At 64.6% G+C, this 57671-nt stretch carries 41 protein-coding genes, 2 tRNA genes and 4 pseudogenes (1 of these 47 cut by a window edge); 13 read left to right on the forward strand and 34 right to left on the reverse strand.

Features of this window, described 5'->3' with window-relative positions; genetic code table 11:
- The 3 genes from MRBLAR12_RS20225 to MRBLAR12_RS20235 form a co-directional block, all read left to right on the forward strand.
- Positions 1-608 carry the 3' portion of a glycosyl hydrolase gene (locus MRBLAR12_RS20225; RefSeq protein ID WP_229992689.1) on the forward strand. 265 nt of this gene lie to the left of the window's left edge, so only the last 608 of its 873 coding nucleotides appear in the window; its start codon lies beyond the left edge, outside the window; its stop codon occupies positions 606-608.
- Positions 609-837: 229 nt separating this feature from the next.
- On the forward strand, positions 838-1668 hold the full coding sequence (locus MRBLAR12_RS20230) for a glycosyl hydrolase (protein WP_229992690.1): 831 nt from the start codon (positions 838-840) through the stop codon (positions 1666-1668).
- A gap of 511 nt (positions 1669-2179) precedes the next feature.
- Positions 2180-2443 carry an IS110 family transposase gene (locus MRBLAR12_RS20235; RefSeq protein ID WP_229992691.1) on the forward strand — a complete coding sequence of 88 codons (264 nt, stop codon included), beginning with the start codon at positions 2180-2182 and terminating at the stop codon, positions 2441-2443.
- Between the two features lie 113 nt (positions 2444-2556).
- Here MRBLAR12_RS20235 and MRBLAR12_RS20240 read toward each other — a convergent pair whose 3' ends face one another.
- Together MRBLAR12_RS20240 and MRBLAR12_RS20245 are read right to left on the reverse strand one after the other, a co-directional pair.
- Positions 2557-3099: a hypothetical protein gene (locus tag MRBLAR12_RS20240; RefSeq protein ID WP_229992692.1), complete on the reverse strand. Its 543-nt coding sequence runs from the start codon at positions 3097-3099 to the stop codon at positions 2557-2559.
- Between the two features lie 54 nt (positions 3100-3153).
- Entirely contained in the window at positions 3154-4827 is a 1674-nt protein-coding gene (locus tag MRBLAR12_RS20245) for a sialate O-acetylesterase (protein WP_364747994.1), read from the reverse strand.
- A gap of 225 nt (positions 4828-5052) precedes the next feature.
- Here MRBLAR12_RS20245 and MRBLAR12_RS20250 point away from each other — a divergent pair.
- Positions 5053-5980, forward strand: a pseudogene (locus tag MRBLAR12_RS20250) (IS110 family transposase); the annotation flags it as partial.
- 213 nt (positions 5981-6193) lie between these two features.
- Here the strand turns inward: MRBLAR12_RS20250 and MRBLAR12_RS20255 are convergent.
- Entirely contained in the window at positions 6194-7543 is a 1350-nt protein-coding gene (locus MRBLAR12_RS20255) for a UDP-glucose dehydrogenase family protein (protein ID WP_290369324.1), read from the reverse strand.
- 424 nt (positions 7544-7967) lie between these two features.
- A complete protein-coding gene (locus tag MRBLAR12_RS20260; protein ID WP_229992694.1) occupies positions 7968-8882 on the reverse strand; it encodes a hypothetical protein in 915 nt (304 codons plus the stop codon).
- Positions 8883-9467: 585 nt separating this feature from the next.
- Here MRBLAR12_RS20260 and MRBLAR12_RS20265 point away from each other — a divergent pair.
- A pseudogene (locus MRBLAR12_RS20265) lies at positions 9468-9626 on the forward strand (IS481 family transposase); the annotation flags it as partial.
- Here MRBLAR12_RS20265 and MRBLAR12_RS20270 read toward each other — a convergent pair.
- The gene (locus MRBLAR12_RS20270) at positions 9618-10994 is read right to left on the reverse strand and encodes an ATP-grasp fold amidoligase family protein (protein ID WP_364747997.1); all 1377 of its coding nucleotides are present in this window, start codon (positions 10992-10994) and stop codon (positions 9618-9620) included. The pseudogene MRBLAR12_RS20265 and the gene MRBLAR12_RS20270 sit on opposite strands and share 9 nt — an antisense overlap.
- A gap of 263 nt (positions 10995-11257) precedes the next feature.
- Here MRBLAR12_RS20270 and MRBLAR12_RS20275 point away from each other — a divergent pair, with 263 nt between their 5' ends.
- Entirely contained in the window at positions 11258-12610 is a 1353-nt protein-coding gene (locus tag MRBLAR12_RS20275) for a hypothetical protein (protein WP_229992696.1), read from the forward strand.
- A 91-nt stretch (positions 12611-12701) separates the two neighbouring features.
- On the opposite strand, the gene MRBLAR12_RS20280 is transcribed toward MRBLAR12_RS20275, so the two are convergent.
- The 13 genes from MRBLAR12_RS20280 to MRBLAR12_RS20340 form a co-directional block, all read right to left on the reverse strand.
- Positions 12702-13817: a hypothetical protein gene (locus tag MRBLAR12_RS20280; RefSeq protein WP_229992697.1), complete on the reverse strand. Its 1116-nt coding sequence runs from the start codon at positions 13815-13817 to the stop codon at positions 12702-12704.
- Positions 13818-13864: 47 nt separating this feature from the next.
- A complete protein-coding gene (locus tag MRBLAR12_RS20285) occupies positions 13865-16945 on the reverse strand; it encodes a glycosyltransferase (RefSeq protein WP_364748000.1) in 3081 nt (1026 codons plus the stop codon).
- A 162-nt stretch (positions 16946-17107) separates the two neighbouring features.
- Entirely contained in the window at positions 17108-18019 is a 912-nt protein-coding gene (locus MRBLAR12_RS20290) for a hypothetical protein (protein WP_364748003.1), read from the reverse strand.
- Positions 18016-20310 carry a glycosyltransferase family 2 protein gene (locus tag MRBLAR12_RS20295; protein ID WP_364748005.1) on the reverse strand — a complete coding sequence of 765 codons (2295 nt, stop codon included), beginning with the start codon at positions 20308-20310 and terminating at the stop codon, positions 18016-18018. Before MRBLAR12_RS20295 ends, MRBLAR12_RS20290 begins: the two co-directional genes overlap by 4 nt.
- Positions 20311-20322: 12 nt before the next feature.
- Complete coding sequence (locus MRBLAR12_RS20300) at positions 20323-22245, reverse strand: glycosyltransferase (RefSeq protein ID WP_364748008.1); 1923 nt, start codon at positions 22243-22245, stop codon at positions 20323-20325.
- Between the two features lie 4 nt (positions 22246-22249).
- On the reverse strand, positions 22250-23065 hold the full coding sequence (locus MRBLAR12_RS20305; protein ID WP_364748010.1) for a hypothetical protein: 816 nt from the start codon (positions 23063-23065) through the stop codon (positions 22250-22252).
- Between the two features lie 13 nt (positions 23066-23078).
- The gene (wecC, locus tag MRBLAR12_RS20310) at positions 23079-24389 is read right to left on the reverse strand and encodes a UDP-N-acetyl-D-mannosamine dehydrogenase (protein ID WP_290369325.1); all 1311 of its coding nucleotides are present in this window, start codon (positions 24387-24389) and stop codon (positions 23079-23081) included.
- Positions 24390-24395: 6 nt separating this feature from the next.
- On the reverse strand, positions 24396-26318 hold the full coding sequence (locus MRBLAR12_RS20315) for a glycosyltransferase (RefSeq protein ID WP_229992703.1): 1923 nt from the start codon (positions 26316-26318) through the stop codon (positions 24396-24398).
- 3 nt (positions 26319-26321) lie between these two features.
- Positions 26322-27212: an ABC transporter ATP-binding protein gene (locus MRBLAR12_RS20320; RefSeq protein ID WP_229992704.1), complete on the reverse strand. Its 891-nt coding sequence runs from the start codon at positions 27210-27212 to the stop codon at positions 26322-26324.
- Positions 27199-28092 carry an ABC transporter permease gene (locus tag MRBLAR12_RS20325; RefSeq protein ID WP_229992705.1) on the reverse strand — a complete coding sequence of 298 codons (894 nt, stop codon included), beginning with the start codon at positions 28090-28092 and terminating at the stop codon, positions 27199-27201. Before MRBLAR12_RS20325 ends, MRBLAR12_RS20320 begins: the two co-directional genes overlap by 14 nt.
- Positions 28089-29828: a glycosyltransferase gene (locus MRBLAR12_RS20330; RefSeq protein WP_229992706.1), complete on the reverse strand. Its 1740-nt coding sequence runs from the start codon at positions 29826-29828 to the stop codon at positions 28089-28091. Before MRBLAR12_RS20330 ends, MRBLAR12_RS20325 begins: the two co-directional genes overlap by 4 nt.
- Entirely contained in the window at positions 29825-31084 is a 1260-nt protein-coding gene (locus tag MRBLAR12_RS20335) for a glycosyltransferase family 4 protein (protein ID WP_229992707.1), read from the reverse strand. Before MRBLAR12_RS20335 ends, MRBLAR12_RS20330 begins: the two co-directional genes overlap by 4 nt.
- Positions 31085-31089: 5 nt before the next feature.
- Positions 31090-31332: a hypothetical protein gene (locus MRBLAR12_RS20340; RefSeq protein WP_364748016.1), complete on the reverse strand. Its 243-nt coding sequence runs from the start codon at positions 31330-31332 to the stop codon at positions 31090-31092.
- Positions 31333-31402: 70 nt separating this feature from the next.
- Between MRBLAR12_RS20340 and MRBLAR12_RS20345 the strand changes: the two genes are divergently transcribed.
- Complete coding sequence (locus tag MRBLAR12_RS20345; RefSeq protein ID WP_229992709.1) at positions 31403-31642, forward strand: hypothetical protein; 240 nt, start codon at positions 31403-31405, stop codon at positions 31640-31642.
- A 289-nt stretch (positions 31643-31931) separates the two neighbouring features.
- Entirely contained in the window at positions 31932-32432 is a 501-nt protein-coding gene (locus MRBLAR12_RS20350) for a DUF3515 family protein (RefSeq protein WP_229992710.1), read from the forward strand.
- Positions 32433-32434: 2 nt separating this feature from the next.
- Here MRBLAR12_RS20350 and MRBLAR12_RS20355 read toward each other — a convergent pair whose 3' ends face one another.
- The 4 genes from MRBLAR12_RS20355 to murA are packed head-to-tail and all read right to left on the reverse strand — an operon-like array spanning position 32435 to position 36730.
- On the reverse strand, positions 32435-33565 hold the full coding sequence (locus tag MRBLAR12_RS20355) for a D-alanine--D-alanine ligase family protein (RefSeq protein ID WP_414645557.1): 1131 nt from the start codon (positions 33563-33565) through the stop codon (positions 32435-32437).
- 17 nt (positions 33566-33582) lie between these two features.
- On the reverse strand, positions 33583-34650 hold the full coding sequence (locus MRBLAR12_RS20360) for an NAD(P)H-dependent glycerol-3-phosphate dehydrogenase (RefSeq protein WP_229992712.1): 1068 nt from the start codon (positions 34648-34650) through the stop codon (positions 33583-33585).
- On the reverse strand, positions 34647-35393 hold the full coding sequence (locus MRBLAR12_RS20365) for a lysophospholipid acyltransferase family protein (RefSeq protein WP_229992713.1): 747 nt from the start codon (positions 35391-35393) through the stop codon (positions 34647-34649). Before MRBLAR12_RS20365 ends, MRBLAR12_RS20360 begins: the two co-directional genes overlap by 4 nt.
- 11 nt (positions 35394-35404) lie before the next feature.
- Entirely contained in the window at positions 35405-36730 is a 1326-nt protein-coding gene (murA, locus tag MRBLAR12_RS20370; RefSeq protein ID WP_229992714.1) for a UDP-N-acetylglucosamine 1-carboxyvinyltransferase, read from the reverse strand.
- Positions 36731-37092: 362 nt separating this feature from the next.
- Between murA and MRBLAR12_RS20375 the strand changes: the two genes are divergently transcribed.
- Together MRBLAR12_RS20375 and MRBLAR12_RS23760 are read left to right on the forward strand one after the other, a co-directional pair.
- Positions 37093-39837 carry a discoidin domain-containing protein gene (locus MRBLAR12_RS20375; protein WP_229996188.1) on the forward strand — a complete coding sequence of 915 codons (2745 nt, stop codon included), beginning with the start codon at positions 37093-37095 and terminating at the stop codon, positions 39835-39837.
- A gap of 156 nt (positions 39838-39993) precedes the next feature.
- Positions 39994-41178: pseudogene (locus tag MRBLAR12_RS23760) on the forward strand (IS30 family transposase).
- A 206-nt stretch (positions 41179-41384) separates the two neighbouring features.
- On the opposite strand, the gene leuD reads toward MRBLAR12_RS23760, so the two are convergent.
- Both leuD and leuC read right to left on the reverse strand, forming a co-directional pair.
- The gene (gene leuD, locus MRBLAR12_RS20390) at positions 41385-41987 is read right to left on the reverse strand and encodes a 3-isopropylmalate dehydratase small subunit (protein ID WP_229994612.1); all 603 of its coding nucleotides are present in this window, start codon (positions 41985-41987) and stop codon (positions 41385-41387) included.
- Positions 41988-42094: 107 nt separating this feature from the next.
- Positions 42095-43549: a 3-isopropylmalate dehydratase large subunit gene (leuC, locus tag MRBLAR12_RS20395; RefSeq protein WP_229994611.1), complete on the reverse strand. Its 1455-nt coding sequence runs from the start codon at positions 43547-43549 to the stop codon at positions 42095-42097.
- A gap of 129 nt (positions 43550-43678) precedes the next feature.
- Between leuC and MRBLAR12_RS20400 the strand changes: the two genes are divergently transcribed.
- Together MRBLAR12_RS20400 and MRBLAR12_RS20405 are read left to right on the forward strand one after the other, a co-directional pair.
- The gene (locus MRBLAR12_RS20400) at positions 43679-44398 is read left to right on the forward strand and encodes an IclR family transcriptional regulator (protein WP_026266447.1); all 720 of its coding nucleotides are present in this window, start codon (positions 43679-43681) and stop codon (positions 44396-44398) included.
- 13 nt (positions 44399-44411) lie between these two features.
- Positions 44412-44948, forward strand: coding sequence for a DUF1697 domain-containing protein (locus MRBLAR12_RS20405; RefSeq protein ID WP_229994610.1), 537 nt, complete (start codon positions 44412-44414; stop codon positions 44946-44948).
- Between the two features lie 36 nt (positions 44949-44984).
- On the opposite strand, the gene MRBLAR12_RS20410 is transcribed toward MRBLAR12_RS20405, so the two are convergent.
- The 4 genes from MRBLAR12_RS20410 to MRBLAR12_RS20425 form a co-directional block, all read right to left on the reverse strand.
- Positions 44985-46634, reverse strand: coding sequence for a GTPase (locus tag MRBLAR12_RS20410; protein ID WP_229994609.1), 1650 nt, complete (start codon positions 46632-46634; stop codon positions 44985-44987).
- Entirely contained in the window at positions 46631-48403 is a 1773-nt protein-coding gene (locus tag MRBLAR12_RS20415; protein WP_414645558.1) for a dynamin family protein, read from the reverse strand. The genes MRBLAR12_RS20410 and MRBLAR12_RS20415 overlap by 4 nt, the downstream gene beginning before the upstream one ends.
- 130 nt (positions 48404-48533) lie before the next feature.
- Positions 48534-48609 (reverse strand) — tRNA-Glu (locus MRBLAR12_RS20420).
- A 129-nt stretch (positions 48610-48738) separates the two neighbouring features.
- Positions 48739-48810, reverse strand: a tRNA-Gln gene (locus tag MRBLAR12_RS20425).
- Positions 48811-49340: 530 nt separating this feature from the next.
- Here MRBLAR12_RS20425 and MRBLAR12_RS20430 point away from each other — a divergent pair.
- Positions 49341-50316, forward strand: a pseudogene (locus MRBLAR12_RS20430) (IS481 family transposase).
- Here the strand turns inward: MRBLAR12_RS20430 and MRBLAR12_RS20435 are convergent.
- The 6 genes from MRBLAR12_RS20435 to MRBLAR12_RS20460 all read right to left on the reverse strand — a co-directional run bounded on the left by MRBLAR12_RS20435 (position 50313) and on the right by MRBLAR12_RS20460 (position 57586).
- Entirely contained in the window at positions 50313-53039 is a 2727-nt protein-coding gene (locus tag MRBLAR12_RS20435; RefSeq protein WP_364748024.1) for a sialate O-acetylesterase, read from the reverse strand. The pseudogene MRBLAR12_RS20430 and the gene MRBLAR12_RS20435 sit on opposite strands and share 4 nt — an antisense overlap.
- A 138-nt stretch (positions 53040-53177) precedes the next feature.
- Positions 53178-53891 carry an HAD family hydrolase gene (locus tag MRBLAR12_RS20440; protein ID WP_364748027.1) on the reverse strand — a complete coding sequence of 238 codons (714 nt, stop codon included), beginning with the start codon at positions 53889-53891 and terminating at the stop codon, positions 53178-53180.
- 1 nt (position 53892) lies between these two features.
- Positions 53893-55428: a glutamate--tRNA ligase gene (gene gltX / locus MRBLAR12_RS20445; protein WP_364748030.1), complete on the reverse strand. Its 1536-nt coding sequence runs from the start codon at positions 55426-55428 to the stop codon at positions 53893-53895.
- A gap of 140 nt (positions 55429-55568) precedes the next feature.
- Positions 55569-56345, reverse strand: coding sequence for a fumarylacetoacetate hydrolase family protein (locus MRBLAR12_RS20450; RefSeq protein ID WP_364748032.1), 777 nt, complete (start codon positions 56343-56345; stop codon positions 55569-55571).
- A gap of 50 nt (positions 56346-56395) precedes the next feature.
- On the reverse strand, positions 56396-57187 hold the full coding sequence (locus MRBLAR12_RS20455; protein WP_229994604.1) for an MBL fold metallo-hydrolase: 792 nt from the start codon (positions 57185-57187) through the stop codon (positions 56396-56398).
- 24 nt (positions 57188-57211) lie between these two features.
- Positions 57212-57586 (reverse strand): DUF1304 family protein, encoded by a 375-nt coding sequence (locus tag MRBLAR12_RS20460; RefSeq protein ID WP_229994603.1) that lies wholly within the window; start codon positions 57584-57586, stop codon positions 57212-57214.
- Positions 57587-57671 lie beyond the last annotated feature (85 nt).

Here is a 57671-nt window from a genome sequence, read left to right on the forward strand (position 1 = left end):
ATTTTGTGCCGATGATCTGGGGCAAGGAAAGTGTCCGCCAGAACGCGGTCGCAGAGGTACAGTACGAACTCGAGCTGACCCGGGCCGCGGAACTGCTTGGCTTCAATGAGCCCGACCATCCCGAGCAGGCAGACATGAAAGTGTCCTCGGCCATCAAGTATTGGCCCGAGCTCGAGGCATCCGGGCTGCGGCTGGGCTCGCCGGCGCCCGTTCAGGCACTGGGCGACTGGCTCAAGGAGTTCATGGATGAAGCGTCCTCGAAGGATCTCAGGGTGGACTTCATCACTATGCACTCCTACCCTTCCCCGGACTCCGAGTCCTTCCTGAACAGCGTCCAGGAGCTCTACGACCGGTACGAAAAGCCCATCTGGATCACCGAATACGCCGTCGCGGACTGGAAAGCCTCCGAAAAGTCGCCCACGCGCTACACCGAAAAAGAGATCATGGCGTTCATGAGCGAAACGGCCGCAGGGCTCCGCCAGATGCCGTTCGTGGAGCGCTTTGCCTGGAAGACCCGGGCCGAAGGGGACCCCATCATGGGCGCCTCGGCCCTGTTCCGCAAGGACGGATCGCTCTCCCCCACAGGCGAGCTCTACAAGTCCCTGTAGGGGGCGCGCCGCGCCCGGGACGCCAACATCCGACGCCGTGGTGAGGCTCACCGTCCACTGAGAAAACCTTGCGTTTTTCCTGCGCTTACCCGGGAGTTTCCTGTGTGTTTTCCGTGCTAGGTTTGCTCGAGCTTGAGTGCCGGGGGAGTTGATGCACGTCGCCCGTGGTGCCGGCTAACAATCTGGTCCCTACCGAGAGCGACTCATGGAACGCCGTAAGTTTCTTACCATGCCCTTGGCAGCTATGGCCGCCCCGGGGGCTCTGCTGGCTGCCAACGCGGCAACCGCCGAAGCGGTTGTGAGCGTCCCTTCCATCACCACGCCCGCCAACACCTTGAAGGGTTTCGGGCATGGCGGCAAGGACGCTTTGGCGCTCCAGCAAATCAAGAGCCTCAACCTGAAATGGCACTACACCTGGGGTTCGCACCCTAACGTGACCACCACCCCTGCCTTCGTGCCCATGATCAAGAGCGCCAAGACGATGCTGGAGCAGGACGCCCTTGGCTATGTCACACGCCAGTTGGCCGAAACGAAGGCCACGCACCTGCTCGGCTTCAACGAACCCGACGTCGTGGCACAGGCGAACATGAGCGTGGACCAGGCCATCAGCCTTTGGCCCAAGCTTCAGGCAACGGGCCTACGGCTCGGCTCCCCTGCCACGACCAGTCCGAGCAGCACCTGGTTGGCGGCTTTCATGGCGAAGGCAAAGACGAGAGGCCTCCGCGTAGACTTCATGACCACCCACATCTATGCCTGGCCCCGGGCGGACGACTTCCTGAACAAGCTCACCATGATGCACGAGAAGTACGGGAAGCCGATCTGGGTCACCGAATACGCGGTGGCGGACTGGGACGCCACCGCGTCCAGGCCCTGCAAGTACTCCCGCGCCCAGACAGAGGACTTCATGCGGGCCACCGTAGCCGGAATGCGTGCGCTCCCCTTCGTGGAACGCTTTGCCTGGAAGACCCGCCCAGCAGGCGACATCAAGATGGGATGCTCCACCCTGTTCAACGCGAACGGCACCCTCACCAGCACCGGACGCCTCTACGCGGCGCTGTAAGGCTCTGTAGAGCCTCCCAACAGCGTTCCGGGCCTTGCGGACCTTGGAGCGGCTGCTCTAGCCAAGGAGGCCCCACCGGAGATTTATCCGGTAGGGCCTCCCTCATGTTCGAAGTTGCCGTGCGGTGGAAATATACGGGCAGACTGCTTCGAAGGCACTGGCCGGCCGTTATCGCGGGGGCGCTCCTGCAGCGCCGGCTTGGTGTAATCCGGTGCCTCCGGCCGGGGGCGGCGTTGGCGGGCCTGAACCCGGTCGATGATGTCCTTATCCGGACAGGCAGGCAAGGGCAGGAGCCTAAGGAGCCGGGGCCATCTGTTTCACAGCGTCCGTGGGTTGCCATTAGCAGCTCCCTTGGCCTGACGCCTTCTCGGGGGTGCGATGGCAGTGTCACATGTGAGGTTTGGGAGGTCGAATCAGGGCCCTACTGGGTTCGTTCTGGCCCGGTATCTGCGTGCTGCGGGCATCAACTGCGTCGTTGCGGCGTCCTCGAAACTGCTGCCCCGGGGACCGCGTGAAAACCGACCGCCGCGACGCCCGCGTGTTGGCCGAAATGCTCGCGGTCGGCTCGGTCACCGAGGTCCGCATCCCGGATCCGGACGAAGAAGCACTGCGGGACCTGTCACGGCTGCGCTCCGGCACGGCCGGGGACCTCGCGCACGCCCGCCAGCACTTTGACGAACCGGCACTGCAGTTCACCTACGACGCCGACGTCGAACAGGCCGGAACTGCTCACCGCGCACCCCAGATTCCCCGTGCCATCACGGAGGACCCCTAGAAACCGCCCAGGGGCCGCGGGCCTGCCGACAGTGAACATTCCCGCCGCCGGCGGGATAGTGGTCAGTGGCCGGAACGTCCCGATCCCCGTCGCTACGGGCAACAGCTGACCAGCTAGCCAGCAATGGATGAGGTGTTACCCAACGCGGGACAGTAGATGCTCAGGGCAAGGTTCTCGATTTCAAGCGAAGACCCCTCGAGCGGGGGCTTGTAGCCGTCGAAGCGCCGCTGGCAAGCCTCCGCAGCCCGACCGTAGAACGTCTCGGCCTGCTCGGGAGGGACGTTAGAGCTCAGGCCCGAGCCGTCCATTTTCTCGTGGAACAGGGCTTCCTTGTCAGCGGAATGCCACTGCTTTGCAAGCTCGATAATCTTCGCTGAGTCCGCGGGCGTCGCCTTCGTGTAGTCTCCGGTGAAGTGGACCTTGCCCTCGGCGAGTTGGTTGGGAATGGCGGTCGGCGGCAGTTGCCCCGGAGGCAGCGCCGCGTCCGGGACCACGGCCGAGTCCGTGGATTCGGCCGCGGTCCCCGGCGGCGGCGCTGACGCCGTCGTGGCAGCCGGGCTTTCCGGGGCCGAATTGGTGCCCTGAGACTGACCGGTGCATCCAGTAAGCCCAAAGAGGCCGATTAATGCTACAGCAGTGAGTAGTGAAACCTTCATGGTTGTTTCCCTGGTTCGTTGATCTGAAAACGCGAAGCGGCGTACGGCCGCGCGCTACCCCGCCACTTTAGTGCCAGTGGACTCTTTGGTGACCGTGGAGTAGCCGGTCTTGGAGCCTGTGACCTTGACGGTGATGGTCCTCCCCGCGTCACCAGTGCGGACCTTATAGGTGGAAGCTGTGGCATCACTGATCAGAACGTGCGAGCGGTACCAACGGTACGTCAGCGTCACCGGCGCAGGTCCCCAGGCGCCGGGCACGGCCGTCAGGGTGGACCCTAGCGCCGCGGTGCCCGTGATCTTGGGAATCGGCGCGGCGAGAGTGCCCTTGGCGATGGTAGCGGTGGCGGGGGACGTCTTGGAGGCCGTGTTGAAGGCAGTCTTGGAGCCAGTGACCTTCACGGTGATGGTCCTGCCCGCATCACCGGAGCGCAGCTTGTACGTGGCACTGCTGGCATCGCTGATCAACGTACCGGACCGGTACCACTTGTAAGTCAAGGTCACCGGCGCCGGGCCCCAGGTTCCGGGCACGGCGGTCAGGGTGGACCCGACCTTCCGGGTGCCGGCAATCGTCGGCGTGGGAGCCGCGAGGGTGCCCTTGACGATCGAAGCCGTGGCGGCAGATGTCTTGGAGACCGTCGGGTAGCCGGACTTGGAACCGGTGACCTTCACGGTGATCGTCGCACCCAGATCACCGGCGACAGGAGTGTAGGCGGCGCCGATGGCGCCGCTAATCGCGGTCCCCGAGCGGTACCACTGGTACGCCAGGGTCACCGGCGCCGGGCGCCAGCCGCCAGGCACCGCTGTCAGAATGGCCCCGACCTTCGCCGAACCTTGGATCGACGGCATCTGAGCGTTCAGGGAGCCGTTGTCGACGACGGCGGCGGCGGTGGCCTGCTGGTATCCGGATAGGTAGTTTTTGCCCAGGAATTCGACGCCGGTCCGGGAAAAGTGGATTATGTCGCCAGTATTCGTGCCGCCAGCCATGGCCGCGGCAAATCCGGTGTACGGAACCCGCGACGGGGTTTCCCGGTGCGATCTGTCGACGTTGAGCCGGACCGGATCTGCTGCGATTCCCTCAGGTGCCATTTGCCCCACCACGACGGGGAGGTTCGGGACCGCCAACTGGGACCGGAAGTAAGCAATGACTGTATCCAGCCTGGCATTGTAGCCGGAAGTGGTCAGCGTCGCGTTGTTTTCCCCCTGGTGCCAGAGGACGCCCTTGAGCTCAACCGTACGACCGGACGCCTTGGCCGCCGCGATGCCTTCGAGGGTCTGTTTTACCGCCAGCGCGGAAAGATCGAGTTCCGGGGCGGAGGCCGCGCCGGGAATCCACGTGAGGGTGGACGCGGCAGTGGTGAATCCCGTGCCGCCGTGCGCCGCCGGGATGAGCAGCACCCCGACGTTGCCGGGCTGGGTCTTCAAGTACTCACGGGCAAGAGTTGTGGCCGGCGAAAGCCCGGTCGCGATGTCGTGCATGTCCAGGGGCACACCCGCCTTCTGAAGCTCGCGGTCACTCGCGCCAAACTCAAAAATCCGAGGGTCCGCGGGGTCATCCGTGCTACCGGCGGGCAGGCCCCGCCCGGACATATTCGACTGCCCCGCCGCCAGGAACACATGCAGGACGGTGAGCGTCTCCGCTGCCCGCGCAGGCGCCACGCCCGCGAGCATCAGGGCAGTAACCGCCAGGCCGACCAGCAGCCCTCGAATCCCGCTCGCCAAATTCCTCATTACGGATCCCCATTCCGTCAATGGGCGGCGCACCACCCGAACCTGCAAAGACGCAGAACCCTTAACCCTAGCCCTAAAACACCCTGCCCTGTCCGCGGTTGACGGTCGAGTCGCCGATTAGTTCCTTTCTGCGGTGTCCCTGAGTCTAGATCGGTGACGGAAACCACCGGCACCTATATGCCCTGCTAGTCATTGCATTGGTGGTCGGCCTGATCTTCGGAGGGCGGCCGCCGCCGAGGTCAATACATCTCGACGGTGACCAGATGGGCGTCGACCAAAAACGAGGTTCTGGCCTTGCGCGGGCATCTGCTGTGTGAGCAAGTGACGCTGGTGGTGATGGAAGCCACCAGCGACTATTGGAAGCAGTTCTATTTCCTGCTGGAGGACGGGCTGAACGTGATGCTTACGAACGCCCAACAGGTAAGGAACATGCCCGGGCGCAAGACCGACGTCTCGGACGCGGCGTGGCTGGCCCAGCTCGGCGCGTTCGGACTCGTGCGTGCCTCGTTCGTTCCGCCCGAGCCCGTCCGTCAGCTCCGGGACCTGACACGCACGCGCACGATGTCCATCCGGCAGCGCGGCAGTGAGATCCAGCGCCTGGAGAAGCTGCTGGAAGACGCCGGGATCAAGCTGTGTTCCGTGGCCACGGATCTGACAGGTGTCTCCTCCAGGGCGATGCTGGGGACCCTCATTGAGGGCCAGGGGATCCGGCCGTACTGGCCGATCTTGCCGTCTACAGCCTGCGAACGAAGATTCCCGCCCTGACCGAAGCACTCAACGGAAGATTCAACGCCCACCATGCGTTCCTGGCCGGACTGCACCTGAACATCATTGACGGACACACCCTGGCCATAGAACAGCTCAGAGCCTGGACTGAAGCAGTCCTGGCACCCTTCGGCCCGGGACCTGCCGGTGTACTTCGGCGCCAAATACCGGCGCCTCGCGGCCAGACGGGGACCCATGAAAGCCCTTGTAGCCGTCGACCATGCAATACTTACCGCGGTCTGGAACATGCTCAGGACCGGGGAACTCTACAGGGCCCCGGACCCGACTACTACACCCGCCTGCAACCGGCCAAAACGCGGGCACGCGCAGCCAGCTCGAATCCATGGGTTTCACGGTCACCATCGAACCCACACAACAAACCGCCTGACCGACCCCTTGGGCGGCCCGATACATACTCGCCCACGCCGTCGCACACCATCCGCGGTCACCTTAATTTTCGTGGGAGCCTTGACACTGCAGTCACCAAAAAGACTCGCCAACACCCCCGTCACCGCGACCGGCGGGCATAGACGAACGTCCCCCGGAACCAAAACTCCAGGAGCCGTTCATCTATGCCTCTTGACAACCGAACCTACATAAATCAGTTGGCGGAAGCGGCCAGGTCCAGCAGTTCGCTCTTGTGGCCGAGCGAGACGATGTCCCAGCCGGCAGCGCTCCACTTGTCGTGGTCCAGGACGTTGCGTCCGTCGAAAATGCGCTTGCGCGAAACCGCAGCAGAGAGTTCCGCAGGATCGACGTTCACGAACTCGGTCCATTCCGTCAGCACCATGACCAGGTCGGCGTCAGCCGCTGCCGTGGCGAGCGAATCGACGTAGTTCAGGCGCGGGTACCGTTTGCCGGCGTTGGCGTTCGCAGCGGGGTCGTAGACGCTGACGTCCGCTCCGCTGTTGAAGAGCCTGGCCGCCACGTCGAGGGCCGGTGAATCGCGGACGTCGTCGCTGTTGGGCTTGAACGCGACGCCGAGGACGGCAATGCGCTTGCCCTCGAGCGAGCCGAGCAACGTTTCGGCAACGTGGACCGCACGGTCACGACGGCGGAGGTTTACTTCGTCGATTTCGTTCAGGAACCGCATGGTGCTGTCCAGGCCGAGCTCGGAGACCCGGGCCTGGAGCGCGCGGATGTCCTTGGGCAGGCAGCCGCCGCCGAAGCCGATGCCGGCGTTGAGGAAGCGGCGGCCGATCCGGGCGTCGAGGCCGATAGCATCCGCCAGGGTGCGGATGTTGCCGCCAACGGTCTCGGTGACCTCGGAGAAGGCGTTGATGAAGGAGATCTTGGTCGCAAGGAACGCGTTTGCAGCGACCTTGACCAGTTCCGCCGTCTCGAAGTCCGTGGCGATGAACGGGGTGTCGCGGCTGATGGCGTCGGCGTAGACCTCACGCAGGGTGGTCTCGGCAGCGTCGGAGTCAGAGCCGATAACCAGGCGGTCCGGACGCAGGGTGTCCTCCACGGCGAAGCCTTCCCGCAGGAACTCGGGGTTCCAGGCGAAGTTGACCTGAACGCCGTCGCGCGATTCTTCGGCGACGAGGCCCTTCAGGCGACGTGCTGAGCCAACCGGAACGGTGGACTTGCCGACGATCAGGGAGTCCTTCGTGGCGGCACGTGCAATCGCTGTCACGGACGCGTCAACGTAGGTCATGTCGGCAGCGTGCTCGCCGGCCCGCTGAGGGGTACCGACGGCAATGAAGTGCACGTCACCGAAGGCGCCGGCTTCTTCGAACGAGGTAGTGAAGCGCAGGCGGCCGGATTCTGTGTGCTTGCGCAGCAGTTCGGGCAGGCCAGGTTCGTGGATGGGTAGTTCGCCTCGGCTGAGGCTATCGATCTTCTCTTTGTCGACGTCGACACCCAGAACTTCGAATCCGAGTTCCGCCATGCATGCCGCATGGGTCGCGCCGAGGTATCCCGTACCGATCACGGTTAGTCGTAGTGTCACTAGTCCCCCAGTAGCCGCAGTTGATTTCTTTGCCTTGGGCGCCAAACAGCGCAACCAAACGCGTCCACTATATAACTGTTGCTCGCGATATCCGATTTCAGTTCGCCACCGTGACCAACGTCATCCCTCTACAACTGGTGTCGCGCACTTGAAGGCCGGATGTCTTGAGTACTGACGCATGATGCTCGCGGGTCTCGATTCCCAAATGGCCGCGGACATTGACTTTCCGACGACAGAGCAAGGCCTGCTGACGACGAGCGGCGCCGGGCTGGGCGGTGGAAGCGCTGGTCCGCTTAGCGGCTCCCAAGCCCGACAGGACGTCAATCCACGTCCACGGTGCCGCTGGATCATCACGGAACGACCAATCACGGAACGATGGACTTCGGGCCCTAATCAGCTTGCTCTGATGTGCTGAGCCCAGAGGCTATACGTAGAGGACGCTACTTATGTCGCAATAGTTCGATCTTCTGTTGATGTTGTGACCCCAGAACCCACCGCCATTCTTGTGGTGGGTCTCGGTAAGTTCGCCGTAGAAGCCCTCTAGCAGATCGTTGAAAGTCGGAATCACGTCGACGGAACGGAGCCCTGCGAAGAAATCAGCCTTTTTCTCCTGAGGATTCAACCAATTACCGCCGCGCCCCTGATCCACCTGTCCCACGGAGAGCTCGTATTGACGCCTCTGCGCGGCCCTCTCCAAGGACATTTCTTGATCCACACTTCTCAGATGGAGCAAACCCAAAGACGTCTCGTACGCAAAGTCCTCGCGAGATCGGTGCAGCCCAGCACCGAATTCACTGCGGGCCTTCCAGATTACGGGCTTTGTGTACCCGGAGGCGAAGAATCCGTAGCCGCGCTGCAATTCAATGTCCTGAGACGGATCAAAAGGCGCCTCTTTCTCCGTGTGCTGGACAATTTCGAAGCCGATTGGCGCGGTTATCCCGTCCAAGGACTGCAGCTTGGGCAACACTTCATCGGCGCCGATCCCCAAGCCGACGAGCAATTCGTCGCAGTCCGTTGCTACGACGATGTCATAGCAGTGCAACAACATCTTGGCAAAGCCGGACATCGCCATCGCCTTGAAGTCGTCGTCAAAGGGCACTGGGGGGATACTGACAAAATTGAGGTTTACACCGTTGTAGCCGGGGCTATTGGCCAGAGACTCCGACAGCGATGGGCTGGAGGCGTGGTCGATCACGTAAAAGGCCGCTTCTGGACAGATGCGAAGCCCGTTTTTTACCCACGCCTCAAGCAGGATGGTCTCATCCCGTGCCATCGTAAGGAAGGCAATGGGAGCCTGGCGGCTTCTCGCCGGCCAAAACTCAAGGCGAAAATCCGCCATTCTAAACTCCACTCGATAGTGATCCAGGCAGATGCTGAATAAGATCAACGACAGTCGCCCTCGCTTCTGAGGGTGTGCGCGGTCGAGGCCCCCAACAGCATAGAACAACTCAAGTGGCTTCCGTACTTTCGCCGTCGCCTCGGGCTGCAGCACCCGTGCGTCGTCGCGCGCCCGCTTTGCAGCGACCGGTGTGAAGGGCTTCCTGGCGCCGTGATGGGCAATCGATTCGTTGAGATAGGCTGAATCGCCCTATTAATGTCCGAGGCTGCGAAGCAGAGGGGTGAGCGGCCACACGGAGCGCGATGCGTTTAGAACCAGGACGACGGCTCAAATCCAGTATGACCAGGATGAAGGAGCCGCAGTGAAGGAATCGGCTCGATTTCGTAGAATCCGACGCACAGTTCGAGGCCGGCGGTACGGCCGTGCTGATCGAGAGGATTCCACCAAGATTAATGGGTCTGAGTCGGGAGTCCATCAAGCGGCGGTCGGTCCCTCTCCTCAAGTACCGAGCAGTGCAACACAAACTAGTCATCGCCAGGATCGCCAGGTGCGCAGCCCAGCCCAGCCCCGCCCAAGCCGGAAGGCTGGGCCTACCGGCAGCCGTTCACATCCAATCAGGCCCGCGCTGATGCCCTGCAGCCATGGCTAGACGTCTACCACATCCACCGGCCCCACAGCAGCCTCGGAGGCAACCCACAAATCAGCAGGTGCAACCAAACTACTGACTGTGTACATCTAGGCTGACGCGTGCGCCGCCTCATATCCGGCCACAACCCGCCGGGCATGTTCGTAACCTCCGTCTGCCAAGGCCTTGAGAGTTTCCAGCGCGGACTGGTCACCCGAACTCAACCGCACCTCCGCCGCCCGCGAGGTGTGCCACGGGTTGCCCGCTGATCGCTCATCATGGAAGGCGGTTGCGGCTTCCTCAAACTCAGCCAATCGCCGCGTTCCATAGAAGTGCTTACCGCCGCGTCGGACGGCGGCCTGAATGTTAAATGCCTGGCTGCCATCGCCGCTGAGGTGGCCGATGACGTAGGCCGCCAGGCTAAAGACGGCCTTTGTAGAATCCTGCACCAGCAGAGCGGGCAGGAGTTGTGCATAGCGGGCATCGCCCTGTGACGCGCCGCCGGAGAGCCTCGCCACGAGGTGCTCGTCGGCCACTATCGTCGCGTTCGGCGACAGATCCTGCCGGAACTTGTCGAGGTCGATATCAAACCCGGACAAGGCTGCAGCACGACCAGTCAACATGGCAGCATCGAGGGCCCGGATGATGCGTTCGCTGTAGCGGAGCATGCCTGTGTCGTCGCCGCCGGAGGCGAAGGTGAACTCGCCGAAGACGGGACCGTTGGGCCCGTCGTAACAATCCACCTTAACAAACCGGGTTTCGAGGTTCAGCGACAATGTCGACGCCATTTCCAGCATCGCCCCCGCGAACCGTGGGAGGACGTGCTGCTCCGGCAGCCATCGATTCTCATCAATCGAATAGTCCTTCCCGAGCTCGAGCGGGATAAATGCCCCGTCGAACAGGGCAACCCGCGGCGGGGACACATTCCGGTCGATTTGGGTGATGTGGCTGACCTGTCCCCGGAAGGCATAGATCTTATAGTCCAACGGAACGGGCTTGCCTGCCGGCAATGACGGAATGCATTCCTCAGCGAGCCAGTAATCAGGCGCGGCACCCACTGCCTTGATGTCGGCGGCAGCGAGGACCTTCATCCTCAACAGGTCGAGGTAGGAGCCTTCGCCGAGCTTCTCAAGCACGTAGACACCGGAAGCCGAATGGCGGTTCGGCTGCTTGATCACGAGCCTGTCCCCGAACAGCTCCCCCGCTGCCAAGGCCTCGGCCGCGCTGCTTGTCCGCGCATACCGCGGGACGGCATATCCGGCCTGCTCAACGTACTTGTAGGCCGTTTCCTTGTCGTCCAGTTCCCACGGTACGGGATCCAGCCCAGGATCGTTTCGCTGGTTGAACCTCTGGCGCATCAGCCCCAGGAACGAAATCCCGTCCATGTGCAGTTCCTTCCCTAACTCTTCGCGCGTGGGCGGACATTGTTTGCCGACCGCCGTTCGGTGGAGTGTCAACCGGCACTCTGCGCTGAGTGCGGTCATCATAATCTCCCCGCGATCTAGCGGTGGCGGAGCACCCAATCGGAGTTCTTGACGGAATTGACCCATCAGAGTGTCGGCGTGATCTCATCGCATATCCTACGCTGGCGGCGGACATGCTGCGTACGCTCCCGGCGGGGACAGCCGGGAAGGCCCTGGAGGCCCAGCATCTGAAGGCACACTGGCCTCGACCACGGCCCGCGACACCCGGCGAGTAGCGCGCCCTTGGTGTGGAAGAATCGAGTCCAGAAAACAGTGATGAGGGAAAAATGCTCAAAGGCTACGTCGATTCAATCTCACCGAACAAGCGGTCGCTCACTGGCTGGGTTCAAGTAGGAGAGGGCGGTGAAGACCCGGATCTCTGGCTCGATCTCGACGGCGAACAGGTTGGAAAAGCTGTCTTCGGTGCCGAACGCGCGGACGTCCGTTCCGCTCTGGGGCTGGCCAACAAGTCCTTCACCCTGACTCTCGAGACACCTGTCCAGAGTCAGAACGTCCTGGCGAAGGCTCACCAAGTAGCTGCGGTGGCCGACGGCGTGAGGAGTTTCATTCCGCTGGGTGGCAGCGCCTACCACCAGATGCTGGCAGATTTCGTCCGGGCCTCGGCCGCCAACGTCAGGGGTGCGCGCGAGGTGATACTTGATGCCCTCGAAGTCAACGAACTCAAGCTCTCAAAGCACTTCGCGGAAGTGAGGGAGTCGTCGGAGGCAGGCGAACTCTCCTACCTTGGATTTCCGGTCGGGTTGCGGTCCAGTGACGACGTCGGACAGATTGGCAAGGACGGCCACCTATTCCTGACGGGCGGCAGCAACGCGCTGCGAGACCAGTACAGGGCGCCCGAAGACGCGGCGGAGGAGGCCCTGCTGGAAAAAAGGGCCACTATGTGGGCCTCGGCGATCCGCACCAACAGCGAGGTGCTGGACGATCTGGGAATCCCGTTCCTTCAGGTCGTCATACCCGAGAAGTTGACGGCCCTGCGGCACCTCGCCCCGCTGGCAATAACTGGCCCGACCCCGCTGTACCGTCGCCTCGATGAACTCATGGCGAATGAGCCCAACTACGTGAGTTTCCTGAGCATGTTCGAGGGCTGGTCGGGTGATATCGGAGCTTGGCAGCGGAACGACACTCATTGTTCCCCGGCCGGCACGTTGGCAATGGCACGTGCACTTCTGGATCGGCTCCCCGGCTGCGATCCAGCCATTCTTGACGGAGTCGAACTGACGGGAACCATATACCGCAACGGCGATCTGGCGCCGAAGTTCTTCGATATCCCGCTCTGGGACAAGCAGCAAATTCCTGCCCCTGGAACACTGGGTGATCCAGAAATCGAACTCGCGTTCTCTCATAGTCCGGGAAATTTCGTCGGCTCGCACAACGTCTGGACTAACGAGAGCGCGCCGATCAAGAAAAAGGTGGTTGTCTTTGGCAACTCATTCTTCGGTAGCGTGACGAGCCCAACCCGGTTGAGCTGGTGGTTCGCCCGTCTCTTCAGCGAATACCACCTGAAGTGGGAAAACACCGTCGACATGGACTACGTGCGGGACGTCCGTCCTGACTATGTCATCGCGCAGTCAATCGAGCGGTTCCTGGTACGGCCACCGAGGATCCCAGGCACGAGCTAGCGGCATAACCGAAGACCCCGGCAGATTCAGTCTGCCGGGGTCTTCGGTTACCGTCGCGAAAGACGTAAGTCCTCTCGTGCTGCCCCAGGGCTTACTTCTGGCTTCCGGCAAGTCGTTGGGTTGCCCGGAGCCAGTTCCGCACGTAGTGTCCGACCAGGTTCTGCTGCCGCGAATGCGCACTCGCCTCTGCTCCTTCCAGCGTCGAAGGCGCCGCCGGGCGTTCGTCCAATGTCAACAACACTTCCTGAAGAGCAGTCGACAGCGTGAATCTCGACAGGTCCCCGGACTTCAACTCGACCGCAAAGTCGGTCGCTGCTTCAATGCCGCTGGCCAGTTCGGTTGCGATATCTTCCGGACTCTTGACTGCGAAGCCCCTGCCCGAAAAGTTATGGAATTCCGCCACGGCAAAGTTTTCAGCATCCAGCCAGCCAGGGCCACCGAACTTGTCGTAGCAATATACCGGCACACCGGCCAGCATCGCGTACTGTACCGTCTTGCCAATTGTCACCACCCCGTCCAGCGCAGCAAGCGTCTCGGGCGTGACGCGGGCGGCGACCGAGTTGGCCACATCGCCACTGCCAATGGGCAAAAAATCCACTCCGGCCGGCGGGTCTTCCAGCACCTTACCCAGCTCGCCAGGGACATGGTTAGAAACGACGCCGATCAACTGCTTCCTGCCCCGGCTCGGCTTGCCCGCCGCTCCGAAGGCATCAGGGGCGGGGTTGGCAAATACCTTCATCCGGGCCGGGTCAAACGCCTCTGCCGCCCCGTCTGCGAGATGCGCCTCCAAGGTCTCTGCAGAGTTGTAGACGTGCAAGCCCGCAAGCTTGGCCTCCACGACTGCTGACCACGACGATTCCAGAGGGTGGGCAGACGACATGTGATTGAACACAAACGCCGTCACGCCCGGATTCTGGAGGAGCCACTGAGGGACGATCTGGTGATGGATCCATGCCAGTTGCGGCGGATCGCTCTCTAGCACCTTTGAAAGCTGGTCGTCGTCGATGTCGAAGTAGGAAATATTGGCGCGGTCGGTCAAATGCGACAGTACCGGCCTGCCAGCGCTCCATGTTCCGATGGTTACCTTGGAGCCCGCAGCAGCAAAATGCTCCGCGAGCTCCAAAGTGACCATTTCCGAACCGCCGTAACTTACCAAGTGAGCTTGGGAAATAAAGACGTGGGAAAGCGGCGATGTGCTGTTATTCATGTGCGGGTCTCTCAGTTGGTTCCCGTTGCCTTGGCGAACAGTCGTATCTACAGGGCAGGCGTGCTGTCGTTGTCGGCACCATCCGACACTGATTTCCGGTGCGCCCGGGCTGCCTCCAGCAGGGTCTCGGCACGCTTGTCAAAGTTGTGTTCGTCGCGGATCATCTGGCTGATAGCAGCCATCTCCGAATCATCGGGGAAGCCGCTCGGATCAGCCAGAATTTCGGCAAGCTGCTCGAGCGAAGCATATGTCCGGACGGCGCCCTTGAAGATCTCGTCGATACCGTCCACGTCGTCACTGATCACCCTCGCACCGGAGGCCACGGCATCGTAGAGGCGGTTGTTGGCGAAGCCCCACCTTGCCATGTCTTCAAAATGATCGTTGAGGACAATTGTGGACGAGTTGTAGACAGCAGCAAGGTCATCGTTGTCGATGAAATCGGCCACCACCAATTCTGCCGGGATGAACTGCTCCCACCGGGGGCCCCACACACTGACATTTTGGCCAAGGCCAACACAATCGGCGACGATCTTGCGCCCAATTGGTTTTCGCGGGCCCCCCACGAAAGTCAGGTCGAACTGGGGGCTTCCCTCAGTCGCCGCCGTCGGGTGGAATCGCTTCGGATTCGTGGCCTGAGGCAGGTAATGGGCTTCGATCCCCCACTCGCTGCGGACATACTCGCACCAGATTCCGGACGCCCCGAAAATGAGGTCGAACTCAAGGAGTTCTTCTTTGGCAATCAAGTCCGGCCGGCTGATCGCCCACAGGATATTTGTCTTTCCTGGCTGAGGATCGCAGCGGTGCAGGCCGCGAATGACCACCACAACATCGTCCAGGTGATTGGAGGGCCGCGCGAGGGCTGCGGCCCTGTCGACCACAACCTCCTGGCCGCGGGCAGTGAGTGCCTCTGCAAGGTCCGCCGCATACGGAACGTCGCCCCAGCGGTCTCCGCCGACACTGAACTCAGCGCCGATCTTGATCGCCCATCGCAGACGCTCCGCCGGATCCGACCCGGAGGTCTGCCTGACGACTACCGGCGCCGCAGGCTGGAGCCTCGGGTTTCGTGGCGCAGTGAACGCAACGACGTCCAGGCCAATGTCACGGTAGTGGGCTTCAACCGGCCGCGCAGGCTCCTTGGATGCACTCAGCCAATCCGCATCCGCGGCGGACAAGGAAGGGTGCTCCGCATAAGCATCCGCCGAATGGTCTACTGCGACCGCTGCGCCCTCCACGACGAACTCCCCTGCCCCGGAGTTGCCGAGCCTCCGCAGAAAATCGGTCACTGCCGCTTCGCCGGCAAAGATCGTATTGAATCGTCCTAGCCGTTCGAACGCCTCCCTTCGCACCACAAAGGCGGCTGGTGCCAACTCGTCAACCACCCTGCCGCCGTGGCGCCGGGCATCGGCAATGTTCAAGCCCCGGAACAAGGGGACGGCGAGGCTGTTGCGGTGCGCAACAGCGCCAGCGGAGACGACGACTCCAGCGGGATCGGTCAACAGGGGCTGTGCCGCAACGACGGATGGATGGTCAAGCTGTTCCAGGAGCTTGTCTAGGGCACCGGCGCGAAATTCGACATTTTCCTTGGCGAACAGTAGGTTCGCTCCGTCAGCGTGGACGGAACCAATGTTGTAGGCGATCGCTTCCGTGTAGCGTCGCGGCAGCTTGATGTATTTTAAGCCGGACAGGCCAGCGAGAGCGGCCCGCAGGCGCAGCGAAGTGCGGAAGCCCTGGACCTCGTCGAGCACAACCAGTTCGACCAAGTCGGCGTCGACAGTTTCCTGGATCCGGCGAACATTCCGGATCGCCTGGTCGATGTTCTCCGTGATGCGCATTATTACCGACAGGGAAGGAACCCTCACCCGTTCCGGAACAGAATCAGGAACAAACCGCCCTTGAACGTTCTTGCCCAGTACCGCGTATTCCCAGTTCCCGGACTCCTTGCGGGTGATTCTGTCATCGTTGTCGTCGTCTACGTAATCGCAACCGATAAAGGGGAAGTACTCGATGCTGGTCGTCTCGGTAATCCGAAGGACGAGGTCATAGTCAACCCAGCGGCGCAGAGAGTTGTCGAAACCGCCCAACTCCCGGATAAAGGACGTCCGCACCACGAGAACATTGAGATCCACGTAGTTGCGCACCAAGAGTTGATCAGCCGTGATGGGTTGGCCGGTGAATTCCAGCCGGCCGTTCAGCATGCGTACGGCAGAGTAGCCCGCCTGGCCGCCGCTGGCAATGAGCCCGGCATGCATGTTCCTAAGAAAATCCGGTCGCCAGGTGTTGTCGGAATCCAGGAAGGCCAAGAAATCTCCCCGGGCCTCCTCGATACCCCGGTTTCGGGCTGCGCAGACTCCCAGGTGATCCGCCTCAATCAAGCGGATTCGGCTGTCCAGAAGTGCGTACGCGCGCACGACGTCCCGCGTCCCATCGGTACTGCCGTCGTCGACTACGATGAGTTCCCACGCCTTGAGGCTCTGCTGGCGTACCGACTCGATGGCATCCAGAATCGCAGTTTCCCGGTTCCAAGCAGGCATGACGATGCTCACTACCGGTGCCGACCCATTTGACGCCAAAGGTACATGTTTGACGCTCTGAAGCCATTCCTTCTCCGTCACTTCGGACCACGTAGGGAGGCGCAGCGGTTTCTTGCCAACCTCGTAAGTCTTGGCCGTCAGGGCGTGGGCAATAACGATCGCCCTTACTGCCGGCCAAGCCGGGGCTGAGCCGGGCAGCTTGTCTGGAACGGGCAGGGCTCGTGCCTTACCGGGACGGTACCGTGACAGCAGCACGGAACCCGCTGTGCCAGATTCGTCGAGTCCAGCGGGGTCAAAAAGCCAAGACCACGGGTGCTCGCGCGACTCCGGGCTCCGCAGGTAGGCCAGCAGGGACTCGACATCGCCGGTCTTGTAACGGTCCCGAACGGGCGCCGGAAACATCCCAAGATCAAACAATGGATGGAAGCTAAGTCCAGCCTTCATGCCATATTGAACGAAGTGACGTGCAGCCGCCGTCTTCGAGACGAAGTCCCTCCCGCACTCTGCGGCGTAGTACTCGGCGTCGAACACTTCCGTTTTGATCAGCCGCAGGCTGCGGGCTGAAATGGGGTCAAGGACTTGGCTCGAGGCGTTCATTAGTCACGTTTCCTTAGTCTGTTGCAAACTTAGCTGGCGTGCCGTCCGGCGGCAGCATCATCAATCTGGCTCCAACTCGCCGCCCGTGATCCGGACAGCGAGCCGTCGTCAGCCGGCCTCATCGACGCTGACCACGGTTATTGCGGGGCTTCTACGCGAATCTCATTTCCCGTCGTCGGCGAGGACCCCGAGCTCCTCACCGAAGAACGCCTTGTGCGCATCCTGGACGTTACTGCGGAAGCGTCCGCGGGACGGCGGTTCGTGCCCTTCCTGAAGCTCCTGCGGCACGAAGTTAATGCGGCCGGATTCGTCCAGTCCGCCCAGGACGGGATCCACGCCGCGCGCTTCGGCGAAGGGGGTGTAGTGCTTCTCGAAGTGCGAGGCATCAAGGGTGTTCTGCACATACCAGACGAAGTTCCGGTCCCGCGTGTTTGAGTAGAGGTGCCGAAGGTCCAGCCGCATGCGGTTGTTCTCTTCCATGCTGTCGTAGCTCTCGAACTCGGGAAAGCAGACCCTGGAGAAGGTCCGAACGGCCTGCCGCTCGTAGTCCCCCACTCGGGTTTGCGGCGAGAAGCAAACAGCCAGGGAACCGCTGATCTGCCGGGAGATGGCCAATGATGCGAAGCCGCCGCCGCTGGAGCCGGTCAGCAGGATTCGCTCGTATCCTGCGACCGCTGCAATCTCTTTGATCAGCTCTGCCACGTCCGAGGTTAGGTCCTGTGCTTCATTGCCGACGTACCACGCCAGCGGAATGCTGCTGCTGAGGTTCAGGCTGGAATCTGCGATAAAGAGCTGGGCGGCGTCAATGGATGCCAGCGACTTCCGCCATTCAAAGCGCGGGAGCTGGTACTTGGACCGCTGCAGTGAGCCGTGGAAAGTGACGATCAGAGTCTTCGACACTCTGGGCGCGTACAGTGCCACGATATCGAGCGGACCGCCGGAAGCAGCCGGGACCACGAATTCATACGGCTCCGCCGCATTGTGGTCAATCTCGCTGGCCGAGGCGATGCGGCGGATCTCTACATTGTTCCGCTCATCCCAAGCCGTTTCCTGGGTGGTGTTTTGCAAATTCACGGAGCCTCTCCTGCTTCAAAAGCGCCCACATTGGAGCCTGTCAGTGCCAGCGGAGCTTCCTCCGCCGGGGTGTCGGGAATTGTCAGCGTGTCCGGCTGCGCCACGTGGTCGCCGATGGACTTTTGTCCGTGCCCGGACTGCGTGATGATCCGCAGTGTCCGTTCATTGAGCGGAATCCACCGTATGGGGCCGCCAAACACGGCCAACAGGTTGCGTTCCACAGTCCCGACCTCGTACTTGTGTTCATCCGTTTCCCAGTTATAGGGCGGCTCGTCTGTCCACACAGACACTCGTTCCGCCGCATGCCCGCTGCGCAACTCGCGGCTGTACTGGAACGCGGTGGGATCGTAGACGTTGACCGCGGCAGACTGCACACGGTCCGTAACCTCCACCCGGACAAGACGCCCGTCATGGAAAGCCTCCATGACCTCGTCAGAGAATGACCGGTCGATGGCGGCCGTGTGAAGAATGCTCGGGTAGTGCATGAGTCCAACCCGCTGCCCCTTTCCGACCGCAGACGCCAGATGTTCCAGCATCAGCACGCCCACGAGGGAATCAGCGCCGAAATCGCCGACAAGCAGGATATCAAGTTCCAGGTCCTGCTGCTTCGCACCCGCCGGCAGGAACCGGGACGGTGCCGGGAACACCCGCTCGGCAAGCGGGAAGTCCAGGTAGCCGGAGTGTTCGCCCGCCTCGATCCTCTTGTGCCAGTGCTCGTAAGAGTCACGGTAGGACACGCGGTCCGGCGACCTGTAGCCGAGGCGGAAATCTTCCATGGAAAGGTTCGAGGCGCCGACGAGGGACAGCGTCAAGGGCGCCTCGCTTACCTCGAAGGGCTCCTCGCTATTGACGAGGGCCTGGTAGCGGAGAATGAACTCCGTGTCGGCGGCTTTGCGGACGGAATCCCAGTGACCCAAGTGCTCCCGGATGGTGGGAGTGTGGAACATTGTGGATACGTGGGCCGGCGTGATGAAGGCTCCGCGCCATCCGCGGTAGTGGAAGAAAAGGTCTTCGTCCGCGCGCGTCCAGGGAGCGGACACGAGTCTTCCGTCGGTCTGCTCCTGTGACCCCCGGACCAAGAGGGCGATCTTCTGCGGGTGCTGCCAGTCGTCGCCGTCGAAAATCGTCATGAACTCGCCCTGGGCCATGGAGTAGCCAATATTGCGCGACGTGTAGGCACCTGCGTTGGGCTCGTTGAGCACCACCTTGATGCGCCCGTCCACTGCCGGCCATTTGTTGAGCCGTTCGGCCGCATCCCCGCCGGAACCGTCGTCAACGATGATGATTTCGATGTTGCGGTAGCTCTGGTCGACGGCCGACTGAATCGCGAGATCCGTGTACTCGTCCGGCTTGTAGACGGGCATGACAATGCTGACGAGAGGTCCGTCCGTGACCGGTGCCGGCGCTTCCGCCTGCAGGCGGAGGAAGGCCGGGGCGGTACCTTCGGCCAGCGAAAGCCGGGACAGCCCCGCCAGCTGGTAGATGTCGTTGATTTCGGCGAGCCACTCGTCGACATCGACTGAATTGTCCTTGAACGGGTTGGCTGCGTTGGCCCGGTAGAGGTGGAGGTCGTTGGAGTTCATTTCGTCGGCCTTGTAGAGGCCCTGAAGCCGAATTACTTCCTCCCCCTGCCCGGTCCGGGCTAAGGCGTCAAGGAAGAACTCCCCGCGCCGCTTTTCCCGGAACGGCTTGGCTCCGAGTCGCTGAAAGACGTACTTGTACAGCGTGGCTGCGTTGAGGATGTCGTCCTGGAGGATGTTCTGCCGGAAGCAGAGGTCGCCCAAGTGCAGCAGCACGGAGCGCGGTGTCTTGTCCAGGACGGGCTTTACGCTGCGACGGGTCTTCCCCCCGATCCGGTACATTTCCAGGGCTACGGCCATGTCCCGCCAGCCCCATTGGCCGGTGGTTGCCGTGGCGACCAAGATATCGCGGCCGTCAACGGAACGCAGCTTGGTGAGGCGCTGGGCAAGCCGCGCCTCCGGGATGCGGGAGCGTGCACCCCACTCGACAAGGGCACCGGGGCGTGTGTCCTGCTGAACCGGAGCGGGCTTTGCCAGTGCGGCAGATGCCCGCTTCGCCGCCCGCCGGGACGCCTTCAGCAGACGGTCCACGTAGAGCGCGCCGACGGCCAGCGCGGCCGCGAAGACCAGCACCAGCAGGCCTAGGAGCCACGGGTTGCGTGCGTATGCAGCCACCACTACCAAGGCAAGGAGGACGGCGAACGCGGCGGCGGCCACCTTTTTCTTCGGGGACAGCCGCGCAATTCTGCGGAGAGCTTGTTGAAATTTCATTCCCTGAGCCTTCTAAGTATGCGAGTGAGTAGTAAGTGCGGATTGAGCCGGGACTGGAACTGGCACCCGGGCGAAGTGGCTGCGCATGGAACCCAGCCGCGCTCCGGAAGGTGAGCTCGGAACAGCGTCGATCTGCGGCGGCGGCTGGAATCCGTCCCACTGTTCGGCCACACTCTGTAAGAAGATGCTGTCTTCCGGATTCCAGGTATGGCCGCCGTGCGAATCCGCCCCGGAGTGGCGGTGCATCATGTAATTCTGCCCGTGGGAGCGGTAGATGAGTCCCCCGGAGGCCTGGACTGCTTGTAGGAGGCAGCGGTCAACGGCGCGATGGACGGGCCGCCATCCTCCCAGCTGACGCAGCTCATCCCTGCCGAGCATTATAGTGCCGCCCGCGACGTGGTCCGAATATTGCTCCCCGAGTGGGGGCCTGCGCGTGGTGATGTCCAGGCTCTCCAGGTAAACGAACTCAACCTGCGCGCCCACCAGGGTGGCGCCGCTGAATTCCTTGGCGTGGACGAGGTCGCGCAGGTGGTGCGGGCCGTACCAGTCGTCGTCGTCCATCTTGCAGACGAGATCGCCGCTGGCGGCGCGCACGCCGGCGTTCAGCACGTCGCCAAAAATCATGTCGGCCGGAACGGTGCGCACCTGCAGCTCGCCGGAAAACGCCTCGACGGCGCGCCGGACCTCGGGCAGGTCGGTGTCGAACCCGTGCAGCACCACCACCACTTCCAGTGCCTCCCAGCTCTGGCGTGCCAGCTGGTCCAGGGCGGATACCAGCTTCTCGGGCCGGCGGGTGGCCAGCACCACGCTCACGGAGGGCACGGGAAGCAGCGGCTTGCCGAGCTGGCCCAGCAGAGTGTTCCAGACGGCCCGCGGGCTGTAGAGGTCCAAGGCCGTCCGTCGAAGCTCGATCGACTTCGATTCCCGCAGCACCCGGGGGTCGCCGGCGTCGAAGGCCTGAATGCGGTCCACCAGCTGCTCGCCGAGCAGGGACCGGACGGGGGCAGGCAACGCCGTCGTCAAGAGGGGCACGCCCGCGACGGCCAGCTGGCTCAGGCGCCGCGCCAGCTGCCAGTCCAGGCCGCCAAAGAGGTCTCCATCAACCTCAACGTAGTTGTGCTCCCGGAGGGCCGCGAGATCGGCTTCGCTCAGCTCTCCCCGGCGGCCGAGCTCGATCGGCCGGAGTGCCCGCGTCGCCTTATCCGGGTACGGCAGGAATCCCAGGGGAGACACGACGGCGGTGTCAACAGGGGGCAGTACCGTCCCCGGCGGAGTCCAGACCGGCGGTGTGACACGTAAGGGCTGGTCCGAGGCTTGCTCGCTGAGCTGCTGGGTGAGCTCGCCGGGTCCGATCAGCACGTCGACGGAATAGATGTCATCCGGCTCGGGCTGCAGGAGCTCTTCGGTCATGAAGCTGCCGAGTGCGTCGCCGGCGAGCCAGGCGGTGGCGGCGGGATCGGTGATGCCGACCCGCAGTCCGCCCAGCACCGGCCGCGGCGCGGCAGGCGAACAGCAGCCCAAGGCGGCGAGGGCCGCAGCATGCACATTCACCCATTTGCCGCCTTCGACCACCACTGCGAAACCGAGCCCCGGCACGGTCATGGCGGATGTGCCGGCCTTGACCTGGAGGCTGCGCGGAGTCCAGACCGGCAGGTCGGCGGCCGGGAAGAGCCCGCGGATGACCAGTACGAAGCGTTGCGCCTGTCCCTCGCTGCGGAACAAGGGAAGCAGCATCCGAGCCTCAGAGAGCGATTGCGTCTGCACAACGTAGTTGTCCCACCACAATTGATCAGCAGGAAGGGCATGATCCCAGTCGGCCCCGCTCCGGGGATCGCGGTGCTCCCAGTCCGTGCGGGCGTAGTCCAGCCCGAGGTCCAACGCCAGCTGCGCCATGGAGTGGTCTGCGGAGCCGACCGCGACGCTCTTGATCTGCATGCTGCTAGCTCCCCGCCCGGCCTGTGCGGGCCTTGAGCCGGCCAAGGATATAGGCCGGGCCCTTGCGGGCAATAGCGCGGGCACGCGAGACGCCGCGGTTCGGGGCAAGCCCCTGCTCCAGGCGGCGGCGCTCGATTTCGGACTTCCTCAGACGGGCCTCCAGCAGGCGGATCTTCTGCTCATAGTCCAGGCGCGTGGCGCTGTCGGCCAGGTCCCGGACCACGATATTCAGGTCAAGGGTTGCCGCGGCGCCCTTGCGCAGGTGCAGTTTGGGCTTGGGCCGCCGGAAATCGTGCAGGCCCAGGGCGCTGCCGGAAACCCAGCGTTCGCCACCGGCACTGCGCGCGGACTTCTCCGGGTCGCCGGCTTCCGACAGCTCCCGAAGGGTCGCCGTCTGCCACAGTTCGATTGCGCCCGGCTGCCCGTCCACCAGGGCCCTGAGGACCATAGCCTGGGTCTGGCGCAGGGTGTCGATCATGGCTTCCAGTGAGTGCAGGCCCAGGGCCGTTCCGGCGCTGAGCACCAGCGTGTAGGCGGACTCGGCAAGCTGTTGTCCGTCAGCCCGGAGAAACGAAAAGCGGCGGTCGGTGGAGAGCCAGTCTTCCAGCTTGGGCCGGCTGCCGTCCTCGACCAGAATGTCGACGGCGAAGTCCTGGCAAGCAGAGCCGAAAAGCGAGGCGACGGTTCCAGCAACTTTCAGATCCGTAGCCTTCGCGGCCCGGATCAGGATCCGGACAAGCGGGGTCTCGCGCCGCGGCGTGTGCAGGGCCTTGAGTGCAAAGCCGGCATGGCGCAGCTCTTCCTCAATGGACGCTGACACGGCGTGGCTTCCCCTATCCACCGACGCTGGCCCCTACGGGCGTGTGCGGCCGGCTGGCGTCCGCGGGCTCCTGCTGGTTCCAAATGCCCTTGGTATCGATGACGAGTTTTCCTTCGAGGGACAGGGCGTCCAGGGTCAGGAATTCATCGTGGTCCACCAGGAGCATCACGAGGTCCGCAGCGGCGACGGCTTCCTCCATGCCGTGGAGCCTGGCGAGGCCGGATGCTGCCAGCGCCGTCGGGAGTTCCTCGACGTTCGGGTCAACCACCAGGATGGCGCTGTCAGGCAGCTGCCGGACGAGTTCCTGGACGATCGTCACCGACGGCGACTCGCGGACGTCGTCGATGTTGGCCTTGAAGGCCAGGCCGAGGACAGCCACGGTGGCGCCCGGCTGGTCGGCCAGTGTCTGCACTGCCTGCCGGACCACGTGGTACGGCTTGGAGTCGTTGACTTCGCGGGCCGTCCGGATCAGGGCGGAGTGCTCCGGGACGGCGTCGACGATGAACCAGGGATCAACCGCGATGCAGTGTCCGCCCACGCCGGGGCCGGGGCGAAGAACGTTCACGCGCGGGTGATGGTTCGCCAGCTCGATCAGCTTCCAGACGTCGATGCCCAAGTTGTCGCAAATCAGTGAGAGCTCGTTGGCGAAGGCGATGTTGACGTCGCGGAAGGTGTTTTCCACCAGCTTGGTCATTTCAGCGGTGGTGGCATCCGTGAGCAGGATTTCACCCTGGCAGATCACCTCGTACAGCCGCTTGGCCAGCTGGGCGCCCTCTTCGGTGAGGCCTCCTATCACGCGGTCGTTGGTGACCATTTCGACCATGATCCGGCCCGGCAGAACGCGCTCCGGCGAGTGCACAATGTGGACATGGTTTAGTCCGGGACCCGCTTCGAGGGACAGGTCCGGCCGCAGTTCCATGAGGTAGGTGCCGAGGCGTTCGGTGGTGCCTGGAGGCGACGTCGATTCCAGGACCACGAGTTCGCCGCCGCGGAGCTTGGGCGCGAGGGCCTCAAGGGCGCTGCGGAGGTAGGAGAGGTCGGCGCCGTTGCCCTCCGCCAGCGGGGTGGGCACGGCAATGATGAACGCGTCGGCCACAGGCACGGTGGACATGGCGACGAGGTTGCCCAGGCTGACCGCACCTGAGACCACCACACCCATATCGGGTTCCACAAAGGGAACCTCTCCCCGGTTGACGGCGTCGACGGTCGACTGCTTCACATCGACGCCGGCTACGCGCTTGCCTTTGGCGGCAAAGCTGGCCGCGGTGGGCAGGCCGATGTAGCCAAGTCCGATGACGGCAACATCAAAAATCGTCTCGTCCATGTTTCCCTAAACTAAAATATGGTCTTCGGGTGAACCGAAGAACTGAATCTTTGAAGTAGCCAAAAGCTCTTCATTGGTGATGGGCCAGGTGTGCGACGACACGTTGGCGCCGCGCATCTGGCAGTAGTTAAAACGGTCCGCCGAGTAGATCCGGGCTCCCGACTCGACAATGTCGGTCAGGAAGCGCGAGTCCTCTCCACGTTGCAGCTGCTGGAACGGAAAGCGCCTGAACGTGTCAGTGGCGGCGAAAATTGTAGGTCCGGAGACTGCTTCCACGTAACGGTGTTCCAATTGCGGGTTGCGCAGGATCGTAGCACCAGCTCCGGCCAGATGCATGTAATGCGCCCGCTTTCCCACCACCTCGGCCTCGGAATACATCATGGCGTGGACCTGGTCGCCCAGGTACAGGGGGCTGTAGATGTCGTCGTCGTCCCATTTGGTGGCGAACCGGCCGTCGGCACGCGCCACGACGGCGTTGAGGCACTCACCGAGCACCGTTTGCTGCGGCTCATGCAGGACCACGGTGTCCGCGATGCCGGCCAGCTGGGACTTGCGGCGGAACGCGGCTTCGTCTATTTCAAAACCGTGGGCCAGGTACACGAGCTGGACATCGACGCCCTGCTGGGCGGCCACCCCGGCAATGACATGCTCGAGTTGCTGCGGGCGGAAACTTGAAACGAGGACAGAGATCTGGGCGCGGGGTGCCGGGGCGGCCAGCGAGGGCCGTGCCGCAGCGGCGATGGACTGTGCCCGGTGGCTGAATGTATGCTCCGCCCAGATTCTGCGCTGGGCCTTGTGGACGAGGCGCTGGGCATAGTCCGGGTTTGCGGTCAGTGCCCTCAGCAGGTGCGCGGCGTCTTCGCGATTGTCCGCCGTGGGGATTTCCCGCTCCGGGAAGAACTCCGTGATGGCCGCGCTGGGGGTCGAGACAACGCAGGAGCCAGCCGCGGTGATCTCGAAAATCCGCCGGGCGCACATCGACGGCGAGTCCGTGACGGAGTTGACGTTGAGGAACACCTTGTACGCCTTGTAGGCGGTCAGCATCTGTTTGTAGGACAGAGACCCCACAACGTGCTTCTTGAGGATTCCGGGGAACTGATACTGCGGCTGCCTGCCCAGCTGCCGCGAAAAGATCTCAAAACCGGGGCGTTTGCCCGCGGTCGCGTCAACGGCTGCACCCAGCAGGTACTCCATCTGGCGCCGGCGGTCCTCGTATTTGTGCGCAAAATACATTCCGGCGAAGGCGATCTCGCGGGCGTGCCAGCCGTGCCGGGGCCGGGCCGGGTTGTGGATGCGGGGCTGCGCGGCGAAGGGCAGCACGGAAATCCGGCTGTGGCCCAGGTCCTCCCGATAGCTGGGCAGCATGTTGGCATCGGTCGTGAAGACGTGATCGAACAGTTTCGCGGCGGGCAGGAAGTCCTCGTAGTGCGGCGGGTCTTCCTTGTTCCAAAACACCGCCGGGACTCCGGAGACCCGGCATCCGTCAACGAGCTCGCGGAAGACCGCCGAAGGGCCGGCGGGGCCGGTGATCTTGCCCCGCCAGAGCCCTGCGTTGCCTGCCCACGCGGATTCGACGACGACGAAGTCCAGCGCCTCGTCGCGCAGCTGCTGCGCCCAGCCGTCGGGCCTGAGCGCCACGACGGTCCACTCGGCGGCGAACGCCGCCGCGGAAAAGTCATCCATGATGATGCCCACGCGCAGCTGCGGATTCCGCGGCTGCGCAACTCCAACAGCAGCTTCCCTGAAGATCAGGTGGCGGCCGCGTCCGATTCCGCGCCAGGCGCCTTCCGCGCCGCGGACACCGGCCAGGCTGGCCTCGTCACGCTCGGCCGTGCTGCGGTGCAGGTAGCTCTTGACCTGTCCCATGCCGCCTTGGCGGGCGTGCCACAGCGCGCGGCGCCAGTAGGCCGTCTTGTCTCGAAAACTCATTCTCTACCTGGACCGCTTCCAGCCGTTGGGAAGCAGGGTGGTGCGCATTTCGGGGAGGCTTGCCATCAGCTCAGCCCGGATCTTGCGGCCGTAGTCTGCGTTGCCCTCGTTGATGCGCCAGATGAAGTTCCGGTATTCCTTGGCAACTTCGTCGGGCGTTCCGTCCATGATGAAATCGCCCTTATCGATCCAAAGGGCGCGGTTGCACATGGACGTAATGGTGGAAAGGCTGTGGCTGACCACGAACACGGTTCCGGCCTGGCTGGTCACGTGCTCCATCCGCTTCTTGGAGCGCTCCTTGAACTGGGCATCGCCGGTGTTGAGGGCTTCGTCGATCAGCAGGATCTCGGGATCAACTGCCGCGGCGATGGCGAAGCGGAGGCGCGCGCCCATGCCAGAGGAATAGGAATTCATCGGGTGGTAGACCTCGTGCTCCAACCCGGACATCTCCACAATGTCATCGAACTTGGCATCGATTTCTGCGTGGCTCATGCCCATGGCAAGGCAGCCGAGCCGGATGTTCTGGGCACCCGAAATGGAGCTGATCAGGGCCGCGTTGACGCCCAGGAGGATGGGGTTGCTCGCGGCATAGACAGTGCCGGAGTCCGGGATGATCAGCCCGGCCAGAACCTTCATGAGGGTGCTCTTGCCTGAGCCGTTGCGGCCAATGACGCCAATTGAATCGCTCTGATTGGCCACGAAGGAAATCTTGCTCAATGCCGTGGTGCGTACCACGCTGTCGCCACGGCGCGGCGTGCGAAGTTTCTTGAGGAACGAAGTCCGGGCGTTGGTCCGCCCGGGAGTCTGGTTCTTCGTCCGGTAGACGACCGAAATGTCGTCAACTACCACTGTTGGCTCCGCGATGTGGCCGATTGTCATGTCAGACACGTCCATAGCTTTCCTCTCCGCGCCAGAAGACAAACAGTCCGGCGGCGACCGATCCCAGCGCCCAGAGACCCAGAACGGCCCACGCCCGCCAGGACGGTGTTGTGTCGTAAAGTAACGAGTCGCGAATGATCTTGATGACCTGGAACACGGGGTTGACGTCCATCATGGTGCGCATGATGGGGTACTGGTCGAACCTGGTCTCAGCAAAGAAGACTGCCGAGGCATACATCCAGAAGCGCACAACGAAAGAGATCAGCATGCTCAGGTCCGGGATTTTCAGGATCAACGGTGCCAGCAACATGCCGATCCCTAGATTAAATAAGAATTGAAGCAGGATCGCGGGGACAATCAGGAGCCACCGCCACGTGATCTCCTCGGCCGGTGCCGTGAAGATGATGAAGAGCAGCATGACGATCGTCACGGGAACGTTGGAGATCAGTTCCCGAACGTTGAGGGCAATGGGCAGTGCCGCCCGGGGGAACTGGAAGGCCCGGATCATGGACGTATTACTGGTCAGAGATTTAGCCCCGCCCAGGACGGACCGCGTGGTCATCTGGAAGGTAAAGACGCCAATGATCAGGTAGCCGACAAAATTGTCAATGCCCTTGCTGGTGCCTAAGAGCAAACCAAAGATTAGGTAGAAACTGAGTCCGCTCAGTAAGGGCGTCAGAACCAGCCAGGCAGTTCCCAGGTGGGTCTTGTCGTGCTCGCTCTGGACCCGCGCGCGGGCGTCGAAGAAGATGAAACTCCGGCGGTCCCATAGCTGGACCAGATAGTCCAGGAAGTCGGGCCGCTGCCCCACTTTGCTCAATCGGACAAGGTTTACGGGCACAGAGACGGTGGGCGTCTTGGTCTCTTCCGCCCGGCTCTGTTCTTTGGTGCTCATCTGATGGTTACTCCCAGCATTTCCAACTCTCTTGCCAGGGCAACCGCGTTGGCGGCCCATGTTCTCTCCCGCAGCACTCGCCCCCGGCTGGCAGCGCCAAGCGCTGCCGCCAGCGGTGCATCCGAGAGCAGTTCCCGGACCGCTGCAGCGAACGATGCAGGGTCTCCGGCAGTCGCAAGGCGGCCGGTTACGCGGTCCTCGACGATTTCCGCCAATGCAGGCAAGTCGCTGGCAACAACCGGCCGGGCAGATGCCATGGCCTCCACGGGCTTGAGCGGTGTCACGGAACGCGTCACCTCCAGGTCCTTGCGCGGCACAACGAATACATCCAGCGCTTGATGGTACAGGGCTGTCTGACTCCGGGGCACGCGGCCCGTAAAGACAATGCGATCGGCATATCCGCTCCGCTGCGCCTGAATCTGCAGCGAAGGCATGGACGAACCGTCTCCGACAATCAGGAGACGGAGCTGAGGCATGTCCTCAGCCAGCAGCAAAAACGCGGCGAGGAGGTCCTCTATGCCTTCATAGGGTACCAAGCTGCTCACTGTGCCGATAAATTGTCCGTCTTCTGCGAGACCGATCTCACGCCGGGCGCTGGCCTTATCCAGGGGCTCGGACAGGAAGTTCCCGCCGACAGCGTTAGGGGCAATGATTACCCTATTTTCGGGGATTCTGGCAGCAACAATGTTCGCCTTCATGGCCGTCCCGAGGGTCAGCACGAGGTCCGCATCCTGCATGACCTCCGCTTCCCGGCTCTGAAACAGCCGGTACTTCTCGCTGTTGCGGGCCTCCGGCCCGCGTGTGGAGGCCCAAGTGTCGGCCAGTTGGCCGCGGACCTCATAGACCCAGGGTATCCCGAGGGCCTCGGCCACGGCCCGCACCACCAGACCGTTGACGTAATGCGTGGTGGTGTGCAGCACGCTCGGCTTGAACACCAGGGCCACGGCGAGCAGTTCTTCCGCCTGCTGCTGCAGCCGGGCATCAATGGTGTGTGCCATCTTGGCGGGCAGGAGCCGCTGGTAACGGATTCCGTCCACGGTGTCCATGGTTTTCGCGAGGAGCTTCCCCACCTGAACGGGATAGCCCATCCTGGTGACCGCCAGCACATCCCATCCGGCCTCCTGTTGCGCCAGCAGGGTGGAGTGGGAGCGCTGGGCGTAGCCGCTGGCTGTGTGGGGCAGCGAGTTCGTCAGCAGATGAAGGATCCGACCGGGCACCGGTGCGTAGGGGCGGCGCTCCAGCGACGGCGATGCGTTCGTCAGGATCGCCGCCTCGGCCGCCAGACGGGCGCGTTGCCGCAGTCCCGCAGCTCCAGAGCCGTCGAGTGCCGCAACAGCTTCGCTGACGTCGCCGTCGTACCAGAGACGCCGCGCCCGGGCCTGCTTCACATGCTGCGCCGTGCCGGCCTTGGCAAGGAGGACGTCCGACACCGCCGGGAGGTTCGCTGCGAGGGCGACGTCGGCCAGGCGGCGCGCCCGGTCCCCCTCGACGGGTCCGTCGGCAGCGAGGCGCAGCCGGCGTTCGACGTCGGCCTCGTCCCCGGCGGCGAGTGCCGCGAACATCACGGCCGCCGAGGTGGAGTTTTTCGGGGCCCAGCGGCAGAGGCACTTCGCGAGGGGAAGCACGGCCGAGGGCAGCCTGCGCGAAAGCTGCAGGAACAAGATGACGGGATCATCAGTCAGGTGCTGGCGGACCACGCTCTGGGCCAGCCGGACGTTGTTGAGCAGCTGCATCATCGGCTCTCGCGGGTTTCCGCGAGCAGTTCGGTGATGAGTTCCATATAGCGGCCGGCGAGCTGCTCGTATTCGGCGTGCGCTTTGACCCACTGGCGGCTGTCGCCGTTGCGGACCAGGCGGCCGCGGTCGGCAGCCAGTTCGCGCCACAAAGCGGCCAGCTCTTCGGGATTGCTTGCCACGATGTCGCCGGCCTCGGCGTCCGAGACGATTCTCGCGGCTTCGCCACGCACCACGGCAGTGATGTGCCGGCCGATCGCCAGAACCTCATAGGTCTTGGACGGCACGGTGGTCTCGAAGGATTTCCAGTCGTCCCGCAAAGAGACGATGCAGGTGTCCGCCGACGAGTAGCGTTCCAGCATGGCGGCCCCGGTCAGGGGCGGGTGGAACGTGACAGGAGCTTTCAGCTCACGTGCCAGCTTCTCCAGCGCCGGCCTCTGGGTCCCGTGGCCCACCATGTGCAGGTGCATCGATTCCCCCACCAGGGCACTCGCGAGGATGGCGACGTCGAGTTTCTGACTCTCGCCGTGGTTCCCCAGATACAAGGCCTCGAATACGTCCCTTTTCTGTTCCGGGGGCCCAACCACCGGGATGGAGTCAAGGTTCACGCCGTTGCTGACGGTTGCCACGTTGCGGACACCGCGGGAGCGCAACGTCGCCGCGAACCCTTCGGTCACTGTAACCACAAGGTCCGCCCGGTGCTGGACGAAGTCCACCACGTGCTCCACAACGCTCTTGACACTGCCTTGGACGAGCCGGGCGTCGCGGGCCAGGTCCGGCCAGGCATCCCGCATTTCCACGATCAGGGGGACGCGGCGCAATTTTGCCACGGCATAGCCGGCAGCAAGCGAGGGCAGGCCGGGGGCCGTGACAATAACGACGTCGGGCTTGCGGACCATCATTCCGGCGGGGACCGACAAAAAGGCCGAAAAGCACTGGTCAAGCAGCCGCGCGGCACGGGAGTTGCCGTGGCGCAGGTAGGGGACGTGAAGAATCTTTTCGGTGAACTGGCCGTTGCGCTGCCGGAATGGCCTGCCAGCCATCCAGCGCGGGAGTGCCCGCCGCCCGAAGGGGTAGTGCGCCACCGGAGTCACGACATCGACGCCCCAACCTGAGTGGGAGAACTCCTTGATCATGGCGGTCCAGCGGCGCTGTGGAGGACTCTGTTCGGGCCAGTAGGAGTGCGTGATCAGCGTGATCTGCAGGCTGTCATTCACGGACTTAGGCGAAATCGACTCCACGAGGGCTTCATCCTGCATGGATGTCAGGACTTACCGGTCCGGGGTACGCCGCTAGCCTTTTTCGATCCAATGAACCGGAAGTAGGCAAAGCCCATGCCCAGCAGGACCAGCACGGTGATGGCCTGGACGGCCAGGGGGCTGCCCGTAGCGACGGCTACTGCAGCCTGGACTTCAGGTTTCACCATCACCGGAGGTTTGGTGGGGGTGGCGATGACGGCGGGAGCCGTAGACGGCGCCGGCGTCGGAGTGGGCGTCGGTGTCTCCACTGGGACTTCCTGCACAGGAGCCGGGACGACGGGTGCCGGGGCGACGGGTGCAACGACAGGCGGCGTTTCAATGACGGGCGCAGGCGCCACGACGGGCGGAGCCGCCGGCACCACGGGCGGAACCACTGGCGTAGGAACGATCACTGGCTCGCTCGGTACCGGCGACGGCTCGTCCGCGGGCTTGGTCGGCGAAGGCGACGGCGTATCTGTTGACGGCGGCTTGGTCGAGCCCGTCTTGGTGGGCGTCGGCGCCGGAGTGGGCGTCACCACCACCGTTGCAGGGGCGGTAGGCCCGGTTTCCTCGGCGTAAGCGGCTGTCGCCGTGGCCACGACTGAGGCGGCAAGGAGCAAAGCTCCCAGCCCGGTGCGTATGGATTTATTTCGGCTGCACGACGTCATCGACAGTCCCTCCCCCACAGTGCGAGATTGAATCAGGTGTGCGTTATGCGGCCAACACTAACGTCATTGTCGGCAGAGCCCCAGTGGTGCACGAGGTCCCAGTCTACTCGAAGGTAAGAGTCAGGCTGTTCATTTGTGATGCTACCCGCACTCAGGAAACTGTGGCCGCAGCGCCACGCGGACCGGGTTAAGCTGGATGAATGCTCCAGTTCAGCCGCCGTATTTCCGCCCGCATTGCCCTGGTTGCGGCGGCCGCCGCAACCGGCTTGTCCTTGACGTCATGCTCCCCGGTGGTGGACGTAACACCCGCCAAGGATGCCGCGAACGCGGCCTGCGCGCCTATGATGCTGGCCCTACCGGACGCAATCGGCGATGCCAAGCTGCGCAAGACCAATGCCCAGGCCACGGCGGCCTGGGGCGATCCGTCCGCAGTGATCCTTCGCTGCGGGGTCAACGTTCCGGGACCCACAACGGACCGCTGCGTCAGCGTCAACGGCGTCGACTGGGTCATCAAGGAAGGCAGCCCCGTGTGGACGCTGACCACGTTCGGCCGGGAACCGGCGACGGAGATCCTGATGGATCCGGACAAGATCAGTTCGGCCACCGTGCTGGCAGACCTCTCCTCCGCCGCGGTGAAGATCCCAGCAACCCGGAACTGCGTGGGCCAGGAGGACCTGCAGAACCTGCCGACTAGCAAATAGAGCTAGCGCAGGCCGGTCTTGCGGTGCAGGGCGAGGTGGATCAGCTCGTCAATAAGCTCGGCATAGCCCAGCCCTGAGGCCTTCCACATCTGCGGGTACATGCTCTTGGGCGTAAACCCGGGCATGGTGTTGATCTCGTTGATAATCAGTTCGCCATCAGGGGTGTAGAAGAAGTCGACCCGGCTCAGTCCCTCACCGCCGACGGCGTCGAAGGCGACAGCCGCCAGTTCCCGGACCCGGGTGATCGCTTCCTCGGGGAGGTCGGCCGGGCAGCTGAGCGCGGCGGCGTCGTCCACATATTTGGCGTTGAAGTCATAAAATTCGTGCCCGCCGCCGGCGACGGAAATCTCGCCGGGCATGGATGTGCGGGGAGCATCGGTCCCCCGGCCCTCCAACACGGCGCATTCAATTTCGCGTCCCGTGATGCCGGCCTCGATGACCAGCTTGGGATCGTGCTCGCGGGCGGTCTCTATTGCGGCGTCCAGGCCCTCGATGGAATCCACCTTGGAGATGCCCATGGAGGACCCTGCCCGGGCCGGCTTGACGAACACGGGGAAGCCGAGCTGGTCCACGCGCTTGCGGACGGTCTCCGGATCGTTGCGCCACTGCCGGTCGGTGACGGCGATGTAGGGTCCCACGTGGAGCCCGGCCGCTTCAAAGACCACCTTCATGAAGTGCTTGTCCATGCCGACCGCGGACGCCAGCACGCCGGCACCCACGTAGCGGGTGTCGGACAGTTCCAGGAGGCCCTGGATGGTTCCGTCTTCGCCGAAGGGCCCGTGCAGCAGCGGGAACACGACGTCGACGGCGCCGAGCTCCTCTGGGACCGTGTTCGGGGAGGCGACGATCAGCTGGTGCTCGCCGCCGATCTCGGCCAGGGCCACGGTCTGAGCCGACGGCGCCACCTCGGGCAGCGACGACGCCGAGAGTGACCACTCGTTGGTCTCGGCGGAGGCCAGAACCCACTGGCCGGTCTTGGCGATCCCGATCGGGATGACGTCGTACTTGTCCTTGTCGATGGCGCCCATGACACCGGCTGCTGTCACGCAGCTCACGGCATGCTCGCTGGAGCGGCCGCCGAACAGCACCGCCACTCGGGGTTTGGACTGGCCCGTACGGCCTTCTGTGGTCATGTTGTTCTCTGACACTCTCAGTAATCGCCTTCGGGTTTCAGGTCCCGGGACAGCAGCAGCGGACCCAGTTCGTCTACGGACAATTTACCGCCCAGCACAGCGACGACGGCTGCCGTGATGGGCATGTCGACGCCGAGCTTTCCGGCAAGTTCGTGGACCGCCTGGCTGGACTTGATGCCTTCGGCCGTTTGCTTCATTTCGGCAGTGACCTGCTCGAGGGTCAGCCCCTTGCCGAGCAGCCTGCCTGCCGTGTGGTTTCGGGACAGCGGGGAGGAACATGTGGCCACCAGATCACCCAGGCCGGCGAGTCCCGCCATGGTCCGGGCTTCGCCGCCCAGGGCGAGTGTCAACCGGGATGTTTCCGCGAGGCCCCGGGTGATGACCGAGGCCTTGGTGTTGTCCCCCATCTGCTTGCCCTCGCAGATTCCTACGGCCAGGGCGATGACGTTCTTGACGATCCCGCCGATTTCGACGCCGACAACATCGTTCGTGGTGTACGGGCGGAAGTAGGGCGCGGTGCAGCTGCGGGCAATCCAGCCGGCCGTGACCGGATCCGTGCAGGCCACCACGGACGCAGTTGGCTCTTCCCGGGCGATCTCCATGGCCAGATTGGGGCCTGAGACTACGGCGACACGGTTGGCCGGAAGGTCAAGCTCCGCGCAAATGACCTCGCTCATGCGCGCATCCGTGTGGAGTTCGAGGCCCTTCATGAGGGACACCACGACGGCGCCGGGCGCCAGCATGTCCTTCCACGCCTTCAGTTGCGGCCGCAGGGTCTGCGCCGGAACGGCCAGGATGACGACTTCGGCGCCGGCCAGGACCTCGGCGACGTCGGTGGATGCAGTAATGCTGGACGGCAGCGTGATGCCCTTAAGGTACTGCTCATTGCGGTGCTCGGTATTGATCTGGTCGACGACTTCCGGGCGCCGGCCCCAGAGGCGGATGGTTCGTTCGACGCCGGAGGCCGTGGCGGCGTCGGCCACGACCTTGGCGAAGGTAGTACCCCAGGAGCCAGCCCCTAGGACGGCAACGGTGGTGGCGGATTCGGATCCGCGGCCGGTCGCCGTCGTAAAATCCGCCGTCACGCTGTGACGTCCGGGTCAATGCGGCCGTGCGTGGGCTGATTGTGGGCCGCCGGGTCCCAGCGCTGCGCGGGCGGCTGTTCGCCGCGCAGTTCCGCCAGGAGGCCGGTAATGGCGTCCATGATGACATTCGTGGCGGCCGTGAGCGTTGCTTTGTCCAGCGGGCGGCCCGCAAAGGCGCTCAGGTCCACTGGATTCCCGACCACCAGGCGGGAGGTCTTGCGGGGGAAGATGTAGAAACGCTTCGCATACCGCGGGAAGACCTCTTGGGCACCCCAATGGGCGATGGGAACCACGGGAATACCGCTCTCCAGCGCCATGCGCGCGGCACCCGTGTGCCCCTTCATCGGCCAGAGTGCCGGGTCCCTGGTGAGGGTTCCCTCGGGGTAGATGATGATCGCCCCGCCCTCGTTCACGATCTCCTTGGCCAGCTGCAGCGAACGGTTCGCTCCCGCCGTCGAGCGTTCCACCGGGATCTGCTTGGTGTTCCGCAGGACAGCGCCCAGCACTGGCACGTTGAAGAGGCCGGCTTTGGCGAGGAAGTGCGGCATCCGTTTCTGGTTATAGAGCATGTGCCCCACCACCAGCGGGTCGATCTCCGTGCAGTGGTTGGGCGCGGCGATGAAGCCCCCGGCGGGCAGCTTTTCGAGGCCTTCCCACTTCTTGTTCATCAGCAGGTTCATCACTGGCCGGATGATCCCGGCGACCGTCACAAACGTGGCGTGGCTCTTGGCCGATTCCTTCACTTCGGTCCCCGCTACTTGGCCGACGTGATGTCGAAATCGGCGCCGAGGCCCGCGAGCTTCTCAGTGAAGCGCTCGTAGCCGCGGTTGATGATGTCGATTCCGGTGACGCGGGAGGTGCCGGTGGCGGCCAGGGCGGCGATGAGATGGCTGAATCCGCCGCGCAGGTCCGGGACGTCGATATCGGTGCCCTTGAGCTGCGCCGGTCCGGAGATTACGGCCGAGTGCAGGAAGTTGCGCTGGCCAAAGCGGCACGGCACGCTGCCGAGGCATTCGCGGTGGACCTGGATGTTGGCGCCCATGCGGATCAGTGCATCGGTGAAGCCGAACCGGTTCTCATACACGGTCTCGTGGACGATCGAGACGCCCTCGGCCTGGGTCAGGGCGACGATGAGGGGCTGCTGCCAGTCCGTCATGAAGCCGGGGTGCACGTCCGTTTCGAGCACCAGCGGGTTGAGCTTGCCGCCGCGGTGGTAGAAGCGGATGCCGTCGTCGCCGATGTCCATTCCGCCGCCGACCTTGCGGTAGGTGTTAAGGAAGGTCATCATGTCGCGCTGTGTGGCGCCTTCGACAAAGATGTCGCCGCGGGTGACCAGGGCAGCGGATGCCCAGGAGGCTGACTCGTTGCGGTCCGAGAGGGCCCGGTGGTTGTAGCCGCCCAGGTCCCGGACGCCTTCAATCCGGATGGTGCGGTCAGTCTGGACGCTGATGATCGCGCCCATTTTCTGCAGCACCGCGATGAGGTCCACGATTTCCGGCTCGGTGGCCGCGCCGGAGAGTTCGGTGATGCCCTCGGCGCGCGTGGCGCTCAGCAGGACCTGCTCGGTGGCGCCGACGGACGGGTAGGGCAGGACAATCTTGGCGCCCTTGAGCCCATTGGGCGCGGAGATGTGGATGCCGCCTGGACGCTTTTCCACCACGGCACCGAACTGGCGCAGGACATTGAGGTGGTAGTCGATCGGACGGTCGCCGATCTTGCACCCGCCCAGATCGGGGATGAAGGCCTCACCGATGGCGTGGATCAGTGGCCCGCACAGCAGGATCGGGATGCGCGAATCGCCGGCGTGGGCGTCGATGGCCGTGCTGGAGGCGGTCTTGGCGCCCTTCGGGTCAAGCGTCAGATCGCCGGTCACGGGGTCCTTGTCGACCCTGACGCCGTGGAGCTGAAGCAGGCTCGTGACAACCTCGACGTCCTTAATTTCAGGCACGTTGCGCAACACCGATGGCTCGTTGCCCAGAAGGGCAGCGACCATGGCCTTGGGGACAAGATTCTTGGCCCCGCGAACGGTGACGCGACCAGTTAGCGGGACGCCTCCGCGGATTGTCAGAACACTACTCATATACCGGTTTCCTCACGACTACTCGCCCCCAAATCCTTACAAAGGCTCCAGCTAAGCATAGGAGCATCCGTTACCGATCTGAAATACGGAGCGGTGCAAGATACCCGTCCAGGGCGCGGTGAGCACGGAAAATGGCGTGCAGCCGGGCCGCTGATGTGGCTGAGGGGCTGGACGGGGGCAGGCTGGCTTTCGACTGCTGGGGGCGGACGTGGCATCGAGGCGGGGGCAGCGACGTCGCGGCACCTGATCCCAGCCATTGCGCCAGGCCCGCACCGTTTGCCGGCTCTCGTCTGAGAATGCGCCCCTAGCGAGCCACCATGCCCGCTCTCTGCATACCCACGTCCGCCGCCCAAGGTTTTCCCATGCTGCTCTCCCTAGAGTCTGTTTTGCCATGGGGGAAGTACCGCAAGGAGGCGCAGATGGAACGTTGGGCGGCGCACCGGCAACAGCGCACGAACGGTAGCCATGGAAGTCCACCGGCCAATGCAGCCTTGGAATCTGCTAGAAACCCCACTCCTGCAATTTGCCAAGCAACGCCAAGTGGGATGCGAGCTGCATTCCGGCGGCCGCGGCCTGCGATCCTGAGGGTGCTGCATGCTGAAATTCGCCGCGTGTTCTTACTTCTTGTCGGATCGCTGCTAATCATGGCGTTCGTGGCACTGGTTCTGCACATACCCGCGGGCGCGGCGGGCTCGCATGTGCACAGCGCGGGGCTGCCAGCGACGGCGGCGACCCTGGACAGCTCCACGGACGTGACCGGAACGCACATTCACAACACTGTGCTTCCAGCTGCCGCCTTGGAGGCCGCTCCGGCTCCTCTGCCACGGACCGGATGGACCGCTTCAGCCAGCGACGAGGAAACCATCCGTGTGAACGGCCAGGCCAGCAATGTGCTGGACGGAAGTGCCACCACGATGTGGCACAGCCGGTGGTACCCGGCGCCGGCGGCGGCATTGCCGCACACCATCACGATCGACACCAAGGCGACCCGAAGCATCGGGGGACTCCGCTATATCCCGCGTTCTGACGGCGCGAACGGTCGGGTCGGCAGCTTCGAGATCCGGGTGAGCACCAACGGCACCACCTGGAGTACGCCGGTCGCTCGCGGGACCTGGCCGGACACCAATTCTGAGAAGGAAGTGACCTTCGCTTCGGTCAGCACCCGATACGTCCGGCTGATTGCGACCACAGAGGCCGGCAACCGCGGCCCGTGGAGCAGCGCCGCCGAGATCAACCTGCTCGCCGGACAAACCACGCCTCCAACCGATGTGCTGCCGCGCACCGGCTGGGTGGCCAGCGCCAGCGATGAAGAGGTCACCGGCGCGAACGGCCGAGCCAGCAATGTGCTCGACGGCAGTGCATATACATTCTGGCACAGCAGGTTTTCCCCGGCGCCGGCGGCGCCGCTGCCCCACTCCATCACGATCGACACCAAGGTGACGCGAGGCATCTCGGGTTTCCGCTATCTCCCGCGACCTGACCCACCGAACGGGCGTGTCGGCGGCTTCGAGATCAGGGTGAGCACCAACGGCACCACCTGGAGTACGCCGGTCGCTCGCGGGACCTGGCCGGACACCAATTCGGAGAAGGAAGTGACCTTCGCTTCGGTCAGCACCCGATACGTCCGGCTGATTGCGACCACAGAGGCCGGCAACCGCGGCCCGTGGAGCAGCGCCGCCGAGATCAACCTCCTCGGCCCGTCGCTGGGGTCTTGGGGTCCGACGATCGGCTTCCCGATCGTCCCGGCCGCGGCGGCGCTATTGCCTGGCAACCGGCTGCTGACCTGGTCGGCCTATTCCCCCACCGCCATCGGTGGCAGCAGGGGCTATACCCAGACGTCCATCCTGAACCTCAGCACCGGCGCGGTGACCCAGGCCCAAGTGGCCAACACCGGTCATGACATGTTCTGCCCCGGAACCTCGCTGCTACCGGACGGGAAGATCCTAATCAGCGGCGGCAGCAACAGCTCGAAGACCACCCTGTACAACCCTGCGACGAACGCCTGGACCCCGGGGCCGGACATGAAGATCGCCCGCGGCTACCAGTCCAACGTGACCACATCCACCGGTGAGGTATTCACCATCGGTGGGTCGTTTTCGGGCGGTATCGGCAACAAGAACGGTGAGGTGTGGTCCGCCGCCGGCGGCTGGCGAACGCTGACGAATGTGCTGGCCGACAACATCCTGACCGCCGATCCCCGTGGCGCCTACCGTTCCGACAATCACTCCTGGCTGTTTGCCGCCCCCGGTGGCCGGGTGTTCCACGCGGGGCCGAGCCGCCAGATGAACTGGATCTCCACCACCGGCAATGGAAGCATCACCTCCGCCGGGCCGCGCTCCGATAGCCCGGACGCGATGAACGGCGACGCCGTGATGTACGACGTCGGAAAGATTCTGACCGTGGGCGGGTCGACCGCCTACGAGAAAACCCCGGCTACGGCGCGGGCGTACACTATCGACATCAATAATGGGGTCAAAGCGGCCCGGACCGCAGACATGGCCGTCACCCGGTCGTTCGCGAATGGCGTCGCGCTGCCCGATGGCCAGGTGTTCGTGGTCGGCGGTCAGGCCACCCCCGTTGTGTTCACCGACACCGCCGCCAGGATGGCTCCAGAAATCTGGAGCCCGGCGACCGGAAAGTGGACCACGCTGGCCCCGATGGCCGTCCCCCGCACGTATCACAGTGTCGCACTGCTCCTCCCTGATGGCCGGGTTTTCGTCGGCGGTGGCGGGCTGTGCGGCAGCTGCACGATCAACCATCTGGACGGAGAGATTTTCACGCCGCCCTACCTGCTGAACGCAGATGGCAGTGCGCGCACCCGGCCGAAGATTTTGACCGCACCGGCCACCGCCGCAGCCGGCAGCACGATTGCTGTGACCACCGGAGCGCCGGTCACCAAGTTTTCCCTGATGCGGATGAGCACGGTGACGCATACGGTGAACACCGACCAGCGGCGGATTCCGGTGACCGCAACTGCGGTGTCGGGCAACACCGCTTCGCTGAAGTTGCCGGCGGATCGCGGCGTGCTGGTCCCGGGCACGTATATGCTCTTCGCATTGGACGGCAACGGGGTTCCCAGCATCGCCTCGACCATCTTGATCAGCTGATGACGCCGCACGTCAGCATCAATCAGCCGGCCAACGTCGTTGCGGGTACTACTTCAGATCCTCATTGCTTGCTTCCATTGCGCTATCACTTGGAGTCCTCTCGGGGGCGGGCAGAGTCATATGGTCGCAGCAACGCTCTCATCGATGGAGCGTTAGATGGCCAGAGTGTTTTCCCTGGATGCGCGCACTGAGTTCTTCGATTCGGTATGCGCAAGGATGTCGGTCCTGGGTGCCGCCCGGCGTGTCGGTGCGTCGGGCGGCACCGGGACGAATTGGTGGGCCGAGTCTGGTCAGATGACGATAGTTATGGGTCCCGGCGGCGGTCTCGCGGATCCGGTTCCCGCCCCGGAAGGGCCGGGAGGGCGGGCCTTGAGCGCGGAGGAGCGGGGCATGATCCAGATGGGCCGGCGGAGCGGGCTCAGTTATGCCGGGATTGCCAGGGCGATCGGCCGCAACAAGTCCGTGGTCTGGCGTGAGGTGAACCGCAACACGGGCCCGGACAGGGAGTATTACGCCTCGGTGGCCCATGCGAAGGCCCATCAGGCCCGGCGCCGGCCCAAGCCGTTGAAACTCGCCCTGAACGAGCCGCTCTGCGGGCTGATCGGGGTGTGGATGGATGACGGGTGGAGCCCGAAACTGATCTCCTCGATGTTGGCGTTTCACTTCGGCGGTGATCAGACTATGCAGGTGAGCCACGAGACGATCTACTAGGCGCTATACGTTCAGACCCGCGGAAGTCTGCGGGCGGACCTGGCGGAAAAGCTCAGCCTGAAACGGAAAAAACGCGTTCCCCACACCGCGGACCGGCACCAGAACAGCCCCTATAAGGAAGCGTTCAAGATCAGTGAGCGCCCCGCCGAGGCCCAGGACCGGGCGGTCCCCGGGCACTGGGAGGGGGACCTCATCATCGGCTCCGACGGGACAGCGATCGGCGCCCTGGTCGAACGCTCGACCCGGTTCACGATCCTCCTCCACCTCCCCGGGAACCACACCGCCGACACCGTTGCGGCCGCGATGATCCGGGAGATGGGCCAGCTCCCGGACCACCTGCGACGGTCGATCACCTGGGACCGGGGCTCGGAACTCGCGGAGTATGCCCGGATCCAGACCGTCCTGGACACCACGCTCTACTTCTGCGACCCGCACTCACCCTGGCAGCGCGGGTCCAACGAGAACACCAACCGCCTCCTCAGGTTCTGGTTCGAGAAAGGCTCAGACCTCTCCGTCCACACCCCCGAGGACCTCCGTCTGGTCGCCGCGAAACTCAACCGCCGCCCCCGGCCCACCCTCAACCTCGAAACCCCAGCCAGCCGGCTGAACCAGCTGCTGCACGCAGCCTGAACCCCGGCGTTGCTCCCACCAGTTGACTTTGCCGGCCCGAGAGCCACGACAAAGCCTAGCGCAATGGGTGTAGGCGCGAACATGAGCCCGCACAAAGACGAGTGCCGCCGTCGAGTCTTGAAGACTCGACGGCGGCACGTCATCACTTGGCGGTTGCCCGAGACCCTGCCGTCCTGGGCTCCAGGTTGGAGCCCAGATCTGGAGCCTCAGGACAACCGGGCAGGCAGCGTCTTGGGCTTGAAGGAAGGCCGGGTCGCCTCGTACGCGGTGATATCGGATTCGTGCTTGAGGGTCAGCCCAATGTCGTCCAGGCCTTCCAGCAGGCGCCACCGTGTGTAGTCGTCAATCTCGAACGGCGCCACAATGTTGCCGCACTGCACGGTCTTGGACACGAGATCCACCGTAACTTCGGTGCCAGGGGCGTTCTCGAGTTCTTTCCAGATGAGCTCGATGTCGTCCTGGGCAAGCTCGGCGGCGAGCAGGCCCTGCTTGCCCGAGTTGCCCCGGAAGATATCGGCAAAGCGGGAGGACAGGACCGTCTTGAAGCCGTAGTCCTTCAACGCCCACACGGCATGCTCGCGGGACGAGCCCGTGCCGAAGTCGGGGCCGGCCACCAGAACGGATCCTGCGCTGAACGGCGCCTGGTTCAGGATGAAGGACGGGTCTTTGCGCCACGCGGCGAAGAGCGCGTCCTCAAAACCCGTCCGGGTGATGCGCTTGAGGTACACCGCGGGGATGATCTGGTCCGTGTCGACGTTGCTCTGGCGCAGCGGGACACCGATTCCGGTGTGGGTGGTGAACTTTTCCATGGCGGATCCTTGGGGACTGTATGGATGGGGGCTGTATGGATCGGGCTGTGCGGATGGGGGCTATGTGAATAGAGCCTGTGGGTCCGGGCTTCAGATCCGGGCAGGAACTACGCGGCGTCGACTCGGACCGCCGCGGACTCCGGAGCAGGGTCCAGATCCGACGGCGAGCTCAGCGTGCCGCGGACCGCCGTGGCCGCCGCGACTACCGGCGAGACAAGGTGGGTGCGGCCGCCCTTGCCCTGGCGCCCCTCGAAGTTGCGGTTGGACGTTGAGGCGCAGCGCTCCCCCACCTCCAGCTGGTCCGGGTTCATGCCCAGGCACATGGAGCAGCCGGCAAAGCGCCACTCGGCACCGAAGTCCTTGAAGACCTTGTCCAGGCCCTCGGCTTCGGCCTCGAGCCGAACGCGGGCGGAGCCTGGCACCACCAGCATGCGCACCGCGGGATCCTTGGTGCGGCCCCGGATGATGTCAGCGGCGGCCCGGAGATCCTCCATCCGGGAGTTGGTGCAGGAGCCCAGGAACACCGTGTCCACCCGGATGTCCTTCATAGGCGTGCCGGCCTCAAGCCCCATGTACTGCAGGGCGCGTTCGGCGGCGGCCTTGGCGTTTTCATCGCCGAAGTCATCCGGCGACGGAACCTTGGCGGACAGCGACACGCCCTGGCCCGGGTTGGTTCCCCACGTCACGAACGGCTCCAGGGTGTCGGCGTCGAGGTCCACCTCGACGTCAAACGCCGCGCCGTCGTCGGTGCTCAGCGTGTTCCAGTATTCGACGGCGGCATCCCAGTCGGCGCCCTGGGGCGCATGCGGGCGCCCGTACATGTAGTCGTAGGTGGTCTGGTCCGGAGCCACCAGCCCGGCGCGCGCGCCGGCCTCGATGGACATGTTGCAGATGGTCATCCGGGCTTCCATGGACAGCGCACGGATGGCGGAGCCACGGTACTCCAGCACGTAGCCCTGTCCGCCGCCGGTGCCGATCTTGGCGATGACGGCCAGGATGATGTCCTTGGCGCTCACGCCGGGGCGCAGCGTGCCCTCGACATTGATGGCCATGGTCTTGAACGGCTTCAGGGACAGCGTCTGGGTGGCCATGACGTGCTCCACCTCGGAGGTGCCGATGCCCATGGCCAGCGCTCCGAAGGCGCCGTGGGTTGACGTGTGCGAGTCGCCGCAGACTACGGTCATGCCGGGCTGCGTGAGGCCCAACTGCGGGCCCACCACGTGCACGATTCCCTGCTCGGCGTCGCCGAGGGAGTGCAGGCGGACGCCGAACTCCTGGCAGTTGTTGCGCAGGGTCTGGATCTGGGTGCGGCTGGTGAGATCGGCAATTGGCTTGTCGATGTCCAGCGTGGGAGTGTTGTGGTCCTCGGTGGCGATGGTGAGGTCCGGCCGGCGCAGCTTGCGGCCAGCGAGGCGCAGGCCTTCAAATGCCTGCGGCGACGTCACCTCGTGCACCAGATGGAGGTCGATGAAAAGGAGGTCCGGCTGGGCGTTGGCTCCTTCGCCGTCCCCCTTGCGCACTACGTGCGCGTCCCAGACTTTCTCGGCCAGTGTCTTTGCCACGGCCTGCTCCCTTCACTGCGGTAAGTATTGGCGTTCCTACGGACTACTGCCTCCACTGAACCAGCACAGCCAAGTAATACGCCAGCGCGTTGACTTGCATCTCAGATAATGAGACGTCAATATCATTACATGGACAATTCTAGTGGAGTCGGTGTCATCGATAAAGCGGCCCATGTGCTTGACGCACTTGAGGCCGGCCCCACCACCCTGGCGCAGCTGGTGGCGGCTACGGGACTGGCCCGGCCCACCGTGCACCGGTTGGCCCTCGCCCTGGTGCACCACAGGCTTGTGAGCCGCGATATCCAGGGCCGTTTCGTGCTCGGGAGCCGCCTGGTGGAGCTGGCCTCCGCAGCCGGCGAGGACCGCCTCATCGCCTCCGCCGGCCCCGTGCTCATGCAGCTGCGCGATGCCACCGGCGAAAGCGCCCAGATCTTCCGCCGCCAGGGCGACTGGCGCGTCTGCGTGGCCTCCGCCGAACGCCCCATTGGCCTGCGCGATACGATCCCCGTTGGCACCCAACTGTCGATGAAGGCCGGCTCCGCCGCCCAGGTGCTGCTGGCGTGGGAGGACCACGACCGTCTCCTGGAAGGCCTCCAGTCCGCCCGCTTCACCCCCACGGTCCTGGCGGGAGTACGACGCCGGGGCTGGGGCCAGAGTCTGGGCGAACGCGAGCCGGGGGTCGCCAGCGTTTCGGCACCGGTCCGCGGGCCGTCCGGCCGCGTGATTGCCGCAGTGTCCATCTCCGGCCCGATCGAGCGCCTGACCCGCCAGCCGGGGCGGCTGCACGCCGAAGTGGTCTGCAACGCCGGCCGTGTCCTGACTGAGGCGCTGCGCAAGACCAACGATTAAGTATGCTGTGCCCATGAACAGCTATGCGGTGTTCCTGCGGGGCATCAACGTGGGCGGCATCAATATCAAGATGGCCGATCTCAAGAGCGCACTGAATTCGCGGCCGTTTTCAGATGTAAAGACCCTGCTGGCAAGCGGCAACGTGGTGCTGGCCAGCGAGCTGGATCCGGGTGGAGTCAAGCAGGAGTTCGAGGCGTGCCTGAGGGAATCCTTCGGCTACGACGCCTGGGTGGTGGTGCTGACCGCGGCCCGCGTGGCAGCCCTGGTGGAGGCCTGCCCCTATCCGCCCGACGACGCGTCCACCCATACGTACCTGACGCTCGCCTCTGAGGAGGCTGTGCTCTCGGAACTCTTTGAGTCAGGCAGCGGCCTGGACGGGGCCCAGATCACCCGGCTGGGCCCGGAGGCCCTGGCGTGGCTAGCGCCCGCCGGCGGAACCCTCGACAGCCCTTTCAGCAAGCTTTCCTCGAAGGCCAAATACAAGGCTGCCACCACCACCCGCAACCTCCGCACCATGATCAAGGTCCGCGACGCCGCAGCCGGGCTTTAGCGCGGCGGCCAGCGGGCGAGCCGCACAGGCGGCACACTAGCGCCCCGCAGCGGCCTTCAGAGCGGCGGTGAACTTCGCCAGGCGGCTGACCTCACGTTCCACGGGCGCCACCACGAGTCGCTCCGCGACATCGGCGACGGCGGCTTTCAGCCGCTTCCTTGCCACGGCACTCCGTGACGCCGCCGCGGCACCGACAATAAACCGCGCCGCAATTGCCAGGACGATGCCCAGCAGCACTCCCCCGGCGATCATCACGGTCGGAACCGGCCACCCCTGGACCCGCGGGACCTCGGGCACCGGCAGCTGCAAGTAGCCCAGCGCGGCCAGGACTCCGAGCCAAGCGAACCCGGCCAGCGCCGTCACCAGGGCGAGCCACTGAACCGTGTTGAACACGCCCCACCACCAGGACTTCCTGCCCGCGGACAGGTCCGTGGAGACAATCGCCTGGTCCACAGCGTCCGGCAGCCGGTCACTTCCTTCACGGGCAGCGCCGCGGATGGCCGCCCGCCACGGCCCGGGGGCACCAGCGGACGCCGCCTCGGCGAATTCCCGGACGGCGGCATCGGTCCGCGCCCGCTCCGGCGCCCCTGCGGGAGGAAGCGAGGTCCGGTTCAGCTCAGGCTTGGCTCCCTCGCGGCGCAGGTTCAGTCGCCGCAGCGGATCCGGCCGAAATCTGGCCAGCCAGCGGGTCACGGGCCAGCCCGTACGCCGGGTGGCCTCCAACCGGTAGGACCGCGCGACGGCGTCGACCACCAGCGGCACATTGGCGGCGACGGCCAACTCCCCGGCCAGCCGTGCCTTGGACGCGCTCGTCGCTCCGGCCGCCATCCCGCCACCTGCCGCTTTCGGGTCGCCGGCGGATAATCCTGACGCCTCTGCAAGCCGGGCGGCGGCCTGCGTAACATCTGCCGCGAGTCGCTGTGACATTGCCTGCCGCTGCACCGCTGCCTGGCGGATGACGGCCCGGACCTTGTCTACCCCCGTCCCAAGCACCGCGGAAGCTGCGTGGACCTGAATCTTGCCCAGCCCGTCGCGCGCCAGGATGTCTTTGAGGGATTCCAGGACCGGCCGGACCTCGTGTTCCGGGAGCCTGTCGATCTGGTTGAGCACAACGATCGTTACGGCTCCGTGCGAGGACAGCGGTGCCAGGAAGTCGTCGTGCACGGCGGCGTCGGCGTACTTCTGCGGATCGAGGACCCAGACGAGGACGTCCACGAGCCCCACCATCCGCTGCACGATCTCCCGGTTGGCCGCCCTCGTCGAGTCAAAGTCGGGCAGGTCCAGCAGGATCAGCCCGGTGCCGTCGTCGGCGAACCCTTGAACCGGGCCCGCGGCATGGCGCTTCCGTACCTCCAGCCAATCCAGCAGCGCCTCGCTGCCCTGGACGCCCCAGATGCCCGCCAGCGGCTCGGTGGTGGTCGGTCGGCGCACGGCCGCCGTCGCGATCTCCTCCCCGCTGACGGCGTTGAAGAGCGATGACTTGCCGCTGCCGGTGGCACCAAAAAACCCCACCACGGTGTGGTCTCCGGACAGCGCCCGCCGCGAACTCGCGCGGTCCAGCACCTGCAACACCGGGTCCAGAGCCTCCTGCGGGAGAGCTCCGGACGCGAGCTCCCTGGCGCTGTTGAGCGCCGCAAGCCTGCGATCGAGCTGGGATGTCTCGCGGGCGGCGCCAAGACGGCTCATGCCGTGGCCGCCAGCCGGCGCAGTGCCGCCGCACGCCCGGCAATGGCTAAGGGCTGCACGCCGCCGTCGACGTCCAGCCGGGTCAAGAACCGCCGGCACTCCGCCGCCAGCAGGCTCTGGCAACGCAGATGCAGGTCTTCGCGCGCGGTCCGGGCAAGCCGGCGGACGGCATCCTCCCCGAACACTGCCTCCAGGAGGCGCTGGCCCACGACGGCGGTGCCGCCGGCGACGCCGATTTCGAGCCCGGTCAGGCCCGCGGTCATGGAGAACACCACGATCATGAGCGCCGCGCCGAGGCCGTTGATGCCGAAGGACAACCAGCGGGCCTGGGTGCGCTTGCCTTGGCCTTCGGTGCGGATGAGTTCCATCAGGCTTCCCTGCCAGGCGCGGATCTCGGCCGCCACAGCGTCCGCGAAGCCCTCGGATGCACCCGAGGGATCGTCGGTGCCCAGCAACTGCCTGCCCGCGGGATCCGAACGCCAGCGCTGGTCGGTGTGCTCCGCGGCCTTGGCGGCTTGATCGACGATGACGGCCTGCAGTCCTGTTTCGATCGCGGTTTCCACCCTGACCGCAGGCTCCGGTTCGCCCCGGAAGAACGCGCCCACACGGTCCCGGAAGCGTCCAATGTTCTGTTCCATGGCGCGGAAGAACTCCCCTGTCCCGACGAAGTCCTGCCACCGCGCCAACACTTCGCCGCGCAACAGCGCGCCATCGCGGGTGGCTTCGAGGATCCTGGCCACGGCGTCGTCATACGCATTGCGGGCGTCGGCTACGAGAACATCGGCTGCGTGCTGCTGTTCGGACAGCGCCCGCTCCGCCGCTTCGACGCGGTGGGCGAGTGCGACGAGGGTGCCGTTGACGGTGCGCCGGGCAATCTCCGCCCGACCGGCGGCGTTCCCTGCCAGCTTGCCGAGCCAAACACGCAGCGGCTCCACGGCCGCCGCAGGAAGCATCCCTGCGGCATCCAATGACAGCTCCGGCACCACGAACATCCGGGCTGCACCGAGGCCTTCCCGGCTGAGCATCGCCTGCAGATCCGCGCTGATTTCCGCCTCCGCCGCGGGCGGCACCCGGTCCAGCACCACGGCCACCATGATGTCGCGGGAGGCCGCATCCAGGAGCAGGCGCCAGGGCACGGCGTCGGCGTAGCGGTTGGCAGTGGTGACAAACACCCAGAGATCGGCGGCGGCGAGCAACTGCCCGGCCAGCTGACGGTTGTTCTCGGAAATGGAGTCGACGTCGGGCGCGTCAACGAGGGCGATTCCGGGCGGGACCGCGGCGTCGGCGACCAGGACGAGCGACGTCACCGGGCCGGAGTGCGGAACGGGATCGGCGGGGGTCAAGGGCTGACTGCCGGTGTAGGTACCCCGGATGCGGCCCAGGGCCGGCAACACCCGCTGGCCCTCAAACCAGGCGCCGTCCCCGGGATGGTGCAGCAGGATGGGCTGGCGTGTGGTGGGGCGGATCGCGCCGGCCCGCGTGACGGGGTGGCCTACCAGCGCGTTGACCAGGGTGGACTTCCCGGCCCCTGTAGAACCGCCCACCACAGCCAGCAGGGGCGCGTCGAGGCTGCGGTACCGGGGCAGGATGTAGTCATCGAGCTGAGCCACTGCCTTCCGCAGCTCCTGGCGCATTTGGTCCGCCCCGGGCAGAGCGAGCGGCAGCCGGATTGTCGCAAGGTCCTGCCGCACTGCGTCAAGGAGCGCGACGCCGGATGCGGCCTCGGGGACGGTTTCATGGGAGCTCACAGCATCATCATGCCAGTTCAGCACGTGGTGTCTGTGGGGGGCACTGCTGACGGGGAACCACTGAGCGATGCGCAACGCGAAATGGGTAACGGGGATCCGAGGGCCAGGGAAAAGCAAAACGGCCCCGGGCAGATGCCCGGGACCGTTTCCGTGGTGACCCCAGCGGGATTCGAACCCGCGTTACCGCCGTGAGAGGGCAGCGTACTAGGCCGCTATACGATGGGGCCGCGTACTTCCTGAACAGCACTTCTGCCATTCAAGCCAAATGATTGTTTCATACATTTGGCCAAGGTTTCAAATCGGACCAGCCGATTCATAACCTCCGAAATTCAGCGGAAACCCGCAGATTTTCGAAGCTGGGATACCAGGACTCGAACCTAGAATGACGGTACCAGAAACCGTAGTGTTGCCAATTACACCATATCCCAATGGCACATTCGGTCCGGATGTTTAGGCCTAAACCCTCGCTCCCGGCGCCTCAGCACGAGTAATTACTTTACCCGAGAGTTATCACTTCCACAAATCGGCCGTCCCGACGCGTGCCGTACGCCCGCGAAGGTTCCGCATCCCCGGCCGTCTGAACGGCGCAGCCCCGGAAATCGCCGTCAATCCGGGCACTTCAGCCTCCCGCCAGCACGATGACGGTCGCAAGCCACCCGCCTACTCGTCCCCCGCCTGCAGTTTCAGCAGCTACTTTGCAGTGTTAGCTGCGCCACAGAATGAGCGTTCGTACAGGACCGATTGCGCACGACCGTTTGCGCAGCGCAGCATCAATGCAGCGTCGCGGCAGCCGCACCGGCCAACGGCGGGTCAGCCCTGCCGTCGGCCTATCAGCCCTATCTGGCGACCTAGGTGTATTTCCCACGGACGTTGTGAACAGCGTGGCGTGATGTAAAGGGCGAGGGCCTCCGGTATCGATTTGGGTTACCACACTCATCTCGACGCCCAGGAGGCCCTCGTGTCCTACGTTACCCATGCCAACGCCGACCTGACACCTAAGGCAAGGGGAAAACTCGCCCGATTGGTCCTCGAGGAGGGCTGGACCCTGCGCCGGGCCGCGGAACGCTTCCAGTGCTCGCCAGCGACGGCGAAGAAGTGGACAGCGCGGTACCGTATCTGAGGCGAAGCCGGCATGGCGGACGTGTCCTCGCGGCCGCGCCGGAGCCCGAACCGCACCGGCGTGGACCGAGCGGCGGATCGTGGCGCTGCGGTTCACCCGCCGGTGGGGACCCCACCGCATCGCGGCCCACCTGCATCTGGCCCGTTCCACTGTCGGCAAGGTCCTGGCCCGGTACCGGATGCCCCGGCTGGCCTGCCTGGACCAGGGCACCGGCCTGCCCGTGCGCAAGCCCGCACCGCAAAGGTATGAGCACGACCATCCCGGGGACCTGGTCCATGTGGACATCAAGAAGCTCGGACGCATCCCGAACGGCGGCGGACACCGCATCCTCGGCCGGGCCCAGGGACGACGGAACAAACGGGCAGGGACCGGGTACGCCTACCTGCACCACGCCGTCGATGACCACTCGCGTCTGGCGTACTCGGAAATCCTTAGCGACGAGACGCAGGAAACCGCCGCCGCCTTCTGGCTGCGCGCCGTCGCGTTCTTCGCCGCCCACGGAATCAAGGTCAAGGCCGTGCTGACCGACAATGGGTCCTGCTACCGTTCCCGGGTCTTCGCCGCGGCCCTGGGACCTCACATCAAGCACCGCAGGACCCGTCCGTACCGGCCCCAGACCAACGGCAAGGTCGAACGCTTCAACCGAACCCTCGCCACCGAATGGGCCTACGCCCGCCCCTACGTTTCAGAAGCCGACCGCGCCGCCACCTACCCGGACTGGCTGCACCACTACAATCACCACAGGACCCATACCGGCATCGGAGGCAAAACCCCCATCAGCCGCGTTCACAACGTCCGTGGGAATTACACCTAGGATATCCCGGCCGACGTCTTGGAAACGGTCGTGTAGCCCGCCTTGGACCCCGTAACCGTTACCGTGATCGTGCGGCCCGCATCACTGGTGCGGGACTTGTAAGTGGCGGCGGTGGCCCCGACAATCGCGATGTGCGAGCGGTACCACTGATATTTCAGCGTGACAGTTTCAGGACCCCACACGCCCGTCACGGCAGTGAGTGTGGACCCCACCTTCACCGTGCCCTGAATCAAGGGCACCGAAGTGGTCAGGGTGCCTTTAGAGACCTGGCTTGTGGCCGACGAAGTCACCGTAGCAGACGTATAGCCCGCCTGGGTGCCGGTGACCTTCACTGTGATCGTGCGGCCCACATCACCCGCACCCGGCTTGTAGGTGGCACCGGTGGCTCCAACAATCGCGGTCTCTGACCGGTACCACTGATACATCAGCGTGACAGTTCCCGGACCCCACACTCCCGTTACGGCAGTGAGCGTTGACCCCACCTTCGCAGTGCCCTGAATCAAGGGCAAATTTGTGGTCAGGGTGCCCTTGGCGATCTGGCTGGTGCCGGCCGATGTCTTTGAAGCAGACGTGTAACCCGTCTGGGAACCGGTGACCTTTACGGTGATCGTCCTGCCCGCATCACTCGCACCGGGCTTGTAGGTGGCACCGGTGGCTCCCACGATCGCGACCTCCGACCTGTACCACTGATACGCCAGCGTGACAGTTCCAGGACCCCAGGCGCCGGGTACGGCCGTGAGTGTGGACCCGACCTTTGCGGTGCCCTGAATCGAGGGCACCGAAGTAGTGAGGGAGCCGTTGGAGATCTGGCTTGTGCCGGCCGAGATCTTCGATACCGACGCATAGCCCGCCTGGGAGCCGGTGACCTTCACCGTGATCGTCCGGCCGGCGTCGGCGGGGCCGAGCGCGTAAGTGGAGCCCGTGGCGCCCGTTACCGCGATCTGCGAGCGGTACCACTGATAGGCCAACGTGACCGTTCCGGGACCCCAAGCGCCGGGAACGGCCGTGAGCGTAAACCCCACCTTCGTGGTGCCCTGAATCGAGGGATCCGCGGGGCTGAGGGTGCCGCTGGCGATCGGGCTGGTGCCGGCCGACGTCTTCGACACCGGCGTGTAGCCCGCCTGGGCGCCCGTAACCCTTAAAGTAATCGTAAGACCCAGATCAGCAGCTCCGGGAGTGTAAGTTGCACCGGTGGCACCTGCAATCGCGATCTGCGACCGGTACCACTGATACGTCAGCGCTACCGTTCCGGGACCCCAGGCGCCGGGAACTGCAGTGAGCGTGGACCCCACCTTCGCAGTGCCCTGAATCGACGGATTCCCGGGGTTAAGGATGCCGTTGGCGATCAGGCTGGTGCCGGCTGACATCTTCGACGCAGTCGTATAGCCCGCCTGGGAGCCAATAACTTTCACCGTGATCGTTCGGCCTGCATCACTGCCAGCAGGAGTGTAGGTGGCGCCGGTGGCACCCGGAATCGCGACCTGCGAGCGGTACCACTGATACGTCAGCGCGACATTGCCAGGACCCCAGGCACCGGGTACCGCAGTGAGCTTGGAGCCGACCTGCGCGGTGCCCTCAATGACGGGCACCGCGGAGGTAAGCGTGCCGTTGGCGACCGCGCCCGTGCCGTCCGAAGTCCTCGAAACGGACGTGTAGCCCGCCTTGGAGCCGGTAACCGTCACCGTGATCGTTCCACCCAGGTCAGCGACGCCGGGAGTATAGGCGGCGTCGGTGGCGCCGCTGATTGCGACGTCCGAGCGGTACCACTGATACGTCAGCGCGACATCCTCAGGTCCCCAAACCCCCGGCACCGCGGTCAGCGTGGACCCCACCTTCGGCGTCCCGCTGATCGTAACCTTCCCGGCGCTGACTGGGATCACGGTAATGTGCGCGGCCTGCCAGAAAGCGGAAAGGTAGGTCTCCCCCAAGTAATCTGCCCCGATCCTGGAGAAGTGGGTCGTGTCGTTTGCATACACTCCCCCGGTCATGGAGGCGGCGAATCCGGTGAAGGGAACGCGTGCGGGAGTCTCCTGGTGGCTTGTGTCCACGTTGATCCGGCCCGGCATGGCCGCGATCCCCTCCGGTGACATGCGGCCGACCACAAAGGGAAGTTCGGGCGCCCCCAGGGATGTCCGGAAGAAGGCAATCAGCTGATCCAGCTTCACGCTGTATCCGGCCGTGGACATCGCTGAGTTATTTTCGCCCTGGTGCCAAAGAACGCCTTTGAGCTCCGCGACGTAGCCGGCAGCTTTCGCTGCCGCGATGCCCTCGAGAGTCTGATTGACCGCCAAGGTGGGGAGGTCGAGCTCCGGAGCAGAGGCTGCACCCACAGTCCACGTAAGCGAGTCTAGGGCAAATGTGAACCCGGTTTGGCCGTGCGCGGCGGGAATGATGAGCACGCCCACATCGTCGGGCTGGGTTTTCAGGTAGTTCCGAGCCATGGCTGTGGCGGGCGAGAGTCCGGAAGCAGTGTCGTGCATGTCCAAGGGAACCGTAGCCGCCCGCAATGAGCGGTCCTTTGCACCGTATTGGAAGATCCTCGGGTCTTGCGCATCCGCGGGGCCGCCGATTGGCAGCCCCCGGCCGGACATATTCGACTGTCCCGCTGCCAGGAAGACGTGCAGGACTTTGACGGACGCCCGTGCTTGCACCGGCGCCACGCCAGCCAGCATCAGTCCGACAACCGCCAAGCCGATAACAAGACCTCGAAAGTGTTTGGCCATACCGCTGTACACGGATCCCCTATCCGTTGCCGGGCGCGAGCCGCCCTTGCCACTATTTGTCTAAAACCCTATTTAAAGCCAAACGAAATATTACAGTGCCTTGAGAAACCTGACTGACACTAAGACGCCCCCAACAGGCTACGCCAGCAGTTCCAGCAGGGAGCCGACCTCGCGCCCCACGAAGCCCGGGGCCGGTTCCCCGCCGCGGTTCAGCCAGACACCGATGAGGCCGGCCGCCGTCGAGCCTTCCGCGTCGAGGAGCCGGTTGTCCCCGACGTAGAGGGTTTGGCCGGGGCCTGTACCGATCCGCCGGACCCCCTCGAGGTAGATGGCCGGGTCCGGTTTTGCGACGCCGACGGTATCGGTGCCCACCAGAACGGCGATCCGTTCCAGCCCGGCCGCGTCCAGCTTCACGCGCTGGTAGTCGTGGACGTTGTTGCTCACGGCCCCGTAGGGTATGCCGGCGGCGTCCAGGGCGTCCAGCAGCGGGCCGACGTCGTCGAACGCCCGGATGTAGCCGTGTTGGCGGCTCGCGTAGGAACTCACCCAGTGGTGGGCCTGTTCGCCGTCCGCAAGTTCGACGCCGAAGTACCCCAGCGCCGCCCGGCCGCGGAGCAGCCGCTGCTCATTGAACGTCAGTTCGCCGGCCAGGTAGCGGTCGTAGAAGTGCGTGGTCTCGTGGGTGAAGATCCGCCCGAACCTCTCCCACCCGGCCTCGTCCAGGCCGGGCAGGAGGTGCTCGCTGACGTCGCGGAGGGCAGTCGTCATGGCGAACTCGAGGTCCACCAGGGTGTCATCGATGTCGAACAGAACCCCGTGGACCACGCCGCCGCCCAGGCCCGCTGCCAGCACGTCAGCCGCGGAAGGCGCGGAGGCGGGCCAGGGATGAATCCTTGCCCAGGATGACCATAGACTCGAACAGCGGCGGGGAGATCCGCCGGCCCGAGACGGCCGTGCGGACCGGGCCGAAGGCCAAGCGGGGCTTGACGCCGAGGCCTTCGACGAGGGCCTCCTTCAGGGCAGCCTGGATGTTCTCGGCCGTCCACTCAGCGACGGGCTCCAGCGCGGACAGGGCGGCGTCGAGCACCTCGGTGAGGTTCTCCGGCAGGCCCTTGCGGGCGTCGTCGGCGACGTCGATCGCGTCATCGGCCTTGAACAGGAACGCGAGCATTTCGGGGGCCTCGCCCAGCAGCGAGATGCGTTCCTGGATCAGCGGTGCGGCCTCGGCCAGGATCTCCTCCTCGCGGGCCGTGAGGTTCTTCCCGACCAGGCCGGCGGCCTGCAGGTAGGGCACCAGGCGGCCGCGGAAGTCCTCAGCGCCGAGCATGCGGATGTGGGTGCCGTTGATCGCCTCGGCCTTCTTGATGTCGAAGCGGGCCGGGTTGGCCAGCACATCGTTAACGTCGAAGTGCTCGATCAGCTGGTCGACGGTGAAGATGTCCTCGTCGGCGGAGAGGCTCCAGCCGAGCAGGGACAGGTAGTTGAGCAGGCCCTCGGGGATGAAGCCGCGGTCCCGGAGCAGGAACAGGTTCGACTGCGGGTCGCGCTTGGAGAGCTTCTTATTGCCCTCGCCCATGACGTACGGCAGGTGGCCGAAGACCGGCATGTAGCTGGCGACGCCGATATCCATCAGCGCCTGGATCAGCACCACCTGACGCGGCGTGGAGGAGAGCAGGTCCTCGCCGCGGAGCACGTGGGTGATCCCCATGAGGGCGTCGTCCACCGGGTTGACCAGGGTGTAGAGCGGGGATCCGTCGGTGCGCACAATGACGTAGTCCGGGATGCTGCCGGCCTTGAACGTGATCTCGCCGCGGACCATGTCGGTGAAGGTCACGTCTTCATCGGGCATCCGGACGCGCAGGACAGGCTGGCGGCCCTCGGCCTTGAACGCGGCAAGCTGTTCCTCGGAGAGCTCGCGGTCGAAGTTGTCGTAGCCCAGCTTGGGATCGCGGCCGGCTGCCCGGTGGCGTGCTTCGACTTCCTCCGGCGAGGAGTAGCACTCGTAGGCGTAGCCGGCGTCGATCAGCTTGGCCACCACGTCCTTGTACAGGTCCAGCCGCTGCGACTGGCGGTAGGGCTCGTGGGGACCGCCGACTTCCACGCCTTCTTCCCAGGTGATGCCGAGCCATTTGAGGGCCTCAAGCAGCTGCTGGTAGCTTTCCTCCGAGTCGCGGGCCGCGTCCGTGTCCTCGATCCGGAACACAAAGGTGCCCTTGGTGTGCCGGGCGTGGGCCCAGTTGAACAGGGCGGTGCGGATCAGGCCGACGTGCGGGGTACCCGTAGGCGACGGGCAGAACCGGACACGGACCGGGGTGTCAGCGGTGACTTCACCGGTGGAGGCAGCAAGGGCGGAGCTGGAAACGGCGTCGGACGCGGAAGCAGTAGTCATAGTGGTACCAACATTACCAATCTCTCCTATCGCTACTCGCCCGGAATGCCGCTACGAAAAAGGACAACCGCACCGTGGATCCACGGTGCGGTTGTCCGAAATCGGCGCTGCTTCTTCGGATTCTTCGGATCGAAAGGCGGTTAGCGGCGGACCACCGGGTTGGAGAGGCGTCCGATGCCCTCGATCTCGACCTCATAGCGGTCGCCGGCCTGCACGGCGCCGACGCCGGCCGGGGTACCGGTCATGATGACGTCGCCGGGGAGCAAGGTGAAGGCCTGCGAGACGATGGAGACGAGCTCCCGGACGCCGCGGATCATCTGGTTCGTGCTGCCGTCCTGGCGCAGTTCGCCATTGAGCCGGCCCTGGATCTGCAGGTCCTCGGTGTCGAGCTCGGTCTCGATCCACGGCCCGAGCGGGGCCGAGGTGTCGAAGCCCTTGGCCCGGGCCCACTGCAGGTCCGTCTTCTGGACGTCGCGCGCGGTGAGGTCGTTGCCGCAGGTGTAGCCGAAGATCACATCATCCACCCGGTTCTCGGGCACGTCCTTGCAGATCCGGCCGATGACGACGCACAGTTCGGCCTCGAAGGAGACGTCCTCGGAGAACTCCGGCAGGACAATGGGATCGTTCGGCCCGATCACGGAGGTGTTGGGCTTGAGGAACAGCAAGGGCTGCGCCGGGACCTCGTTGCCAAGTTCCCGGGCATGCTCCGCGAAGTTGCGGCCGACGCCGATGACCTTGCTGCGGGGGATGATCGGCGCCAGCAGGCGGACGTCCTCCAGCTTGTGCCTCATGGGGGTTCGTTCCACGCCATGGAAGAACGGGTCGCCCTTGATGACAGTGACTTCCTCACTGCCGGGCTCACCTTCCACGATGCCGTAGAGGGGATCAGAATCGACTACAAACCGGGCGATACGCATGGTTCTTAGCCTACCGTCCCGCAGGCCGGGCCCGGGGTCAGTCTGTCCGTTCAGCGCCGCCCGCTGCGCAGGTAGTCCAGCTGCGCCGCGACGGAGAGCTCCGCGGCGCGGCGGACGGAGGGATCGACGTCGGCGTACACGGCGTCCGTGACGGCGCCGATGCCGGCATCGGCCCCCAGCGCCGCCAGTGCCGCCCGGACCTGCTCAAGCCGGCCCAGCCGGTGATCCCGGTAGGCGCGGGCCACGGCGTCCAGAGCCGGCAGCACCGGGCCGTGGGCCGGCAGCACCATGGCCGGACCGAGGCGCTCCAGCCGGTCCAGCGATTCGAGGTAGTCACTGAGGGTGCCGTCAGGGTAGTCCAGCACGGTGGTTCCGGAGCCCAGAATCGTGTCCCCGGTCAGCACCGAGCCGTGCGGGCCGTCCTGCGGCAGGTGGAAGCACAGCGAATCCGCGGTGTGGCCCGGCGTCGCCAGAACCCTGATCTCTGTTCCGGCCGCCAGGATCGTTTCGCCGTCCTGCAGCGCGGGTGCGCCATGGCAGTGGGCGGGATCCGCGGCCCGGACAGGTGCGCCCGTCAAAACCGAAAACCGTGCGGCGGCCGCGGTGTGGTCCGCGTGCCGGTGCGTGATCAAGATCAGTTCGATTCGCCCGTCCCCGGCCAACGCCTGCAGGTGCGGCTCGTCGAGGGGCCCGGGGTCGACGGCGACCGTGCCCGCCGCCCCCGGGGCGGCAATGAGATAGGAGTTGGTTCCGTCCAGGCTCATGGGACCCGGGTTCGGGGCGAGGCGGAACCGGGTCAGCTCGCTGCTGCGGACGAGGTCGCGGGATTTCTCGGTGGTCACGGTCCCATCCTTGCAGAGGTGTCCTCAGACGAGCAGCAGGATGGAGATCAGGAACGGCAGGAGGGCCTCGGCAATGGCATTTCCCCAGAGCCGACGCTCGGAAAGGAACAAAATGAGGCCCAGGGCCACATGAGCCACGCATGTGAACAGCAGGAGTGACTCACCGGCCGCGACGTCGGCTCCCCCCAGCATGAGGGCACCCGCAACGGCGCCGATCCCCCAAATGACGTTGTATATGCCGAGGTTGAACGTCCACAGCCTGACTGCTTCGACGTCGTCCGGTTCGACGAGGAACAGGCGGTGCAGGCGCTGGTGCCGGATGAAGAAGGACTCCATGATGCCGACACTGATGAGCAGGACGCCAAAGACCACGCCCAGAACTTGGATCAGCCCCGTCATGTGCCCATTGTGCACGCCGGGCGGACGGGTGAAAAGGGCCCAAAGACTGCCGGGCGTGCGGATGCAGACGCCGACGGCGGCCGCC

Origin of the sequence: Arthrobacter sp. LAR12-1-1.1 (genome assembly GCF_040676555.1) — a bacterium.
Lineage (GTDB): Bacteria > Actinomycetota > Actinomycetes > Actinomycetales > Micrococcaceae > Arthrobacter.

Coding starts and splice junctions, on each gene's coding strand:
- MRBLAR12_RS20320 (WP_229992704.1), bottom strand. CDS start 27,212: ATGGACGTGTCTGACATGACAATCGGCCACATCGCGGAGCCAACAGTG.
- MRBLAR12_RS20375 (WP_229996188.1), top strand. CDS start 37,093: ATGCTGCTCTCCCTAGAGTCTGTTTTGCCATGGGGGAAGTACCGCAAG.
- MRBLAR12_RS20335 (WP_229992707.1), bottom strand. CDS start 31,084: ATGCAGGATGAAGCCCTCGTGGAGTCGATTTCGCCTAAGTCCGTGAAT.
- MRBLAR12_RS20355 (WP_414645557.1), bottom strand. CDS start 33,565: ATGACCACAGAAGGCCGTACGGGCCAGTCCAAACCCCGAGTGGCGGTG.
- MRBLAR12_RS20435 (WP_364748024.1), bottom strand. CDS start 53,039: ATGGCCAAACACTTTCGAGGTCTTGTTATCGGCTTGGCGGTTGTCGGA.
- MRBLAR12_RS20275 (WP_229992696.1), top strand. CDS start 11,258: ATGCTCAAAGGCTACGTCGATTCAATCTCACCGAACAAGCGGTCGCTC.
- gltX (WP_364748030.1), bottom strand. CDS start 55,428: ATGACTACTGCTTCCGCGTCCGACGCCGTTTCCAGCTCCGCCCTTGCT.
- MRBLAR12_RS20315 (WP_229992703.1), bottom strand. CDS start 26,318: ATGAGTTTTCGAGACAAGACGGCCTACTGGCGCCGCGCGCTGTGGCAC.
- murA (WP_229992714.1), bottom strand. CDS start 36,730: ATGAGTAGTGTTCTGACAATCCGCGGAGGCGTCCCGCTAACTGGTCGC.
- MRBLAR12_RS20260 (WP_229992694.1), bottom strand. CDS start 8,882: ATGGCGGATTTTCGCCTTGAGTTTTGGCCGGCGAGAAGCCGCCAGGCT.
- MRBLAR12_RS20240 (WP_229992692.1), bottom strand. CDS start 3,099: ATGAAGGTTTCACTACTCACTGCTGTAGCATTAATCGGCCTCTTTGGG.
- MRBLAR12_RS20405 (WP_229994610.1), top strand. CDS start 44,412: ATGAACAGCTATGCGGTGTTCCTGCGGGGCATCAACGTGGGCGGCATC.
- leuD (WP_229994612.1), bottom strand. CDS start 41,987: ATGGAAAAGTTCACCACCCACACCGGAATCGGTGTCCCGCTGCGCCAG.
- MRBLAR12_RS20285 (WP_364748000.1), bottom strand. CDS start 16,945: ATGAACGCCTCGAGCCAAGTCCTTGACCCCATTTCAGCCCGCAGCCTG.
- MRBLAR12_RS20330 (WP_229992706.1), bottom strand. CDS start 29,828: ATGATGCAGCTGCTCAACAACGTCCGGCTGGCCCAGAGCGTGGTCCGC.
- MRBLAR12_RS20345 (WP_229992709.1), top strand. CDS start 31,403: ATGACGGGCGCAGGCGCCACGACGGGCGGAGCCGCCGGCACCACGGGC.
- MRBLAR12_RS20280 (WP_229992697.1), bottom strand. CDS start 13,817: ATGAATAACAGCACATCGCCGCTTTCCCACGTCTTTATTTCCCAAGCT.
- MRBLAR12_RS20450 (WP_364748032.1), bottom strand. CDS start 56,345: ATGCGTATCGCCCGGTTTGTAGTCGATTCTGATCCCCTCTACGGCATC.
- MRBLAR12_RS20300 (WP_364748008.1), bottom strand. CDS start 22,245: ATGCAGATCAAGAGCGTCGCGGTCGGCTCCGCAGACCACTCCATGGCG.
- MRBLAR12_RS20270 (WP_364747997.1), bottom strand. CDS start 10,994: ATGATGACCGCACTCAGCGCAGAGTGCCGGTTGACACTCCACCGAACG.
- MRBLAR12_RS20400 (WP_026266447.1), top strand. CDS start 43,679: ATGGACAATTCTAGTGGAGTCGGTGTCATCGATAAAGCGGCCCATGTG.
- MRBLAR12_RS20325 (WP_229992705.1), bottom strand. CDS start 28,092: ATGAGCACCAAAGAACAGAGCCGGGCGGAAGAGACCAAGACGCCCACC.
- MRBLAR12_RS20245 (WP_364747994.1), bottom strand. CDS start 4,827: ATGAGGAATTTGGCGAGCGGGATTCGAGGGCTGCTGGTCGGCCTGGCG.
- MRBLAR12_RS20460 (WP_229994603.1), bottom strand. CDS start 57,586: ATGACGGGGCTGATCCAAGTTCTGGGCGTGGTCTTTGGCGTCCTGCTC.
- MRBLAR12_RS20350 (WP_229992710.1), top strand. CDS start 31,932: ATGCTCCAGTTCAGCCGCCGTATTTCCGCCCGCATTGCCCTGGTTGCG.
- MRBLAR12_RS20410 (WP_229994609.1), bottom strand. CDS start 46,634: ATGAGCCGTCTTGGCGCCGCCCGCGAGACATCCCAGCTCGATCGCAGG.
- wecC (WP_290369325.1), bottom strand. CDS start 24,389: ATGGACGAGACGATTTTTGATGTTGCCGTCATCGGACTTGGCTACATC.
- MRBLAR12_RS20295 (WP_364748005.1), bottom strand. CDS start 20,310: ATGAAATTTCAACAAGCTCTCCGCAGAATTGCGCGGCTGTCCCCGAAG.
- MRBLAR12_RS20230 (WP_229992690.1), top strand. CDS start 838: ATGCCCTTGGCAGCTATGGCCGCCCCGGGGGCTCTGCTGGCTGCCAAC.